The organism is Microbulbifer mixtoriginis (SeqCode), from assembly GCF_052467705.1.
In genome coordinates this window covers 975,001-1,032,671 of record NZ_CP174322.1, presented here as the reverse complement: position 1 = coordinate 1,032,671, position 57,671 = coordinate 975,001, and the positions used below count along the sequence as shown (strand labels likewise).

Sequence of the window (57,671 nt, the reverse complement as noted above, 5' to 3'; positions counted from 1 at the left end):
AGTCAACAACCAGTTTTGGCGAAGGCTGAGTTTAGAATCTTTAAAATCAACCAACCAGCGCTGCCGCCACCATGCCGATCTTGCCTACTGCCACTTACAAGAAATATCCGAACACTGTGATCTTCCCGAAGAATTGGTGCTAGCAGTACCAGGCAATTTTACCCGCGAGCAATTAGCGCTGTTACTCGGGATTATTAAAGAAAGCAATATGAATGTGGTTGGCCTGGTTGACTCTGCCAGTGCTGCTATTGGTGACTTGGCCCCCCCTGGATTGCAAATGCATGTAGAACTGCAACTACATCAAACTCTCGTTTCCCGTATTTCGGTGGATAACCAAGCCACCGTAAAATCATCGGAGAGTGTTGCAGATGCAGGCCTATGTCATTTTCAAGAGGCCTGGGCAAGAGTTTTCACGGATGCTTTCGTTATGCAGTGCCGTTTTGATCCACTGCACTCTGCAGAATCCGAACAGCAACTCTATGATTTGATGCCCCAGTGGGTCAGCCGCGCAATGAGTCAGGGGGAAGTTCTTGCAGAGTTAGATGATCGTACGGCAAAAATATCTTTGCGCCAACTTCAGGACGCTACAGCTCCTATTCTTTCCCGTGTTCGGGCAATGATTGAAAACCTTGCAGATAGTGGCAGTGTGAGCTTTATATCCCATCGCTGGGCAGAAATTCCCGGTGGTCTGCAGATAGCCCAACGTATGCATCTTCTATCCAGGGACAGCACTGCCCAATCTATTAAGAATCGCTGGAAAGAATTGCGCAGTCCTGACTCTGCTTTGCGATTAGTGAGCAGTGTCAGAGCCGCCCCAGAAAGTGAAATCAGCCTGCATTTAGAAGCACCTTCAGAAGCCGTAGCCACACATCTTTTATATGGCCATCGCGCCCTTGCCGCACAACAACCACTATTTGTTTTCTGGCACGAAGATAAATTTCAGGTTACTCCCACCCCTCCTGAGCACCCAGCAGCGACGGTTACCAACCATGCGGGGCGTCTTGCATTAAGAGTAGATGCGGGAATTCGTCTGATGCTTAACGGTGAGGAAATTGCAGCACCGGTTAACCTAAACGCCGGAGATAAGATCGGAATTGCGGATCGCCATGACGTCATAACTGCAATCAGTGTGGAACGCTATGAGACGTAAACAGCGTCGCTTTTCTACCTTCAGCTTATCTTTTCTAGACATCATGTCCTGTGGATTTGGTGCGGTTGCACTGATTTTTCTAATTATTAAGCATGGCTCCGATCACGAAATCGAAGTAGAAACTGAGGACTTGAGCGCTGAAGTCAACCTGCTACAAGAAGAAGTTGAAATTGGGGAGGAGCACCTTGTATTGGCGCGCAACACCTTGGATATCGTCAGCGATGAACTCGCAGAGGCACAAGGACTTGCACGTCGTATACTCGAACAAATAGAGGAGGTAAAAGGCAATATTGCCGAAGTGGACAGTATTGATGAAAAGGAAGACATAAAAAGATTACAAGACAAACTCAAAAAATTAGAACAGGCCAAAAAGGACTTAGAGGAGGAAAATAAGAAGCTCGGTAACAATGTGCGCAAATATAGTGGAGATGGTGACCGTCAATACCTTACAGGGCTTCGACTTGGTGGTAATCGCATCCTGATTTTACTTGATGCCTCTGCTTCAATGCTCGGTGATGAACTTATCAAAGTTATTCGCGCCCGCAATATGTCATCAAGGGTTAAACGTCAGACAGAAAAATGGCGTCGGGCCATCAATACCGTTTCCTGGCTCACCGCCCAGTTACCACCAGACAGTCAGTACCAGATCTATACTTTCAATACATCTTTTCGCGCCGCAATCACCGGGACGGAAGATCGCTGGCTCAATGTAGATGATCGTGACCAGTTGGATAAAGCAATCAAACAATTGGATGAAATCGTGCCAGAAAATGGCACTAGTTTAGAAAGGGTATTCAATGCCATTCACGCCATGACACCTTTACCCGATAACATTATTTTGATCACCGATGGCCTGCCTACACAAGGTATGAAGCCACCCAGAAGTGCCACTGTCTCAGGTAGGGAACGCCGTAATTTATTCAAACGTGCGGTTAAAGTGCTTCCCAAGAATGTTCCGATCAATATCATTCTCACTCCAATGGAAGGCGACCCTTTCGCGGCCAGTGAATACTGGAAACTGGCCATGCAAACTCAAGGATCTTTTCTCGCCCCATCAAGGGATTGGCCATGATTGGTTCTTCAAAGAAAAAACGCCAAGAAGAATTCAGCATCTCCTTTCTCGATGTCATTTGCTGTGGATTTGGCGCTATTGTATTGCTGTTAATGATTGCCAAAACAGCCGAGCCCATTGTATTAGAAGAAGCGGAGATAGATCTGGAGGCTCAGGTTATAGAACTTCAAGAACAAATCGCAGAAATTCGTGGTGAAACCACCGTCCTCAACCGGGACCTCAACGCCAAGCGCGAGCAGATTGACATTGAGCGCAAGCGCATTGCCAATCTACGTGGAGAACTTCAAGCTCTGCAGGCCGTCTACGCCAGTAAAACGGAAGGACAAAGCCAGGAAGGCAAGTTGAAGGGTGAATTGACTATCGCTCTTCAGACGATGACCGAAGAAATGCGTCGCCTACTCGGCGAAAACTACCAGCGTAAAAATAATGTCATAGGTGGTATACCAGTCGACAGTGAATACATTCTTTTCATTATCGACACCTCCGGCAGTATGTTTAACTATGGTTGGGACCGCATGATGGCGGAAATGGTCAATACTTTAGACCTGTATCCCAACGTCAAAGGTATTCAGGTAATGAATGACATGGGGGATTACATGTTTTTCAATTACCGCAACAAGTGGATCCCCGATACCCCTGGGCGTCGCCAGGCGATCCTCCAACGATTAAAAACATGGAACCCTTTCAGTAACTCTAGTCCTGTAGAGGGCATACAAAAAGCCGTGCGTAGCTTCTACGATCCCAGTAAAAAAATTAGCATCTATGTATTAGGTGATGAATTTACAGGGAAATCAATTCGCAATGTCATGTTGGCTGTGGATCGAGTCAATGCCCAACATGGAGAGGGTAAACGCAATATTCGCATCCACGCAGTAGGGTTCCCAATACAGTTTTCCAGGCCTCCGCATTTGCAAACTACCGGATTACGTTTTGCCGCGCTGATGAGAGAACTAACCTATCGTAATGGTGGTACTTTTGTTGGACTTAATGATTTTCGCTAGCTGATTGTTATCAGGAGTCATGCATGAAGCACAGGATAAAGGAGACACCCACATTTCACCTGGCGATTGTGGTTTTTCTCTCTCTAATTGTTACGGCCTGCTCCCATACGGTTCAGGTTGAAGGAAACTATCCCGCCCCTGTAGGTCATCAATTTCCACTCTCAGTGGGTATCTATCTGAGCGAGGATTTCAAAAATTATACCTATCAGGAGGATAGTGAGGACCGAGAGGAATGGAAAATAAATACTGGCAGAGCACAGGGAAATCTATTTGAAACAGTTCTCCGTTCTATGTTTGTCAATACTATCTCACTTTCTGAATACCCTAAGGATGTCCCCGCTAATGTTGAGCTTGTTATAGTTCCGGAAGTCCGTGAACTTCAGTTCACCATGCCCAGAGAAACAAGAGTCAATATTTTTGAGGTGTGGATCAAATATGATATGAACGCCTATGACTCCCAGGGAAACCAAGTTGCCAACTGGGTGATCACTGCTTACGGTAAAACACCAACCGCCTTTTTACAGTCCCAAGAGCAGGCCTTAACCCAGGCAATCAATATTGCTCTTCGCGATGCAGGTGCAACCTTATATACAGGTTTCGAAAAGGTTCCCGAGCTACAGGCATTTCTCTCTGGCAGGATTAGATCTGCGTCATTACAGGAATTTAAAGTAAAGTCCCCACAGGCTGAATAGAGGGTTTCATCGTGTTCAAGCCATTAATTGTTATATCCCTGCTCATCCTTAGCGGATGCACCACTGTAGTTATTGATGAATACAGACGTAGCGATGGTGAACTTGCGGCTGGGGATTCCGTGGTGATATTAGGGCGTCGCCATTCCAGTGATTACGAAACGGAACCCAATCTTATCGACTGTGTAGGCAGAGAATTACACAATCCTGAGATGGGGGTTAATATTATTCCCGAAAAAGAGTTTGTTGATCTTATGTATCCCTGGTTCGAGCCAAGAACCGCCCCCATGCATGTGCGTTCACTCGATCGCCTTATGGAAAACAAAGAGGTCCGTGAACGTATGGAGTCTTATGGGGTGAAATACATCGTCTGGATAGACGGCTCTACAGAAACCACTGCCAGTGCCGGCTCAATAAGCTGCACGATCAGTACCGGCGGAGCTGGTTGTTTCGGTTTCGGTACTTGGGATAAGGAATCTGATTATGAAGCATCAGTATGGGATTTTCGCGATCGAGAGCTGTCCGGAAAACTGAGCGCAGATGCCAAAGGCACATCTTATATGCCCGCCATCGTAATACCAATCCCCCTGATCGCACGGGTACAAAACAATGCTTGTAAAGGGATGGCCGTGCAACTACAGCAATTTTTGGTACCCGCAGCAGGCAGCAGTTCTTAAACAATAAATAAGCAGGGAGGCAGGGTTAATGCAAAATTTCTTTCGGTGGTACGTCTTTTTATTGGTCTTTGTATGTACTGCATGTGCTTTCAACCCGGCCACCAACCGGCCCGATCTGGTCTTGATGTCCGAGGATAAAGAGATTTCTATCGGCAAAGAAATGCATGAAAAGCTGATCGAAAGTACCCCTATCTACCAGGATCCAGTACTCACCGCCTATGTTGACCACGTAGGGCAAAAAGTAGCGGCAGCCAGCGATAGGCCCGACATCAAGTATCACTTCACGATTATCGATAGCCAGGATATCAACGCTTTTGCCCTACCTGGAGGCTATGTATATATCAATCGCGGCCTGCTGACTTACCTTCACTCCGAAGCAGAAATGGCAGCTGTGCTCGCCCATGAGATAGGCCATATCACTGCACGCCATGCCGTTCGTCAAAAAACTGCTGCCACTGGTGCCAGTGCCGCATCAGTATTATCTGTATTGGTAACAGGCAGCCGCGTTGTTGGTGATGCAGCAAATCTCTGGAGTACTGCTGCGGTGAAAGGTTATGGGAGGGAAATGGAGTTGGAGGCAGACCGCTTTGGTGCGCAGTATATGTTCAAAGCCGGTTATGATCCCACCGCAATGCTCAATGTAATTGGCATACTAAAAGATCAGGAAATCTTCGCCCGCAGACGGGCGCGTGTGGAGGGTAAAAAACCGCAGACATATCATGGCGTTTTTTCTACTCACCCACGCAACGATATTCGTCTACAGGAAGTAGTCAAGGCCGCAGGTACCCTACCTGAAGAGAGCAAGGATGTTAAAGTAGCCTATTACCGTGAAAAAACTGATGGTCTTGTTTACGGTGATAATGCCAGGCAATCCAATAAAAATCGTTTTAATCATAAACGTTTAGGCTTCTCACTGCTGTTTCCTGATGGTTGGACAGTAGCCAATCAACGCTCCTCCATCGTAGGCACTGCTCCTGATCAATCAGCAACAATTACGATTAAGGTCGCTAAGCGTGAGGGGAATCAACCCGCAGATATGGCCTTGCGTGAGCAGTACGATTTACGCAAGCTGGAACAAGATGAAAAACTAAATCAATACCGACTAGAGGGACACACAGGTAAAGTCCCACCACTTGAAAAGAATAATATTGATCTAGATCGAGTTGCAATTATCTACTATGGCAGCCGTCAATTTATGCTGGAAGGTAAAGTGGCCAATGCATCATCGCAGAAAAAGGATGATCTTGAACATTATGACACACTATTTTTAACCAGTATCCGCAGTTTCAGACCCTTGCGGGAAACCGATATTGTAGAGAAGGATATAAGACGACTGCGCTACGTAAAAGCCACAGAAAAAACTACCTTTTCCTCCCTGGCACGACACATGGAAATTGGTGAATATGCTGAGGAACAGCTGCGACTTCTCAATGGTTATTATCCTCGGGGCGAACCAGAGCCCGGTGAATGGATCAAAATAATCCAGTAAAAAAGCTACCACCTTTCAATTATTCTTGGCATTTGTAGCAATATTCTGTATACCTGAGAAATACCGTATGGAAAATTAAATAATAACTTACGGAATTCACTATACGTGCAGAATTTTTCATTCTCCATAGAGACCCATTGGTCTACCTTACTCACAATTGAAGAACACTCTATACCAGTAACATCAGTGGTGTATGGATACTTTAATTAAGTGCATAGAAACATATTCACAACTTATGCACAGTACAATGTATTCTCTTTATTCTTCATTCATAGCAAGGCATAAATATCGATCCGCACAACCCTATATAGATCAAGTGCTAAAAACCATAATAATAGGAGCTTTAAATGAACGGCATGATGATGCAGTCACAACTTACCCTAACCGGTATCATGCAGCACGCCTTGAGTAATTCACCCAATAGTGAAATTGTCTCCATTACTAAGGATAATCCTCAGTTTCGCTACACCTACAAAGAGGCCTTTAAACGCTCTGCCCAACTTGCCCAGGCCCTAGCCAGACTTGGAGCTAACAATGGAGATCGTATCGGCACTCTGGCCTGGAATGACCATCGTCATTTTGAACTCTACTATGCGACTTCCTGTAGCGGATTTGTTTGCCATACCATCAATCCACGCTTATTTCCTGAACAAATTCATTATATTGTCGAGCATGCCGAAGATCGCTGGCTGTTTATCGACCCAATGTTTGTTCCGCTTATTGAAAAAATGGTTGATAGACTCAACAGCGTAGAGGGTTTCATCGTTTTAACCGACAGGGCTCATATGCCCCAAAGCACTCTACATAATTACTATTGCTATGAAGAGCTTCTCGATAATCATTCTGGCGATTTCCACTGGCCGGAACTGAATGAGCAAAGTGCCGCCGCTCTCTGTTATACCTCCGGCACCACAGGGAACCCTAAGGGAGTCCTCTACTCTCACCGAGCAATGACACTGCACACCTACGGGGTACTAATGCCCGATGTCTTCGCCATACGCCGCGATGAAGCCATCCTTCCCGTAGTGCCCATGTTTCATGTTAATGCTTGGTCCATTCCCTACGCGGCACCTGCTGTTGGCGCTAAGTTAGTTTTACCAGGCCCTAAAATGGGTTGTGGTGAAACGCTTAGTAGACTTATACAACAAGAGTCAGTCACCATCGCCGCTGGCGTGCCCACCGTTTGGCTAGCACTTCTCAAATATTTGCGTGAAAGTGGAGAAAAGGTCTCTAGCTTGAACCGTGTGGTCGTCGGCGGCTCTGCCTGCCCTTGGAGTATCATGGAAGAGTTTGAAGAAAAGCATGGTGTCTATACCCATCATGCCTGGGGTATGACAGAGATGAGCCCACTTGGTACCTACAATGCCCGCATAGATGAATATTTACCTAAGAATGAAGCCAAGGCCCTGCGCCTGAAGCAGGGCCGTGCGGGGTTTGGAGTAGAAATGCGAATTGTAGACCCTCTCGGCAGCCCCCTTCCTCACGATGGTATTGCTTTTGGCACACTACAGGTAAGAGGCCCTTGGGTTTGCGAACGCTACTATAAAGCCGAAGAGTCTGCGCTCACGGTGGACGGATGGTTTGATACCGGCGATGTGGCCACTATAGACTCTTTAGGCTATCTGACCATCACCGACCGAACCAAGGATGTGATTAAATCTGGGGGAGAATGGATATCTTCCATTGAGCTTGAAAATTTCGCTATAACCCTTGATGGAGTTGCCGAGGCAGCAGTTATAGGTGTCGCTCATGAAAAATGGGCCGAACGGCCACTATTGATCGTGGTGCCAGAGACCGACGGAAAGCTCAAAGCCAAACAGATTCTCGCCGCTTTTCACGGGCGCTTCGCAAAATGGTGGATTCCTGATGACTGTATTATCACCTCAGAAATCCCCCATACCGCTACGGGAAAAATTAGCAAGAAAGACTTGCGGCAGCAATTTGCACAACACCTCTGGCCTCAAGAAGTATCAGTATAAATTGCCATCAGAAAGGCAAGCATCTTAGCAACCAGTTCAACCGGGCAATAAGCCCGGTTTGCCACTTGAAACCGTTGAGCAAATCTAAATGCCCTATGGTTCACACTATATTTAACCACTTTAGCATTGATATATCTCTGTCATATTCTTTTGCTAGAAAGCTTCCCACACTTATTTGGGATCTCTTGCAAATGTTCAAAAGAATTCTGTCTACCTTATTACTCATTGGCTCTGCCAGTGCAAATATCACCTGTGCTGAAAACAGTACCGCTGGAGCCGAATCCCCCTTGGTTATCGCTCATCGTGGTGCCTCTGCTTACTTACCAGAGCACACTCTCGAAGCAAAGGCCATGGCCTATGCTATGCGACCAGATTATATTGAGCAGGATTTGGTTCTTAGCAAAGATAATCACCTGATCGTGATGCATGATATCTACCTCGATAGCACCACCAATGTTGCAGAGATATTTCCTGGACGAGCTCGTGAAGATGGGCATTACTACACTATCGATTTCACGCTGGAAGAATTAAAAAAGCTCCGTGTTAGCGAAGCTTTCTCAATAGGCGAGGATGGGCCTCAGGCAAAATATCCGCATCGCTTCCCCCTATGGAAATCCAGTTTTCAACTATCCACTTTCGAAGAAGAAATAGAACTCATCCAGGGTTTAAATAAATCCCTTGGATATGAAATTGGTATTTATCCAGAAATAAAAAAACCATACTTCCACCACTGGGAAGGAAAAGATATCGCCACAATCGCTTTGCAAAAACTTAAGAAATACGGCTATAGCGACAAACAACAAAAAGTTTTTTTACAGTGCTTCGATGCAGAAGAGTTACAACGTATCAAGTTTGAACTAATGCCCGCCATGGGGATGGATCTTTCCCTCGTTCAGCTTATTGCTGCAACCAGCTGGGGGGAAAAACTGATTGAGATTGATGGCATAATTCAAAATTATGATTACGATTGGATGCTGGAGCCTGGCGGCATGCGCAAAATCACCAGCTATGCCGATGGCATCGGCCCTTGGTACCCCATGTTAATAGAAGTTGAGGATGGTAAGCCAAGGGCCAATAATATCGTCCGCCGTGCCCATCGCAGGGATCTCCAAGTTCACCCCTATACTTTTCGCGCCGACCCGGAGAAGCTTCCAGAGGAATTCGATAGTTTTAACCAATTCCTCCACTTTGCCGCCTACCAACTGCGCGTCGATGGAATTTTTACTGACCAGCCCGATCAAGCTGTCAATTACCTTTCCCGCCCTCACCATAGAAAACGCAGATATTAAGCAAACAAAAAAGTGGCCGCATCAGCGGCCACTTTTTTAATCAAACTTTGAGAAATCTGCAGGGCGCTTCTCCATAAAGGCAGTAGCCGCCTCTTTAAACTCCTCAGAAGTGAGGCGGTCCTGGAAATGGCGCCCCTCCTCCTGAATAATCTCCAAACCCTTTTCCTGGGTTGCGCGACGCAATAACTGCTTGGAAAGCCGCACGGCAGCCGGTGCCTTCGCCGCTAGCTCAGCGGCCACCTCTCGGGCCCGAACAATCGCCTGCTCCGGCTCCACCGCCGCATTACAGATACCGATCTCCACAGCTTCCTGAGCACTAAACTTTTTGCCCAATAGCAATAATTCCGATGCTTTTGCGTGGCCGGCAATACGAGGCAATAAGTAACTGGAACCATACTCAGGGCATAACCCCAGGTTGACAAACGGCATTTGGAACAGGGCATCGTGTCCGGCAAATGACAGATCACAGTGCAACAGCATAGTGGTACCGATACCCACTGCAGGGCCATTCACTGCTGCAACCACTGGCTTGGGAAAGTTGTAAAGTGCGCTCATAAACTGGAATACCGGAGACTCCTCACCCTCTGCAGAGCCACCGAGAAAATCTGTCAAATCGTTGCCACTGGTAAAAATGCCCTCGGCACCAGTGAGAATAACTACGCGGATTTCACTATTATTGACTGCACTATTGAGCAACTCTGCCATGGCCGTATACATAGCCATAGTCAGTGCATTTTTGCGCTCAGGGCGATTGATGGTTATTTCCAGGATACGCTCGTTTACCTGGGCCTGAATTTCCGCACATGCGCTTTGCATAATGTTCTCCGGGTTCGAATCATTTAAGACTGATAGACAGCCGCAGCGGCCAAAAAACAGAGCTGTGAGTAAACGCAGAGCTTCTGATAGTGCTTCCGGAATACTAATAGGATCTTGGCCTAAGTGTGCAACCGCAAATAAACAGATTTCCGTTGATTAGCGCGAAATTTCTATGCCTTTCCCAAGGGAAACCACTTTTATCTTATTAGCTAGCACAAAAGGCTTGATAACCGGGTGTATAGCCGCGAGCCGCCTTTGACAGGCGATTCATATTAACGACTATAAGCCCAGAGGCGAGTTCATAACCAACCACATTCGTTGACGGGAATAACCCGGTGGCTCATAGATCACCGAGCTATTCTTTCAGGGCACTTGTTAGGGCTTTAGCGCGGACTCTCTACGCAGAGGCTGGCACATACAGTGAACACCACCACCTCCGGGAGTAATCATGGAGATATCCGGATCAATTACCTCAAGACCATGAGCCCGACACTTCTCCGCGAGGCCAGTATTGGCTTTGGGTAGCATCACTCTGTCATTCCCCAGGGCCACCACATTAACTCCCAGTTCCAGTACTTGCGGGAAAGGAATATCGATAATCTCTATATTGCGACTCTTAAACCACTGCACCAGCTCCGGCTCGACGGCATCAACACAGATGGCCGCAAGCTTTTCCGCCAGCATTGCCACCATAACATCGATATGCAGGAAGAAGGGGTCAAACTGGTAGCCCTTTACCTCCCAACCCTCCTTCTCTACCCAGCTCTTCATCTGCGCAAAGCCCTGAGGACTGGTGCGCTCACCAGAATAACCGCACAGAATCACTCCCGGCTCAAGCACCATAAAGTCACCACCTTCCAGAGAGCCGGCGGTGATGACATCATAAATGGGGATATCCAGTTCCGCATACTTCTTAACGATAGGGGCCCACTCCCCCCGGCGCCAAGGGCTAAACATTTGCGTAACAATAGGTCCCCAGGGCGTCATTACCGAAGAATCACGTCCGTAGATCTGATAGGGCAAGCTGCTGTCTGCCGGAATCAAATGGGTAGTCACTCCCGCATGGCGATAGGCATCCAGCATTTCTTTATGCTGCATCTCAGCCACTTTGTGATCGAACTGCATGCCTAAGCGTTCAGCTCGGCGTGCACTGGCATTTCCCGTTCGCCAGCTGAAGTTATCCACCGGCCCGATGAGTACATCGCGCAATACGCCGTACTCCGAGTCCATTCCCCAGTTAGTCAGTGGAGCTGTACCACCGTTATCCTTGCGGTACTTCAAGGTAAATTCACTCATGATCAACCTAAATCTATTGATAGGAACCCAGCCAACCTTTTAGGCTTACCAGGCGTTCTTATTGCATATTGGCTAGTAAGGATAATCAGCCCGCTTCGGCGCTATTTAACATGGCGTGCAACAAAACATTACAGCCCGCTTCCAGGTGGCCTGGCTCAGCCGACTCCGCTTCATTGTGTGAAAGCCCCCCGGCACAGGGAACGAAAATCATAGACACGGGTGCAACCCGCGAGATATAGACCGAGTCGTGCCCAGCTCCAGAAACCATCTTACGATTGCTATAACCCAGGTTTTGTACCGCACTGTCAACCGCCTCAATACAGTCTTTATCAAAAGCCACCGGTGGTGAGAACCACTCTTCGCGTACATCGATAACAACACCGCTGGCCTCTTGCGCCTGCTCGGCTACCCGGTAGAGAGTGCGGTGTAAATGCTCCAACCCCTCCGGTGTTGGGTGGCGTAAATCCAATGCGAGCACTACTTTTTCCGGTACGGTATTGCGGCTACCCGGTTCTGCACGCAAGTCGCCACAGGTAATCCGGGCATCCTCGGAGTAAGCCTTCACTTCCCCATATAGTTTCTCGCACAGCCATGCCATGGCCTGGACAGGGTCGCGACGATCCTCCATTGGGGTGGGCCCTGCATGACAGGGGGTACCAAAGAAGGTCACATCGTACCAGCGGATTCCCTGCACCCCGGTAACGACTCCAATCACTTGATCCTGTTTTTCCAGAATAGGTCCCTGCTCAATATGCGCCTCAAAGGCCGCTTTGATAGGTGCCGGCTGGACCGGTTCAGGACCTAAATACCCAATACGCTCCAGCTCCTGGCCAATGGTTATGCCAGATTTATCCATGCGGCTGTGGCCATAATCGAGGCTAAACTCCCCCGCCCAAACACCGGATCCGACCATGGCTGGTGAAAAGCGAGCCCCTTCTTCGTTAGTCCACACCACCACTTCCAGGGGTGCCTTGGTTCGAACCCCACCCTCCTCAAGGGTGCGCAATACTTCGAGGCCGGCCAGCACACCGTAAACTCCATCAAACTTGCCGCCAGTGGGCTGGGTATCCAGATGCGATCCTGTAATCACTGCAGGGAGGTCATTGTCAGTACCGGAACGGCGAGCAAAGATATTCCCCATGCGATCCACGCGAATTTCACAACCGATTTCCCGGCACCAGCGTACAAACAGGTCGCGCCCTTTACGATCCTCATCAGTCAGAGCCTGCCGGTTACAACCCCCAGCAGGGGTTGCACCAATTTCAGCCATCTGCATAAGACTTTGCCAGAGACGTGTGCCATCAATACGCAATTGTTGTGCGGGGTTTTCCATTCAAAAAGCTCCGGGCCTGATATTGAGGATCATATTAATCACTTTGGCAAAAGTTATGTTTTGATCCTTACAGATTAAAGAGAGCATTATTTCGCCGTTGATCAAAACTCGACCAGAATTTACCAAATGACTCTCACTTATAGCTCATACTTGAAAATAGACGAGCTGCTAGGGTGCCAGAAGCCCCTATCAGATGGCTCTAAGCACGATGAACCTCTGTTTATTGTGAAACACCAGAGCTTCGAGCTCTGGTTTAAGCAGATGTTACATGAACAGAGCTTCCTGGTATGGCTCTTCAGTTGACCGCGCCTTACATCCCCTTAAGCGAGTGGATAAAATTTACCGTACGCTAATTCAATAAGTGGACATTCTTGAAACGCTGACACTACTGGAATTCTTATCCTTCAGGGACCGGCTCTCAACCGCCAGCGGCTTTCAATCATTTCAGTTCTGCGAGATAAAAGTTCTGATTGGTATCTATCACAATGATCCCCTGCTGAATGAGATCTGTGAGGGCTGCTCGATATCGACTGTTCTTTACAACAATAATGGTAGAGCGAAGGATGGAAGCAAAGCAGGCACTGGCGGATTGGCCATAAGCGGGCAAAAAGCAATTTTTACCGTTCGCCTTTCCTGCGCTATTGAAGGCTCCCGTTGCGGGGTCTCAGTAATTAGCAGCAGGCATAAAAAAAGCCAGCATATTGCTGGCTTTTTTTATGCAATGCGAAGGCTCGCTCGCTTCTCTCTGGTTTACTTCTCGAAAGGCACCAGGGAAACTTGAATAGCCGGATTCACTTCCTTAGCAGCATCCGCGATCTGTACATAAGTGTCCGCACTCGACTTGTTATGCGCACGTACAATCACGATAGCTTGAGGGTTCTCGGCATACAGCTGCGCGATACGGGCACGAACAGCGCGGCTATCAATACGGCTACCAGCAAGACTGATCTCATCGTTGGCGTTCACAACCAGCAGGATGTTTTGCTTATCTGGATCAGGCGGGTTGTCCTGGGTCTGGTTCGGATCAGGCACATTTACGTCCAACGCTTTCTCTTTTACGAAGGACGCCGTTACGATAAAGAAGATCAACATGATGAACACTACGTCCAGCATGGGCGTTAGGTCGATATCCGCCTTCTCTTCTTCTACGGCCTTTCCGCGTCGTCTACTCATAAAACACCGTGCTGTTATCAAATACCAAGGGTGCCGGTTTAACCGGTCTCATCTGGTGGGCAAGATTGCCGCGAATCGCCAGGCATTGCAAGTACAACCTATAACCAATAGAAATAACCCTTTAAAATCAATAAGTTAAGAAAGAAAACCGAATAATCAGATCATTTTTTGATCGAAAAATCCGACTATCGCTGCTGCAGATAACGCTGGTAATCCGGTACCTCCCGGTCAAACTCACGCTCCATTAGGGTCGACTGAACAATCATGTCTGCACTACTCGAATTGCAGGCCACGGGTATATTCCAAGCGGCAGCAATACGTAACAGTGCTTTGACATCTGGATCGTGAGGCATAGGCTCAAAGGGGTCCCAGAAAAAGACTAGCAAGTCTACCTTGCCTTCACTGATTCGGGCTCCAAGCTGCTGATCCCCCCCTAGGGGACCGCTCAATAGCTTCTCTACTTTGAGACCGGTAGCTTCCTCTATCTTACCGCCAGTTGTGCCCGTAGCCAGAAGACTGTGCTTCTCCAGAAGATAACGGTGACGAAGACACCACTGTATCAAGGTCCCCTTGCGGTTGTCGTGGGCGACCAGGGCGATCCGTTTACTCGCGGGTAACGCCTTAGAGATAAATTCCATAAGGACCTCAATAAAAAGTAACTCTTCTATATTATCCCAATCACACGGAAGTTGTTCCCTCTACTCCACCCCACGAAGTATTAAGGAATTGCTCCCCACAGAAGTAGGTTCACCTCGGTATAATGGTGAAAACCTCGTACCTAAGTAAGGAGAGAATATGAGTGTAGGGGCCTGGGAGCCACAGGTGAGTGGCCGGCAAGAAGAAAACCAGTGGGAATTCGACCGGGATCAATTGCAGAGGCTTATCAGTGTTGCCGCCTCTGATAACAGCCTAAGCGCAAATCTAAATAAAGATGACTTAAAGGCCTCAAAGCTGATTCGCCTGCCGGCTCAGCAATGGTTAGAAGAGAGCCAACACTGGGACAACGAGCAGTTATGGCAACTCATACGCTTCTTCACCCTTGCAGAAATGGAACTGACCGGCTGGGATGCCGGGGCAGAGTCTGCTGTCATTCCCCTGGCCAAAGAGCTGCGCCAACGCAAAGCACCATTACAAAAAGAACAACTTCTCTGGATTCGTCAACACTCCAATAACCGCTACCTTCCCTACGGGCCACTGTAACCTTTAGATACCAAGACACGGTGATAGAGCCGCAATCCCTTCCTCTATCACCAAAGTCTCTGCTTAAGTTATCAACTCTTTATAAAGAAGAATCCATCTCCAAGCGGTATTAAGATACCTTGAAAACTTTCAGCTAATTCACCGCAATCATCATCATTATCAGAAACCACTGCAAGGGAATATCTTGTTAACCTAGAATTCTCTGCCCAGCATTGAACTGAGCCCCCTAAGGCTATTCATAGCAATGCCTACTTAGGAAGCATACTTTTAGCTCCAGGAAGTGATGACTCTACAAAAGACTCAACCTGTCACTAGATAACAAAGAATTTACTTTAAAGCCTTCATTATCCCAGTTACCCAAGTGAATGTTCTTGAGCGTTTTAACACTCAGCAAATACCCACTAACTTTTTGATACTTAGTTAACAGACCAGTTGAGTTAGTCTGCAACAAAGCGATTAGTTCCTACGACTATTTCAAGATAGCCACAAACACTCAAAACTCAACCAGAATTCAGATCGGCTGTTGGCATCAATGGGAAAATTCTTGGCCAATATCCAGCTTAACCACCGAGCTTTTCTCTTAACTCACCTAAACAGAGTAATATCCCCATAAATAAAGAGGCTATCTTATTCATCAAAGCCTACATGTACACGTATAAGAAGTGCCTTACTGATCCGCGACGGCTCAGCTGAACTTTGAAGGCGTTGTACATCACTAACCTCTCGCAGGTGCAGGATAGTAATATCCACGGCTTTCGAAGTTCTTCTGTTAGACAGTGCATCCAGACTAGAAGTCCATGAAAAGAGTGGGCATTTCTCCAGAGCCTGCCATTACTTTTACTCCACTTAAGAAGTCAGAGCTTTTAAGGCATGGTTAGAGTCACTTTCACTATAGTGAAAACAGTATTCAGCCACATTAACTCAGCGCGGTAGGGTTACATCTGATAAAGACTGCAATGATTCATAGTCGCAGGCTCCGAGCTTAAGCATTTGTCGATAACAGTCCGTTAAGTTTTGTTAACTCTTTACTTACTCAACACACTAACCCCACTACCTGGGTTTGCGCTAAATCGGAACTGTAAGTGCTCTCCAGTTTAATCTCTTATACAAAAACGAGAGTCATCAATAAACCATAGGAAATTACTCAACTATTCACTTGCAATTACACCTTTCAGTTTATGCAACGAGAGTAAAACAAAAGCCTTCTTTACTGCGCAAATACCTACTACGACTCTCTTTTTAGGTCCTCAAATTGAAAATATATAAAAAAAAACGATTTTTTTTACATGAAATAGCAAAATTCCATATAAAACACTTGCATTTAGGTATACAAATAAGCTGCAATTAGCGCCGCTCACTTGGGGGGACTCACTATCAATTGTTTTCTGCCGAAAACAGACGTCTTCGACAGTGCATTTCACTGGGAAGATGGCTGAGAATAATTGATAGGAATGCCCCCATTTAACAAAACAATACATTTGCAGGGAAATTTAAATGGCTACAAAAAAAGTATCCGCAGTCGCCACTAGCGATGTTGCACAGCTGGAAGCGGAGCTGCGCTCCCTTACCGCAAAACTGGAAAGTGCCCGTCTCAAACAAGAGAAGGACCTGACCGCTAAAGTAGAAAAGTTGGCAAACAGTGCCAAGAAAACCGCAGAAAAAGCTAAAGCGACTCAAGAAAAAGTTGCCGCTGTCCGCGCTAAGAAGAAAACCCCGGCCCAGCAAAACCAGCTGAAAAAAGCGCGTGATGCTGCTGCTGCAGCCAAAACTGCCGCTGCAGAGGCCAAAACTGCCGCTGCAGAAGCAAAAGAAGAGCTGGCCGGCATTAAAGCTGCAAACAAGCTTGCAGCTAAAGTAGCCAAAGTCGTCGCTAAAGAAGAAGCCGCTATCGCCAAGAAGCTGGCAACCGAAGAGAAGAAGCAAGCTACAGCAGAAGCCAAAAAAGCTGCAGCTGCTGCCAAGAAAGCTGCCACTGCAGAGAAGAAAAAAGCTGCTGCGGTAAAGAAAAAGCCCGGTCGCCCAGCCAAAGCTGACTCAGCTAAGAAGAAGCCAGGCCGTCCTCCTAAGGCTGCAGCCACTACTGAAGAGCCCAAGAAAAAGCCGGGTCGCCCAAAGAAAACCGAAGAAGCTAAAAAGCCCGGTCGTCCAGCCAAAACCGAAGCTGCCAAGAAAAAGCCTGGCCGTCCAAAGAAAGCAGAAACAGAAGCCGCAGCAACTGAAGCTGCTCCTGTAAAACGCGGTCGCGGCCGCCCGCCAAAGGCAGAAACTGCGAAAAAGAAGCCCGGTCGCCCGGCCAAAAGCGAAGCAGCCAAGAAAAAGCCAGGGCGCCCCAAAAAAGTCGAAGCCGCAGCCCCAGCTGCAACTGAAGCTGCTCCTGTAAAGCGCGGCCGTGGTCGTCCGCCCAAGGCTAAGTAATAAGTAACTCACTTAGCTTGTTCAGCGGGAACAACAGCGTTCGCTGAACCGCCCCCGGCAAGCCCGGGGGCTATCCTTTGCACTGACCGATTTGAACACCAATACTGACCGCGCGTATGTGGTGATCCTCCCCCAAATACAAAATGCAATCGGCCCAGTTAGGCATATCAATTAACAGATTTCGTGTTATCCGTTCATAGTGCTCAATAAAGCGGTCCAGCTCAGACTCCTCCATCCCCGCCCCTGTGCGTTTACGTAACTTTTGTTCCTGTAGTTTGCGCCACTCAAAAATTGACTCCATTCCAGGAGCACACAGCATCACCATGATATCCACGCGCTGAAATAGTTCGCGATAGATCCCTTCCAATTGCTGATTAATAAAACGTCTCCAGCTGCCGGAAGTGTCCTCTAACCTCTCCAATGAATTAATAGGCTGAATTGGTGTTATCGATGCCTTAGCGCCGAGACACCATCCCTCAAGTAATACAATATCCACCTTGCCACTATACACAGGCCAAAGGTTACTGGGCACCCTGTCATCTTTGGATTTATCAAAACGCGGCAGAGAAACTTGTGATTGATCTCCAGCACTGCAAAGAGCATCCAGAGTATCTAACCCCAATTGAACATCGTGAGTGCCCGGTACTCCTCGGGTGCGCAAGAGCGGGTGAACCTCTTCGGAGAGCTGCAGCCGCTGGGAATGAGTCAGGTAAATGTCATCCAAAGAAAAAGTGCAGCAGTTGAACCCCTGTTTCGCCAGTATCAGGCAAATAAAGTCTGATAACGTTGACTTGCCAGTGCCCTGCCCACCACTAATCCCCACAACCAGGGTCTGCCCTTCCTTGTGTCTTTTCATGAGCCATAAAGCCAATGGCAAGTAATAGGCCTCTATCTCATGAGAAAAATCTGCTGGCAGTTGGTGCTTCTGGATAAAACTACCAATCACTTGCCGTAGACTTGTCCCTGCTAATTCACGGCTAAGTTTGATAATTTCCTCCGGCCAGCGACATATTCCAGTCTCTAACTTGTTTCCCAACCTTCCCTCCAGATTCTGCTCCAATTTTTAATCAAGCCTCTTATTCACCATAAAGAAACGGGGGCTATAGCCCCGCAAAAAGTGATCACAAGAATAATTTAATACTGAATTTGCTAGCTCAATCGAGGACCTGCTAACTTTCTCCAAGAGAGTTTGCTGCGCAAATGCCCAGGCAAAACCAAAAGAACCGGGGTCACCAGTAACGTCAGGAGTGTGGAGAAGGACAATCCATAGACGATAGCACTGGCCAGTTTGACCCAGAATGATGCGATTACACCGTCGACCACAACATTTCGTCCTACCATGTCGACACTCACACCTAGGGCTAGCGGCAACAAACCTAAAATCGTCGTCGCAGTAGTGAGAAATACCGGGCGTAACCTCTGCGTGGAAGCTTTGAGAGCCGCCTCTGCGGGGCTAAGATCAGGCTCACTTTTACGTACAAAGTTATAGGTATCGATCAAAACAATATTGTTGTTAACCACAATCCCCGCGAGGGCAACAATCCCCACTCCAGTCATGATGACACTGAAGGTGCTCTGGCTAAGCAATAAACCCAACATCACACCAATCGTCGACATAATCACCGAAGACAAGATCAGCAATGACTGATAAAAACTGTTGAATTGGGTTACCAACAGGATAAACATCAAAAACAGTGAAAGTAGAAAAGCCACCCCTAGAAACTGAAAGGACTCACTCTGCTCTTCATCCGCACCGCGAAATAATAACTCCACGCTTGGATCTACCGGATTCTGCTCAAGCCAAGCCCGGATTTCTTTGACCTTATCGTCTGGCAACACACCCTCCTGGGCGTCAGCTTTTACTTGCATGCGGGTAATGCCGTCGATCCTTTCAATTTTGTCTACTTTCGGCATGGCCACTGTATGTACAAAGCTGCTGATAGGCACTGTACCGCGCGGAGTATTGACCTTGAGTTGATCAAGAGCGGCTATACCGCGAGCACTTTGCGGGTAACGAATACGAATATCCACCTCTTCATCAGTATCATCGGGACGGTATTCAGCCACTCGCACACCATTGGTTACCAGCTGAACCGCTCGTCCTACTTCAGTCAGATCAGCTCCATACAAGGAGGCCTTGGCACGATCCACCCGCACCTCCCACTGAATCCCTGGGAGTGGTGCAGTATTGACAATATCTCGTAATCCACCGAAATCATCTTCCATTGCCCGGTGTAGTCGCCAAGTCTCGGCCAATAATTTTTCATAGTTCTGCCCGCGTAGCTCTAACACAATATCTTTGCCAACTGGCGGGCCGCCTTCCATTACGTTAGCCGTAACCTTGATCCCTGCAAAATTTGCTGTGCGTGCACGAATATCTTCGAAAACTTCCCGGCTGCGCCGCTCGCGCTCTTCAGCCGGCAGCAGCTCCACCAACATATTGGCAATCTGGTCCGGGGCACGATCGGAGTTACCGGAAATTCCACCGGAACCGATTGTCGTGTGCGCTATACGTACTTCTGGAATACTCAGGACCGCTTTTTCCACTTGGGCGACCAGCACTTTCTTCTCCGCCATGGAGAGATTGCCCTGCGCTCTAATCTCAACATTGCCGTACTGCTCTTCGGTCTCGGTGAAAAATTCAACCCCGGCACCAAAGCGGCCAAAAGCAATAAATATGCAGACCAAGAGAACAATTGTGGTGGTAAAGGCCATCCCTGGGCGACGCAAGACAAAAGCCAAGAGGCGGGCATAGTAACCAGTAATTCCCGGTAGGAGCGTGGGCTGCCCCTCCTCTAACTGCTTTAAGTAACTACGCGTTGAAGCTGTTAAATTACTTTTGCCAAATAAAGCGCCCAGCACCGGTGCAAAAAACAGTGCATAGAGCAGTGATCCCGCTAATACCGCAAAGACAGTCACCGGCAGGTAGCGCATAAACTCGCCGACCACTCCCGGCCACAGCATTATCGGAAGAAAAGCGGCGAGCGTAGTTGCCGTTGAGGCGACAACCGGCCAAAACATACGACTGACCGATGCGATATAAGCGTTACGAGCACTCAAACCCTCTGCCATTTTTCGATCGGCAAATTCGGTAATCACGATGGAACCATCAATCAGCATACCGAGGGCCAGTAACATGCCGAACATCACCATAAAATTAAAGGAGTACCCCAGATACCAGGTGACGATAGAACCGAACAGCAGCGAGAATGGCACCCCCAATCCAACCAGAATGCCTGAGCGGAAACCCAGGGCAGCCACCACAATAATCATTACCAGCAGCATTGCAGTAAGAATATTGCCCTGCATTTCACTGACCATATCCCGCGCAAAGTTGGACTGGTCAAAAACAAACTCCACTTTTACGCCTTGGGGTAAAGCTCCCAGCTCCTCTTGCACAACCGATCTGACCCGATCTGCCACATTTACGGAGCTGGCGTCATTGCGTTTCTCGACATTAATAGCGAGACCGGGGCGACCGTTGATGCTGGTAAAACTCACAGCATCCTTGAAGGTGCGGCGAATATCGGTCACATCACCCAGGGTAACAACGCCATCTGCCGAATTCTTTAACGGGATCTCATAAACATCCTGTGCACTCTCAATCAGGCCGGGAACTTTGACAGAAAAGCGCCCGCGATCTGTATCCAATTCTCCTGCGGGAATCAGCAAGTTATTACCCAGCACCGCGTTAATCAGCTCTGCACTGGTCACCTGATAGTGCTCCAGGCGCACCGGATCAATAGTTGCCTCGACTACCTCTTCGCGATTGCCGTGTAGATCTGCGCTCAATACATCGCTGATATTTTCTATTTTGCGCTTAAGTAACTGGGCACTACTGAGCAGTACCCGCTCACTAACTTTTTCCCCAGAGAGGGTAACCACAATGGTGGGAAAAGGTTGCGCCGATGCCTCCTCAACGGTGGGTTCTTCCGCATCCCTTGGCAGCTCTGCACGGGCCCTCTCCACCGCGTTGCGTATATCATCCACCGCATCATCCACATCAATTGCGGAGTCAAATTCCACCACGATATAGGCCAGGGACTCACGGGCGACCGCAATCACCTCGACAACTCCCTCGACCGCACGGATTTCCTGCTCCAAGGGGCGCACCAAAAGGCGCACGCCATCCTCAGGAGAAATCCCCTCATGGGTAACCTGCACCATGACAAATGGCGGATTCACTTCAGGGCTAGATTCAATTGTCATAGCACCGCGGGCCACAAGCCCCACTAAGACAATCAGCAACATCAGGCAAATGGCACTGCGATTGCGCGCAATCGCATTCTCCAATAATTTCATCGCTAGTTACCTTCCTGATCATCCTGTGCACTGGGCACTGAAACCGGCTCAGGGGTGATATCCACAGGCTGGGATTGCACACTGAGTGCAGGTTCTGGTGGTGACATTTCCACCTTGACAATATCGCCCTGGCTCACATATTCCTGACCGACGGTGATCAGAGTAACCGGGTCCGGCAGGCCACTGACCCAAACACCCCCGTCTCCATCACCCACCAAAGTGACATTGATAAAATCGACCCGATTGTTTTCATTGAGCACCCGCACACCCAGTGTGCCGCTGTCATCCAGAGTCAGTAGTGAGGAGTTAATATGGTGTGCCAGTATTTCACCGGTGGGCAGAGCCAAGCGACCACTTAAACCACCGCGCAGCAAGTTGCCGGGATTATTCACTGCCACCTCGACACGGTAAGCGCGGGTGATCTCTTGAGCCTGCTGGCTGATGTAACGCAATTTACCCTGAACCGGAATACCACGTTGTAATTCTGCACTGGCCGGGCCCTCGGGCACTAAATTGCCCACTTGATTCTCGGAGACCTCACCAACTACCAGAATTGGATCCAAATCCAGCAGGGTCGCACATTCTTCTCCCCGGCGAATAAAATCACCCAGCTCTACTGCGCGCTTATTGACCACGCCGGCAAAAGGCGCGCGGATTTTCAAGTTATCCACCATCACCTTGGCCGAGGTGAAATCCGCCTGCGCTTGCGCCAGAGCAACATTCTGCTGAGCCATGGCCGTATCAGACTGCAAGCCTTTCTTTTTTAGCCGCTCAGCGCCAGCATAATCCAGACGCGCTTTATTGAGCGCGGCTTCGGCCAGGGCCAGTTTTTCCAGACGGTCCTCCGCTTCGATTTCACAGATCACCTCACCCTGTTGTACTTGGCTTCCCTCTGGCACTGGCAGCCGGGCTATAACACCATCCAGTTCCGCTCTCAGGCGCACGCTGCGATTTGCTTCGGTATGCCCATTGACCAACACCCGTGTCGCGTAGGACTGAGCCTCAATCCGCCGGGCCTGAACCCGCATCGCCGCCTCGGGAACAATCCCCGCTTTTTCGGCGGAATTCGCACTCTCACTATCCTCTTCAGGTAGCAAAACTCCACTGAATAGCCAGGCAAGGGCCAGTAGGGTAACGAGTAATGCGATTCGATAATTTCGGTTAGACCAGATAGATACCAGTGCACTCATAAATAGAAACCTGTCAGGCACAAATAAAGCGGCCGGCAGCAACGCTGGCGCAGTGTTTTGAGTAGGCCAAATTTTACACAGCCCAGTCGTATTCCTAAATTGAATTTTCAGAGAAATAGACCAGCTGACAAGGCTGCGGGGCCGGTAACATCAGTCGATGTCTGAGTAAATTGAGTATAAGAAGGGACAGGTGCTTCGCGTGGAGCAAAGAGGGGAAATCGGTCAGACTGTCTTCACAGGGCACTCCAACCGCATCATTTAGTGAGAATTAAGACAGCATCGATTCCAAAAAACCCAGCATGTCTGACTCATCATCAATCAGTTCACCGGAACCAAATTCCGCATTCCAATCGAGAAGTATTCTGGCCAGAGCCCTTGCCTGTTCGGCCAGGGCAACTAACTCTTCGCGGCTATTCTTTGGCCCGGTGTAAAGCTTTAATTTGCGATGGCTGTCGGCCAGTTGATGGCTGGGGTACTTAGAGCGATACACTTCCAACTTCCAGCGCAGCGAATGCACCATATTGCGATAAAACGTCAATTTTGTTGGCAACTGCAGCAGAGTGAAATCTTCAAGATCCCCAAACAGGGAGCAATCGAGCCCGAGCACCTGGGTCTCGCGGCTATTGTGCGCAGCAAAAATATTCGCGCTACGAGGCTCTGCCAACAACATAGAGAGATCGCCAAATAATTCCCCTGGGCGAATAACCGCCAGGGGACGCTCGCCATTAAGCCCATTGCCCTCCACTTGAACCTGCAGTTCTCCCCGCAAAAGGAAAAAAACCCACTGATCCACGTCGCCGGCGCGCAGCAGCTGTTCACCAGGTTCCAAACTCAAAAGTCGGGAGCGCTTTAACAATACATCGTACTGCCACTCACTGGCCGCACGAATATCTCGAAACAGATGAATGACGTTAAGAAGCTTATCGACAGCTTCCCGCGGATAGTCAATAAGGGGCTTGGTTTCCATAGATACCGCAAAATTAGTGAAAACTTTTCCATTTTTTCTAAAAGTGTGGCCGATGCCACTTGGCGATGCTGGATTCTAAACGATATCGATCTGCCACACACATCGTTGGCTATGACAATCGTTTCCCACTCGGCACCCGCGATCCTGCGAAGGGGGGCATTCTAACCTCTCCAGGCTTGAACTCCATTCCAGTTGCAGTAGAGTTAGGCGAAGTGTTGAGTACAGTGTGCTCACTCACACTTTGAATGCGCACTATTTCATCTGATTTGTGTGCACCGGGGAGGGACACCTCAATCTTAATTACCGGGACCCGAGTGTCCGGATATGCAGACACCATAGAACAATGAAATCGATAAAAATTGTCTTCTCACTTTGGGTGTTAACATTTGCTGTAACTACCTCAGCTGCACCGCTCTTAAATGGCCTTGCGCTCGAACAACAATTTAACAAAGAACTCTATATAGCCGCTGTCTACTCGGAGAGTCTTTCTAGTGATTCAGCCGGCCTTTACAACCCAGAGACACCGCGGCGCCTGGAAGTACGGGTGCTCGCCAAAAGCCTGCCCGCGCGCCGTTTCCGCAACCAGTGGATGGAAAGTATCGCCATCAATAACCGCGGTGACACCCTGAGCAGTCAGGCGGAGGATATGGTGACCTTCGCCAACCTGTTTAAAGGCCGCCTACACCGCGGGGACCAGTTAGCCATCGATTTTGCTGCCGACAGCGGTATCACCTCGGTTTCCCTAAATGGCATTACCCTCGGTGAGATAGCCAATCCGGATTTCTTCAATACCCTGCTGCGCGCCTGGATCGGCCCTGTCCCCCCCTCGACAGATTTTCGTGACGGACTGCTCTCTGCCGGAAATATTCCCGACTCCCTGCGCTCCACTTTTGAGAGCCTAGAGCCCAGCAGCGAGCGGATCGCCGAGCTGCAGTTGAAGTTGATTAGCCAAGAGGAAGCCCTGGCGGCGGCGCAGGCACCACAGAAAGAGGAGGAGCTATCCAAGCCCACACTGGTTGAGGTGGATCTCGCCCCGCCCACCATGACTCTGACTCCGGCAAGCTCCGAAGTGTTGGAGGTGGCCGAGCAAATCACAGAGCAGGTAGCTCAGACTGAAGCCACCGATGGGCTCTCACAGACAGAGGAAGCCCCCCTGCAGCAGGAAAACGAAAGTAGCGGCGAGCCTATCCAACTAGCCGCAAACGGCCCCGAGGATATAGCGCTGGCAGAAATGGATGAGGAGTTTGAGGAGGAAGAAGAGGCCCCCCTAACCGCCGGTATGATCTTGGCTCGCCAAATTTACACTTCCAACCTACTGCGCCACACCTACCGTCATATTCGCTATCCGAAACGCGCCCAGGAGCGGGGCCAGGAAGGTAGTGTGCGCCTGAATGTGGTTATTAACACCCGCGGCGAAGTAGAGGAGATTCAGGCAGTGCAAGAATCCCGCTTTGGAACTCTCAACCGTGAAGCTCGCGCTGCGGTAGAGAGAGCGGCGCCATACCCCGCAGTACCCTCCCAGCTGGGCGAGGAGACTTTCAGCTTCTCACTGCCGATTACCTTCAATCTACCCGACTGACCCACTCTTTCGCAAAAGCCCCACTCTGTGGGGCTTTTTACTAAGAAATTTCGCTAAATTTGTAACTCCTAACCAAATTAGCCAAGCCACCATCTGCCGCAATCCATCCGCCGCTAAACGCAGCCCTCTTGCCCAACCTTACTGTCCCCTTTTACCATGTACGTTTGATACAACTGTGCAAAATTTAGCCAAAAGAGCCGAAATGAAAAAACTATTACTACCTGTCGCTATTGCAGGCATTCTCGCCGGCACCCAGCTGTCACTAACAGCCCACGCCCACGATCACAGTGGCTCCAGCCACCATAAGGCCACTGCTGAACAGCAGCAGCTCACTTCCGGTATCGACCTCACCGCGATGGATACTAGTGTTCGCCCACAGGATGACTTCTTCGCCTATGTAAACGGCACCTGGCTAAAGAACACCGAAATTCCAGCAGATAAATCCCTCTGGGGCGGCTTTACAACCCTGAGAGACAAAAGCACAGAACAAGTTAAAACACTGATCATGGAGGCCAGTAAAGGCGCCAGCAGCAAAGATGCCAAGCAGATCGGTGACCTCTACAACAGCTTTATGAATGAAAAGCTGATTGAAAAGAAAGGCATTACCGCTGTCTCCTCCGAACTCGCCAAAATCGACGCAATTAAGACCCGCAAGGATCTGACTAACTATTTCGCCTACGCTGATATCGCCGGCTACGACGTACCCTTCGGTGGCGGCATCTACCAAGACCTGAAAGAGGTCGAAAACTATATTTTCTACCTGTGGCAGGCCGGCCTGGGTATGCCGGACCGCGACTACTATTTCGAAGATACCGAGAAGAGCAAGGGGCTGCGCAAGGCCTATAAAGAGTATCTGGTAGAAATCCAAAAGTTAGGCCAGCTGGATAATGCCGAAGCGTTCTCCAAGAAAATCTTCAAGCTGGAAGAGAGCCTCGCCAAGCATCACCGTACACGCCTGGACAACCGCGACCCCGAAAAGTATTACAACAAGAAATCCACTGCGGAGCTGAAAAAGCTGATGCCCGCAGTTGACTGGAACAGCTACCTAAGCGCAGCCAAACTGGCCAAGGCTGACAGCTTTATTGTGGGCCAGCCCGAGTACCTGGAAGCCGCTAATCAGATCATTGTCGACACCGATATGGCCACCTGGAAGCGCTACCTGAAGGTCAAGGTACTTTCCGCCATGGCGCCTTACATGCACAGTGAGATTGCCCAGGCACATTTCGATTTTTACAACACCAAACTCCACGGCGTAGAGCAGATGGAACCCCGCTGGAAGCGCGGCACCCAGTTTGTGAATGGCGCAGTGGGTGAGCTGGTCGGCAAGCGCTACGTTGAAAAGTACTTCCCACCGGAAGCTAAAGCGCGCATGACTGTGCTGGTGGACAACCTGAAAGCCGCCTACCGTGAATCCATCGAGTCCTTGGAGTGGATGGGTGAGGACACCCGCAAACAGGCATTGTTTAAGCTGGAAAACTTCACCACCAAGATTGGCTACCCGGACAAGTGGCGTGACTACTCCGCACTCAAGGTAGATGCCGATAACCTGGTGGGCAATGTGCTGGCAGCCAATATGTTTGAGGCCAGTTATGATCGCAACAAGCTGGGCAAGCCCATCGACCGCGGTGAGTGGGGCATGAGCCCACAGACCGTGAATGCCTACTACAACCCGGCAATGAACGAGATCGTGTTCCCCGCAGCAATTTTGCAACCACCATTCTTTAATATGAATGCCGACGATGCAGTGAACTACGGCGGTATCGGTGGTGTGATCGGCCATGAAATCGGCCACGGCTTCGATGACAAGGGCAGTAAATTCGATGGCAAGGGCTATCTAAATAACTGGTGGACTGACTCTGACCGCAATAACTTTGAGAGCCTTACCAGTAAGCTGGTCTCCCAATACGACGCCTACGAACCCTTAGAAGATGAGCACATCAACGGCAAGCTGACTCTGGGTGAAAACATCGGCGACTTGTCCGGCCTCGGCATCGCCTATAAAGCCTACAAAATGTCCCTGAACGGCAAAGAAGCACCGGTCATCGACGGTTTCACCGGCGATCAGCGCGTATTTATGGGCTGGGCACAGGTTTGGCGTAGCAAGATCCGCGATGAAGCTCTGAGCGGCCGTATGAAGGTGGATACCCATTCTCCTGCGGAGTACCGAGTGAAAGGGGTCCTCCCCAATATCGAAGCTTTCTACGAAGCTTTTGATATTAAAGAAGGTGACGGTATGTACCTGCCGAAAGAGGAGCGCGTGAAGATCTGGTAATCGCTGGCAATAATCCTGCCATCTGTTACCGGCTTTCCGCTCTACCGGCCGCCCCGGCGGCCGGTTTCTCTCAATATTTTCCTCGAAGTTTCCCTCTCTCCTAATATTTCCTCATTCTTGTACCATCCATTTCATCAACACTACAGGATGGACAAATCTTTGCCGCAATAGCTTAAGATGGATGGCGTGCTTTCATAAGAGATACCACCAATGGCCCATCGCACCCAGTTCCAACTGCTTGCCAGCCGCCGCTTTCTGCCCTTCTTTATCACCCAGTTTTTAGGTGCCTTTAACGATAACGTATATAAAAATGCGTTGATCGTGATGATCGCCTTTCGCTTGGTGGAAAGCGAAGCCAATGCTCTAATTAATATCGCCGCCGGCCTGTTTATTCTGCCGTTTTTCCTATTTTCCGCCTCTGCAGGTCAGTTGGCGGACAAATTTGATAAGAGCCGCTTAATTAGACTGATCAAGCTGGGAGAGATCGTTATTGGCTCCCTCGGTATAGGTGCGCTTTATAGTGGCAGTAATCTGCTCTGCCTTGCCGTTTTGTTCCTGCTCGGAGTGCAGTCCGCCTTCTTTGGCCCGGTGAAGTACGCCATCCTGCCACAATCCTTGAAACGCTCTGAACTGGTCGGTGGTAACGCCCTGGTAGAGATGGGTACTTTTGTTGGTATCCTCGCCGGCACCATTGTGGGCGGCCTACTCGCCGGACTGACCGGGCAAGGGGAACACGGTCTCTTCTACCTCAGCCTGATTATTATGGGGGCCGCGATATTCGGTTACTTGGCAAGCCGCTGGATTCCTCAAAGTCCAGCGCCCTCGCCAAATTTGCATATCAACCCAAACCCCATCACCCAAACCAACAAAATCCTGCGCACTACTGCCAAAACCCCATCAATTTTCTATGCCATTATCGGCATCTCCTGGTTTTGGCTATTGGGCGCGGCTTATCTGACGCAGATACCCAGTTTTACGAATAATGTACTGGGGGGAGATGAATCCCTTGTCACCCTATTGTTGTGTGCCTTTACCATCGGTATTGCCCTGGGCTCCATGCTGTGCGAGCGTTTATCCAACGGCCATATCGAATTGGGCCTAGTACCACTGGGTGCCGCCGGTCTCACCATTGCCGGAATCGCCCTTTCCAGTGCCGGGGGGGGCTTTCAGGAACTGCAAGAGCCCACCTTAAGCGCTTTCTTCAACAGCGATGGCGCCCTCACTATTCTTATCTGCATCGTATTGTTAGGTATTTTTGGTGGCCTCTACATTGTGCCTCTCTACGCTATGATGCAAGACCGATCGCCTCGAGAAATTCGCGCACAGATTATCTCGGTCAACAATATTCTTAACGCGCTGTTTATGGTTGTTTCAGCGCTGCTGGGTATTTTGTTCCTGAATATCCTAGGAGCCACGATTCCACAGTTTTTCCTGGTCATCGCCCTGATGAACGCCGCCGTGGCTATCTTTGTATTCACCAAGGTTCCCGAATTCGCGATGCGTCTACTTATCTGGATGCTCTCCCACACAATGTATCGGGTTAAGCATCAAGGGTTAGAGCAGATTCCCGCAGAGGGACCAGCCCTGATCGTGTGTAACCATGTAAGTTATGTGGATGCCCTACTGTTAGCCGGCGCCGTACGCCGCCCAATACGCTTTATCATGTATAAGCCGATTTACGAAATCCCGGTGCTACACTTTATCTTCCGCACTGGGCGCGCCATTCCCATCTGCTCCAAGTCACGGGATCCTGCAGGCTATGATCAGGCATTCAAGGACATTGAGCAGGGTTTGCAAGATGGTGACCTGCTATGTATTTTCCCAGAGGGACAACTCACTAAAGACGGAGAGATGCAACCGTTTAAAGCCGGCATTGAAAAAATCCTTGCGCGCACCCCTGTGCCAGTAATCCCCATGGCCCTACGCGGACTTTGGGGCAGCTTCTTCAGTCATAAAGGTGGACACGCCTTCACCACCCTGCCAAAGCGCTTCTGGTCCAAAGTCAGTGTCGTGGCAGGCGCTCCGATTAAAGCGCCTGAAGCCAAGGTAGAGGCATTACACGATGAGGTACTGGAGTTGCGCGGGGAATTAAAATAGATCAACACATATTTTGGGGCTGGGATAACACCAGCCCTGTCATCAAAACCCTTACGCGCCAGGATATTTGACCAGACCAAGGCTACTGTAGTCTTACTGCTGTCCTATGCTTAACCAAACTTCCTTCAATGTAACCCCATCTTCAGAACCTTATAAAGCACGATGACCGAATACGGGTCTAACAAGGAATATTCGCAGCATCACTCAACAAATATGAATCCCCGACTGATAACCAATCAGATATAGGCTGTCTCATGTAAGGAAGTGGCAATGGCTCGACAGAATCAGTTTCAGCTATTGGGAAAACGCCGCTTCCTCCCCCTATTCCTTACTCTGATCACTGTCTATTTCAACAACAATATCTTCAGAAATGCTCTCTTAGTTATTCTCGCTTTCCAGCTGGCAAAAAACGAAGCCAATACTCTGATCAATCTGGCAACCGCACTTTATCTTTTACCTTTTTTCCTGTTTTCTATCACAGCGGGACAATTGGCAGATAGGTTCGATAAAAGCAAATTTATTAGGCTGATTAAGCTGCTAGAAATCCCCATTGTACTTCTGGGGGCTGTTGCGCTGTATGCCAACAGTAAGATGCTAAGCTTCTTAGTTTTATTCCTATTAGCAACCCACGAGACTTTCTACGGCCCTGCCCGCTATGCAGTTATGCCCCAACACCTGAAACGAAAAGAACTGATGGGTGCTAATGGGTTGGCACAAATGGCAATTTTTGCTGGCAGCCTTAGCGGTGCAATCGTAGGCGCTCTACTCGCAGATTTTATCAAGCCGGGACAACATGGGGTTTTATATCTTAGCCTTGTCATGTCTGGTATCGCAGTTTTCGGTTATTTAAGCAGCCGCGCAATACCTCCAGCACCACCATTGTCACCCCGCTTAAAAGTGAATTGGAACCCAGTAAAGCAAACTCTGAAAATTTTACAGCAAACAATGAAGAACCCTTCGGTTTTTTATTCCATCATCGCCTGTTCTTGGTTTTGGCTAATCAGCACAACTTTTATTGCGCAAATTCCCAGTTTCACCAAAAACACACTGGGCGCCAGCGAACCCGTGGTTACCCTGATGATTTGCTGCTTAACAATTGGTATTTCGCTTGGATCCCTTATGTGCAATACCTTATCTCGAGGCCGCATTACACTTGGCATAGTACCCATCGGTGGCCTTGGAATAACTCTGGGCGGGCTTGGTCTGGGTTTTAGCGCACTAGGTTTTCATACTATATCTGGAGCTTCCATATCTGAATTTATGATGAGCGACAATGCAGTTTCAATTTTGCTCTACACAGTATTGGTGGGTTTCTCCGGGGGGATCTTTATCGTGCCACTCTACACCATCATTCAAGACCGGGCAGAAAAGCAAATACGCGGACAAATTCTTGCACTGAATAACATGTCCTACGCCCTATTCGTTGTCATAATCTCAATAGTCAATATTATATTACTAGATGCGGCAAAGATATCTATCACCCAACTTATAATATTCCTTGCAATTTTAAATCTCCTTGCATTAATTTTTATCTGTTTCAAATTACCCGAGCTGTTAGTGCACCTAACCACCTGGGCCTATACAAATGTCGTGGCTCGAGTGCAAGGAGAAAACTTGAAACTGATACCGGAACAAGGAGCCACTCTCATCATCTGCACGTCCATGAATTACCGGGCACCTCTAATCCTATATGAGATAATACCGCGCCCCGTTCGTTTTATCTTACCGCAATCATTATTCAACCATAAATTAATACGCTTTGCCCTTAGCAAGGGGGGCACACAACCTATAATTTACAATTCAGAAAAAACAGAAAAGAATATCAACCTTCTCAACGAAATAGAAAATGCAATAAAAAAAGAGGAACTTTTGTGTCTATTTATAGACAAGCAAGATCATTCAAGTACAACCATTAAAAGAAGAAAACAGTTATGGGGCATATTTAGGAATCAGAACGCTCCCATTACTCAAGCCCTATTACAGATCAAGAAGACAAAAAGCCAGTTAAGTAGAAGAACATTATTAACCTTAAAAAACATTTACAAAGAAGACGATATTTAAAAAGAAAACCTACAAAGACAGCCTCACCATTTAAGGATAAAGACCTCAAAAACCACAACTACTCTTTTACAATAACAATCAACACTATAAAACCAGATTCCATCTACTAGTTGGCAGCAGTTCCTCCTACTCTCCAAGCATCCACTGATTCAGCTTTACCCTATGCTATTAGTTACTCACTTTTGCACTGATACAATGGTTTAGTCACTGGATTTGTTCAAGGGAAGCAACCCAACTAAAGAAAGGCGCCAATGGCCCAGCAAAACCAATTCACCCTTTTTACCAAGCGCCGCTTCCTGCCACTGTTTCTCTCATTGATCAGTGCCGCCTTCAACGACAATATTTTCAAAAATGCACTCCTGGTGATGCTGGCATTTCGTCTGGCGGAGTCCGAGGCCAATGCCTTAATCAATCTCGCAACGGGCTTTTATATACTGCCGTATTTTCTCTTTTCGGTAACGGCCGGCCAGCTAGCGGATAAATATGACAAGAGCCGAATTATCAGGATATTGAAGTTAGCGGAAATATTTTTTGTCTTGCTGGGAGCCTATAGCCTTATTTATAACAACCAAATCCTGAACTTTATTGTGTTGTTTTTAATGGCAACACACACCGCTATATTCAGCCCTGTGCAGTATGCCCTACTACCCCAACACCTCAAGCGCAGCGAGTTGATGGGAGGCAATGGATTGGCACAGATGGCTTCCTTTGCCGGGGTGTTAGTCGGGACTATTGCCGGTACCCTACTCGCCGGTTACACAAAACCGGGCCAACCGGGACTGGAGGAATTGGGAGCCATCATGGTTGTGATAGCCGTCTTAGGCTATCTTGCCAGCCGAATGATCCCACAAGCACCCCCCCCGACCCCAGACTTACGCATCGACTGGAACCCCATATCCCAAGCTTGGCGTATAATGCGGCTAACGGTTAAGAATCCATCAGTTTTTTACGCTATTCTCGCCTGCTCCTGGTTCTGGCTGGTCAGTTCAGCCTATCTAGCACAGGTGCCCAGCCTCACCAAGAATGTACTAGGCGCGAGCGAGCCAGTTATCACCATTATTCTGTGCTGCCTATCCATTGGTGTGGCGGCGGGCTCCCTGATGTGCGAAGCACTCTCCAGAGGGCGCATCACATTTGGCATAGTACCTATCGGCGCCTTGGGGATCACTCTAGGTGGGCTGGGCCTCGGTATAACCACTGCACAGTTTGACACCTTGTCCGGGGCATCTATCAGCGAATACCTGCAAAGTGATGGCGCTTATGCCGTACTCATATATACCGCTTTACTGGGCATATTTGGCGGTATCTTCATTGTACCGCTTTATACAATCATGCAGGACAGGACCGACTACGCTGTGCGTGCGCAAGTCCTATCCCTAAACAATGTTTTAAACGCCCTATTTATTGTACTGATCTCGCTGCTTAGTATTTTTTTTCTCGACGTACTGAAAATTACAATTCCGCAGCTATTTATCCTGATGGCTCTGGTGAACTGTACAGTAATGGCTTTATTGTTTTTCAAACAACCAGAATTTATTGTGCACTTACTTGTGTGGCTTTCCTCGCATCTATTCGCCCGTACCTCCTACGGAGAACTCAAGCACATTCCCGCCACAGGAGCTGCATTGCTAGTCTGCAGCCCAGCAGCCCGGCTGGCGCCCCAACTGCTTATGGATACTCTACTGAGGCCGATTCGCTTTATTCTGCCCCAGGGGTTTAACCAATTTCCTTTGCTGCGATTTATTTTTAACAATTACAGTCTTGCGCCCATTTTTTACGACGCAACAGGAGATAAAGAGAAGTTCTCAGCTGAAATACGTCGAGCTGTAGGGAATGGTGAATTAATCTGCTTCTTTCCCGTTAAAGATCACTGTGACAGTGAATTTACTGATATTGAAAGACAACTAAAGGAGGTCTTAACCCATACGGCCACCCCCATATTCCCCCTTACTTTGAAGGGATTGCACGATGAGATTTCAGGCAGCTCCAATCATAAAAAAATGAGTTTTTTTCCCAAAGTACATATCAGCGTAGGGCAGCCTATTGCAGCGAAGGATATAAACAGATCAGCCTTAGCTGAGCAACTCAACCAAAGTGATACTTAATTCATCGATTTAACCAGTAGTCACTAACCACCAGTAAACAATGTGCCTTATTCGAACCCCAAATTCAGAGTTTAATCTCGCTCAAGTCCAGCAACAGCTGCGAACTCCACACCCAAATAGGGTAATTGGCATATTCAGATTCTAAGTGGGGCTTCTTTAGCAAAAAAATACCCGCTTCTAGGAGCGGGTATTTTCAATACTTTCAGGCTGTGTTTTATTAAGCAACCTTAGCTGGAGCCTCAGTAGAAGCACTCCCCTTTCTCATCAGCCAAAGCGCTCCGATAAGCACCAAGGCTTGCAAGCCAATCCCCTGCCAAGTTGGGTAAATACCCAGCCAGTCGAAGCTAAACTGCACCGGCAGCGGTGAAATACCAATCCAGGCCGCCTCCTGCAACGCGGCAACCGCCTTGCCTGCAAGTACGAATGACAGTGCCAGCAATACATAAGTGGTCACGCTGAAGAATTTACCGATCGGCAGGCTTACCGAGTAACGCACTAGGGCAAAACCAATCACCGCCAGTAAAACTACACCAGCGCCAACCCCTGTCCACAAAGTGCCATAATGACCTGCAGAAGTCTGCGCCAGTAGAGATTGATAGAACAGGATGGTCTCGAAGATCTCACGGTAAACTGCGATAAATGCCAGCCCTGTAATACCCCAAAGGGCACCGGTACTCAGGCTGCGGTTGATGCTTTCACGGATATATTTCTGCCACTCGTCCGCTTGTGTTTTGCTATGCATCCAGAAGCCCACATAGAAGAGCACTACCGCGGCCAACAGGGCGGCCACGCCCTCCATCACCTCACGGCCGGCGCCACTAATGGTGATCAGTGTCTGCGCCGCAATCCAGGTGGCAAAGCCGGCGGCAAAGGCACCGACCCAGCCCACATGCACAAATTTGAGGGCATCGCGACGGCCAGTTTTTACCAGGATGGTAGTCAGAGCAATCACCACCAATAGCGCCTCCAACCCTTCACGCAGAAGAATCACCAGACTGGCAATAAATAGAGCAGCACCAGACAGGTTGCCCTCCTGCATTAGCGACTCCGCTTGAGCTAGTTGCTGCAGGATTGTCTCAATCTGCGCCCGAACCTGTTGGGGGTCGCTATCAGCGTGAAGTTGCGCGCGCAAACCCAGCAATTCACGTTCAGTGGCCAAGCGCAGGTCTGCATCCAGAGAGTTCAGGGAATTTTCCGCCATCTCAAAACCATCGAGATAGGCGCTGATTGCCAGTGTGCGAGCTTTGGCGAAGTCGCTCTGTTGATAGGCCCGTAGCGACGCCTGTAATTGTGTGCGCGCCACATCAATGGGAGTGCTGCCTACCGAAGCCTCTGCGGTAAACAGCACACTCGGATCAGCGCGTAGTGCCGCCACCGTCTGCGAGGAAATTTCCGGACGATCATTGCGCAGCACCTGTGGGCTATACATCACCATATCTTGCAAGCTAGGTTTCATTTCCGCAGCCGGGTCCCTTTCACCGGCAAATGCCAAGCCACCCACGTAAAAAGCGAGAGACCAGCGCTGCTGCTCGGTGAGATTAGCAAAAGCAGTCATGGCGGTGCCATCAATACCATTGCTGATCGCATCGTAAAGCCCCAACAGAGAACGATTAACAGCGCGCTCGTGCTCGTGGAAATTGGTCGGCGCAGGCTCCAGATTCGCCGCCAGGGGGCCGTCGCCGTGGCCCTCCACACCGTGACACGCAATACACTGGGCCTGATAGAGCGCGAGAGTCTCTTCAGTACTGACTAATCCACTTGGCAGTGATAATGCCGGAGCAATAGCTAGCAACCCCTGGCGCAAACTGGCTGTGTGCACCTGCACTTCATCAATATCCGCTTTGCGCTGGATTGCCGCCTGTAAGGCCTGGGCCTCTGCGCGAATAACACTGGCCTCGGTGGAATCTTTTAGCTGCTGCCCACGGTCGATCAGCAGCCCGGCGAACTCCTCCATTTCAGCAAATTCGTCAGCATTGATTATCTTGCCTCCGGCCACAGCCTCCGGGTAATCAACGCCAATATACTCCGCCATTTGCATCAACTGGCGCAGTTCCTGATCTGAGAGCCCCCCTTGATGGGCCTGGACGGGGGTAATCGAAATGGCCAGCAACGCTATAAACAAGCAAGCCAGATAGTGGGAAAGGCGCATGGAGTGTCCTTTTCAGTTGCTACAAACAATATTCGTTATGGAGTGCACAATATTATTGATAATCATTCTCATAATAAACCCCATGCTTAAACTCACCTATATTCATTGAGTTGAAAAAGCCTTGCTTTTCAAATTGTGCACAATAAAATTGTGTGCAATGTAAAAAGCGGAGCACACCATGACAGACCTGTACTCAATCCCCGTAAAGACCGCCAGCGGCGAAACCACTTCCCTTGAGGACTACAAGGGCAAACTGATCCTTGTGGTAAACACTGCCAGCAAGTGTGGATTCACCAAGCAGTACAAAGGACTCGAAGCCCTCTACGATCAATATAAAGACCGCGGCCTAACCGTGCTTGGCTTCCCCTGTAACCAGTTCGGCAAACAGGAACCCGGCAGTGACGATGAAATCCAAGAGTTCTGTGAACTGAATTTTGGCGTCAGCTTTCCCGTTTACGCCAAACTCGATGTCAATGGCCCCACGGCTCACCCACTGTTTGTGGAGCTGAAGAAAAGAGCACCGGGCCTCCTTGGCACCGAAGGCATCAAGTGGAACTTCACCAAATTTCTGATCAGTAAGGATGGCAAGGAAATTAAACGCTACGCCCCAAAAGACACCCCTGAGTCCCTGCAGGAAGAAATCGAACGGATGTTGTAACTGTGATTTGCGACGAAGATTCCGAGCTGGCTCTCAACCGCCAGCTCTGTTTTGCCCTCTACGCTGCCTCCAGGGCTATGACGAAAGCCTATCAGCCCATGCTGCAAGACCTGGGCATCACCTACCCCCAGTACCTTGTGTTGATGGTGCTCTGGGAGTGGGCACGTGAAGATGAAAACTACGAAGTCGAAAAAGACGGAAAGGATAATGAGAGAAGCCTCGGCGCTCTCGGGCAGCGCTTGATGCTCGATTCCGGCACCCTCACCCCCCTCTTGAAGCGCATGCAAGAACATGGACTGGTAGAGAGAAAACGCGCTCCATGGGATGAACGGGTCACCCTAGTGGCGGCCACCAGTGCTGGTCTGGCATTAAAGCCACGGGCCAAGCAGTGGGTGCAGCAAAACATCCAAAACTCAGCCATTACTCGTACTGAGGTGGAACAGCTTCACAGTGACCTCTGGCAATTTCTAAACAAGCTGGAAGGCAGCAATCCCATAGGGACTGCAAAGTAGAAACAATATTTTCCTCATCGCCCCCGGGATCCTTCATCCTTGGGGCAAACACCCCAAGAGAGAAAACAAGCCAACAAATAGCATAATTATTAGGACGTGATTACCCATAAAAAACGATTTTAATGAATATTTAGGATGAGCATTGACCTCAAGCTTAAAAAACCTCCATAATATGCGAAATCCAGTCCGCTGCCGGTATCGCCACACATGAAGACTGACAACTGTACTTTTCAGCCTCGCCATTTCGCCCTAGCTTCCTCGCTACGACTGCCCTTGCGCGGCATATAATTTTTCTCCCCCCCACCCTCAACAGAATTCCCAACTTTATTTGGACGTTGCGTAGACAGCGGCGAAGCCCCTTGTTTAGCCTCGAAACAAATAAGGAGAAAAAACAGAAATGAGCACCAAAAAAGATAAGTTAGTCATTTTTGATACCACTCTGCGCGATGGAGAGCAGAGTCCCGGCGCCTCTATGACCAAAGAGGAGAAGGTGCGCATAGCCCGTATGCTGGAACGCATGCGTGTAGATGTGATTGAAGCTGGCTTCGCCATTGCCAGCCCCGGAGATTTTGAAGCTGTTCAGGCGGTTGCCGAAGCCGTGACCGAGTCTCGTATCTGCAGCCTCGCTCGCGCCGTCAACGCCGATATAGTGCGCGCCGGAGAGGCCCTGAAAAAAGCCAACGCCTCGCGTATTCACACATTTATCGCCACCTCCCCAATTCATATGCAGTACAAGCTGCAGATGGATCCGGAGGATGTGCTGCAGCAAGCGGTGAAAGCCGTAAAGACCGCGCGCCAGTTTACCGACGATGTTGAATTCTCTCTGGAGGATGGCAGTCGCTCTGAACCGGAGTTTATGTATCGCATTATCGAGGCGGTGATCGCCGCCGGTGCCGGCACTATCAATATCCCCGATACTGTCGGTTATGGTGAACCGGGCGAGTACGGTGCCATGTTCCGCCGGGTTATCGAGAGTGTCCCCAACTCCGACAAAGCCATCTTTTCTACCCACTGTCACAACGACCTGGGTCTGGCAGTGGCCAACTCCCTGTCGGCCGTTATGAACGGCGTACGCCAGGTAGAGTGCACCATCAACGGCTTGGGTGAGCGCGCCGGCAACGCCTCTCTGGAAGAAATCGTGATGGCGGTACAGACCCGCCAGGATCTCTACCCGGTACACACCGGCATCGACACCAGCCATATTGTGCCCACCTCACGCATGGTCTCGTCGGTAACCGGCTTCCCAGTACAACCCAACAAGGCCATTGTCGGTGCCAACGCCTTCGCCCATGAGTCCGGCATCCATCAGGACGGGGTACTCAAACACCGCGAAACCTACGAAATCATGCGTGCCGAAGATGTGGGCTGGGGGCAAAACCGCCTGGTGCTCGGTAAACATTCCGGCAGAGCCGCGGTACGTGCCCGCTATGAGGAGCTGGGCATCGCCTTTAGCGATGGCGAAGAGTTCCAACTGGTATTCCAGCGCTTTAAGGAACTGGCCGATAAGAAGCACGAAATTTTCGACGAGGACCTGCACTCTCTGGTGGCCCTGCGCGAGGAACCCGCCGAGCGCTTCAAGCTGCTCGACCTGGACGTACGCACTAAAATCGGCAGTGCGCCACAAGCCTTTATCGAACTATCCATCGATGGTGTGCCCCACCAGACTGAGGCTCAAGGCGGCGGACCGGTAGATGCCACTTTCAAAGCTATCGAGCATATCGTAGATAGTGGTGCAGATTTAAAACTGTATTCCGTCAACGCCGTCACTCAGGGAACAGATTCCCAGGGCTCTGTCACCGTGCGATTGGAGAGAGATGGCCGTCTGGTCAATGGTGTTGGCGCCGATACCGATATTTTGATTGCCTCGGCACAAGCCTACATGGATGCGTTAAACTTGCTCGCCATCAGTGAGAGTAAGAAACAGGGCGTGTAAGTGAACGAGCTGCAGCGAGCGGAATATTTGTCGGTACTGGGTATAGCCAGCTATGTGCCGCGCTTTGTATTACCGCTCGCTCCCGAGCCCCGCCAGGCCAAGCTGCCACCGGCGGAGCCTGATACCGCTACTGACCAATCGCTGCCGTTAGCTAGCAACCCCCTGCCGCAGTCTGCGGCACAGATTGTCGACGCACCGGCAACCAAAGAGCGTGATACTGTCGCGGCGGAGATCAACGCACTAACTAGCGCGACAAAAGCACAGGCTCCGGCAAAACCTACTATTGCCATACCGGTGGCGGCGCCGAGCCAGCAAGTGAAACCCTTTGTACTCAACTGCTGGCGTCTCGGCGAAACCCTGCTGGCAGTAGACAGCCACGAGCCCGGTGCCGCACTGCCACTAGAGTCTCTGTTCGGCAATATTGTTCGAGCGCTTAACTGGCACAAGCTACCGCGCCAGCAAGAGCGTCTGCATTGGCCAATGGCAGAAAACCGCTTCGGCCCAGCAGCAGACGCGTCGGAGGCCCGCGATACCTTTTCCAGTTGGCTGGAGGCCTCCTGCTCGCGCTATCCAGTGCGGTCGATCTGGTTGATGGGGCAAGAGGCACAGGAATTCTGTACACCTCAGCCTCTGGAAAGCGATATCAACAACTGGGATGGTATACGCATCCTGCCCATGCCCAGTCTGTCGCAACTGCTACAACAGCCGCAACGCAAGCGCGAACTCTGGCAGCTGCTGCGCAAAGCCTATCCCGCAGAGACCCGCGCTCAATGATGTTGTCCAACACCAAATTGGATTTACGCCTCGCCGAGGAGACTGACTGTGCCGCTCTGGCCAATCTGGCGCTCAGTGCCCACAGCCACCCCTGGAGTGAGACACAATATCTGCAGAGCCTAAAAGCCGGGCACCAGTGCTGGCTACTCAACAGCGGCAGTGAGACTGTCGCCTGCTGTGTAATCAGCCAGCTGTTTGACGAAGCGGAAATTCTCGATGTGGCCGTGGTACCCCAGTGGCGCCGGCATGGCTTGGCGGAAACGCTGTTGCGCCGCCTTATCGACGAGCGACACAAAGATATCCGGCGGCTATTGCTGGAGGTGCGGGCCTCCAATCTCGCCGCGCAGTCACTCTATCGCAAACTGGGTTTTTCTGAGGATGGCTTGCGCAAGAATTACTATCCCGCGGAAAACGGCAAACGCGAGAATGCTGTACTCATGAGCCTCGCCCTGGCAGAGCCGCAACCGTAGCTTAAAACAGTCAGCGGGCGTTTTTGGCCCAAATTTCTCGCCGTGCCATCCCACGCAGTTTTCCGCAGGGGATGCTGCCGAACCATATCTTCATTGCCTGAGCAGTATCAGAAAATCTGCCCAAACAACCGATTTGTTGGAAAGAGTTATCGAATGTCGCTATCTAAAAGCAGTCCCTCACTCCTAGAAGGCTCGGTTTCCGGCCACCTGCAGAGACTGGCTCTGCCCATGGTGTGGGGTATCCTCGCGGTAATGTCCTTCAATATCGTGGATACCTATTTTGTCTCACAGCTGGGCAGTGCCCCTCTAGCGGCTATGAGCTTCACCTTCCCGGTTGTAATGGTCATCAACAGTTTCTCCATTGGTCTCGGCGCCGGCACCTCCTCCGCGGTAGCCCGTGCCTACGGTGCCGGAGATGTAGGGAATGTGCGCAGATTAGTAACAGACGCCTCAGTATTGGCGCTCCTCATTTCCCTGCTGATTACTGTCGCCGGCTTGTTGAGCATTCGCCCTCTGTTTTCCCTGCTCGGTGCCAGCGAAGAGCTGATGCCACTGATCGAGGACTACATGGTGCCCTGGTACATCGGCACCATCTTCGTGATAGTCCCCACCATTGCCCTTTCGGCTCTGCGCGCTATCGGCAACAGCGCGCTGACCGGTCGAATCATGGTGGGGGTGGCCCTGTTCAATGTGATCCTCGATCCTATTCTGATTTTCGGCCTGCTAGGGTTTCCCCGGCTGGAATTACAGGGCGCAGCGATCGCCACTGTCATCGTGCGCGCCATCAGTTTCTTCTTCGCCTTCTATTATTTGATCCGCCGGGAAAATCTTGTGGCCGCGCCCCAATGGCACTTCGGTACCCTAGTCGAATCCTGGCGCAAAGTCCTCGCCGTGGGGCTGCCGGCGGTACTCACCAATGTCATTATCCCCATGGCCGGCGGTGTTGTAGTAGCACTGGTGGCCGTACACGGCGACGAGGCCGTGGCCGGACTCGGCGTGGCACTGCGTATCGAGCCAGTCGCCCTGATTATTTTTTATGCACTTTCTGCAGTCGTCGGCCCCTTTATGGGACAAAACGCCGGGGCCGGCAACACCCACCGGCTGCGGGAAACCGTCAGTGTATTGGCACGTTTCTGCCTGATACTGGGGACGGGGTTGGCGGTGCTGCTTTATTTGATCGGCGAGCCAGTAGTGCGCCTGTTCAGCGACTCCCCAGAAGTTATCGCCGTGGCTGTCGCCTACCTGAGCCTGGTGCCGTTTAGCTATGCCGGTTACGGTTTTGTAATGTCGGCCAATGCCGCCTTCAACGGCCTGGGTCGGCCATTGCCTGCAACCATGATCTCTTTCCTGCGGGTACTCGGTATCTATCTCCCCCTAGCGTGGGTCGGCAACTATTTCTGGGGCATGACCGGATTGTTTGCCGCTACCGCCGCATCCAACCTGTTGCTCGGCGCCCTATCCTGGTGGTGGCTGCGCCACGATACCAGCAAGCGCAGTGCGGAAGTCGACACAACAGAACCCCTATCGGCCAGTTAATTTCAGTTCAGGAAAACACAAGCGTCAGCCTCATTGCGCAACTCTCCCGTCCATGAGGCTGCCTCTTGTTCAACTTTACAGCGCTGTATTTCACTCTGCCGCCTTCATAATGAATTATCCGCCACACTAGTGAGCTTGCATATTACTTCCCACTTTGCACGTTAGTTTCAGCCGTGGCCGAACCCAGAGTCCGGTCACGCCTACTTACTCCGCAGCAAGGACGGTGATTTATGCAAGAAAAGGAAAGTGCATCGCTTCGCTGGCAACTGTGGCGCAACACAGTCCTGTCAGCTCTACTCTCGACCCTGGTTTCAACAAGCCTAATGGGCTGCGATCAGGACGCCCCCGATACCCCTCCAAAAGATGATTCCGGAGATAATGGCGGCGGTAACAACGGGAACCACGAGCCCTGGATTCTGAACACCACTGGCGTCCGCGCACCCTATATCTACGAAAGCGATAGCAACGAACAGGTATTGGTGAACATCCAGAGTGTGGAGTCAGTCATGGTGGACGGCAAAGATTACACTCTGGTAACGGCGACAGGTATCCCCGATTACGAAACCGAAATCACCGACAAACTATACGATTGGCTGATCAATCGCCCCAAGGCCGCCACTGATTTCGTCAGCGGTAGCCCCATTGTACAGGTTGGCGATGTCGTCAGCTTTGGCCAGGATATCGGCTACCGCAGTAACACGCAGAGTTGCGCTACGAGTGCGGGATACGGCTACTGGCCTCCCGGTCCCGTATGCCCTGAGAACATCTCTCACCAAGGCTACTTCCCACTGGCACCAGAAATGTCCGATGAAAATTGTGAAAGCGGGCTTGGAGCACAGGGCTACTGGGTCAACGGCACTTCCATCTATCAGTGGAGCGATGGCCAGGTAGTGGATGGCACTTGGCACACCTTGGCACCGGTGGCAGAAAAGTACGATGTAGATATCTGCGGAGGCCATGCGGCTAGGGGGGATTACCATCACCATTTTTACAGCGGCTGCCTGGCGGATCTGGTTGGGGACTCAGGCGGTACTCACTCCCCGATTTACGGCTTTACCGCCGATGGCTATCCCATCTACGGCCCCTGGGAAGCCGATGGAGAACTGGCCATAAGCAGCTGGGCCATTCGCAATTACGACGACCCCAGCGCACCGAGTGGTTGCGGCATAGCCGGGGAGCGCAGCTGCTTGTTGATCGATGAGTACGATCTTACTAAAGGCACTGAAGTACTAAACAACAGTGGTCCCAGCACTAGTGATGTTTTCACTTCTCTATCGGGCAATACGTTTATTACCAGGTCTGGTTTTTTCTATGAGGATTATTATTGGGACAGCGTCCTTACTGCGCTCGGCGGAGCCCATCTGGATCAATACAACGGTCACAGCGATAGTGAACGCGGTTACCACTATCACCTCACCGTGACCCAGGCCGAAGACGGGCAGCTTATTCCAGCCTTTCCCTATACCTTCGGGCCGCGCTTCTACGGTAAGCTGGATAGCCAGACGATCGTCAGTGTCTGTTCCGATGAGGTCGGGGGCGGTACTCCGCCGAGACCCCCACCAAGGTAAGCCGAAACACCTTAAGGTTTTGCATTTATTTTTAAGCGCTGCTGCAATTAAACCGCGCTGCGGGATTCCCCCACAGCGTGGTTGGCAATCTCACCCCCACAACTGTCACTACGCTTGAAGACTATTCCCCAAGGCATACTTTGCAAAATTTAACAGTGTCGATCTCTGCCAGAGAGCAGCATCATATTTTTTTCATCGAGTTAAAAAATCGGCAGAGGGAAACTAAGTGGCTTCCCCATACCCATTTAGGAGAAAGGTTTTTGCAGACATAGCCGCTTTCACGCAATGGTCTGTTTTAGCGCAATAGTGAAAGGCATTTCTCATCGGGAAAACCAGCTGCGCAAGTCTGCATATTGTCCATATTTTGTCCTCTTTTCTGCAGTACTTTCAGGTGGCTTCTCCCTTGATGTCAGGGTTACCCATGAAAAGAATAGAAATGCTCCTCCCGGACCAGCGCTCGCTTTTATCCTGCGCCATCGCCCTTACACTGATCACCGGTGCCTTACAGGGATGCGGTGGCGGAGGGAGTTCTTCCTCTGATACAGAAATCAGCAGCGAGGGCAGTGATTCCTCAACCGGCAGCAACAGCGGTGATGACCGCAATGGGGACGAAGACACTGGAGGAGGCGACAGCAGTACGGAAGACACTGGGGTCTGGGTCGTCAATACCACCGGAGAGCGCGCGCCCTATATCTACGAGAACAACAGTAATGAGCAAGTTCTGGTCAATGTGCAGAGTGTTGAATCTGTTACTGTAAGCGGCAAGGAATACACCCGGGTATCCGCAAGCGGAATTCCCGACTACGAAATTCTGATCACCGAAAATATCCTCAGTGCCCTGCTCACCCGCCCCAAGGTTAACAGTGATTTCCTAAACGGCAGCCCCAATGTTCAACTGGGTGACTTCATCAGTTTTGGTCAGGATATCGGTTATCGCAGCAACGCCTCCTGTGGTGCCGAAGCAGGCTATGGCTTCTGGCCCCCCGGCCCTGTCTGCCCGGAGAATGTCTCGCATCAGGGCTACATCCCCAAATCCCCGGAAGCTGCAACAGAGGACTGTGAAACTAGCCTCGGCGTGCAGGGCTACTGGGTAAATGGCACCTCTATCTATCAGTGGAGCGACGGCCAGTCTGTCAACAACACCTGGCACACCCTAGCCCCTCTGGCCGAAGTCTATGATGTGGATGTCTGTGGTGGTCATGCCGCCAACGGTGATTACCATCATCATTTCTACAGCGACTGCCTGGCAAATCTGGTGGGGGATATAGGTGATGCCCACTCACCAATTTATGGTTATACCGCCGACGGCTACCCGATTTATGGGCCCTGGGAAGGCGACGGACAATTGGCAATAAGCAGCTGGGCAATACGCGACTACGACGATCCCAGCTCAGAAACCGGTTGTGGCGTCGCCGGCGAGCGCTCATGCCTATTGGTTGACGAATACGACACTAGCAAGGGCGTTGCAAATACCAACAATACCGGCCCATCCACCAACGGCAGTTATACCTCCCTATCCGGTAACGAATTCGATACTACGGCCGGCTTTTTTTACGAAGACTATTACTGGGATCCTGAACTGTCAGCCCAGGGTGATGCATACCTGGACCAGTACAACGGCCATACAGATGAAGAACGCGGCTACCATTATCACTTGACTGTCACACTTAGCGATGACGCCCAATTGGTGCCCGCATTCCCCTTCACTTTTGGACCACGCTTTTACGGAAAACTGGATGAGCAAACCATTGTAAACCGGTGTTCTTCAACCATTGGGCGCTGACATCGAGCATCATTAAAGGCGAACTTTCTATGAAAATAATCGGGTATTTTCTTATTGGCTCCCTCTTCGGTCTGATGGTATCGGGCAGCCCCGCACTGACCGCCCAAGCCAACCCCCACGCCGGCCACAACGGCGATCAACATCCGGTCATAGAGATACCCGTGCATATAGCCGTACCGAGAATTGAACTGGACATCAGAAGAGATAGCCTGTCCGGTTTCAATTTACATATCGGCTACGACCGCTTCGAACTGGAATCCCCCCGCTACGCCAACAATAAGCCACAGCGTTTCCTCGAGGGGCACGCACACCTCTACATCAATGGGGAAAAAATACAGCGTCTCTACGCCGCCGACGTGCATCTACCCGAAAAACTGCTGAAGCCTGGCTTCAACCAAATCACAGTGACTCTCAATGCGCACGACCACAGTACCTGGAGTCTCGGGGGCAAGCGGGTTTTGGCAACACTATTTATTCAGCGCGACAGCGACAACTTTGTCCTGCACCATTTTTCCACATCGCCTTTATCTCAGGGTGAAAGGAGGGAAGAGAGTAAGAAGTCACAAGATTTAGCGCACATTAGCCAGTAAGCCGCTGGAGGTTTTCCCGCTGTATTTATTCAGCACGATTTTTCGCAAAGTACCTGAACTGCTTTGTATTCTTGGTCATAAACAGCAAGTAATTGGTCACTGAGATTGCCTCCCCTTTTGCTGTAAGTGTACGCTTGGAGAATCATCCGAACGGGCAAAGCCCAAAATGGTGGAACGGGAGAGTCCGCTATACCCACTGTCCGTAGGAAGGACTGCAAAAAAGATGTCGTTAAATATTCGCAACAAACTCAGCCTGGCTTTTTTACTCACCACGGCGATTACTGTCGGTGGTATGTTTGTTTTTTTCCAGTGGAGTTTCAGCCACGGTTTTCAGGCTTATATGCGTGCACAAGAGTTGCGCGATGTGGAAGGACTGGTCCAGGCACTGGAAAGCTTTTACCGTCGTAAGGGCAGCTGGAAATCTCTAGAAGCGAATGGCTCCAAGTGGATTGACCTGCACAGACAAACAATCTTTCGTCGCTTCGATCGCTTACCGCCACCCCCACCACCTGATGGCAGGCCACCGCGAGGCATGTTCGGGCCAGGCCATCGCCCGCCTATGGGTAACCGCTTGGGGCCACGCCTAAGCCTTTTTGACAGTGAAAAGCGACTCGTAATTGGTCGACCAGCACCGGAAAAAGAATTGCTCTATCAGCCAATTAAAGTAGCAGATAAAACTGTTGGCTACCTCACTATCAATCCACCGCCCGAGCTCTCCAATAATTATGAACAGGGTTTTATCCGGGAGTTATCCCGCACTTTTGCGCTGATCTCCATCGCCACTTTTCTCGTTGCCCTAGCCATTGCCCTGCCCCTGGCCTGGCAGCTGGTACGCCCTATCCAACGCCTGGCCGAAGCCACCCACCGCCTCACTTCGGGAGATTATAAAACCCGAATTGATATCGAGCGGCGCGACGAACTTGGCCAGCTGAGTGCAGACTTCAACCGCTTGGCGGCAACCCTAGAGGCCAACGAGCACGCACGCAATCGCTGGATGGCCGATATCTCCCATGAGCTGCGCACTCCACTGGCAGTACTCAAAGGGCAAATTGAAGCCCTGCAGGATGGTGTACGCACCGCCACACCGGAAAATCTCAATATTTTGCACGATAAAATTCGCCAGCTCAGCCGCTTGATAAACGACCTCTATGAGCTTTCGCTATCCGATGCCGGGGCCTTGAACTATTGCAAATCCGACCTCTCATTGGGTCCATTGCTGATCAAGGTAGTTGAGGATTTTCACAGTGCCTTTGCCGAGAAAAAAATCGATTTGCAATTGCAGTGTGAGTTGGCCGAAAACAAACTAATTTACGCTGATGAGGCACGTCTACAACAATTGTTTGGCAACCTCCTCACCAATAGCTTGCGTTATACCGATAGCGGTGGCCAACTTAAAATACATGCCCGCGCGGAAGCGCAAACGGCTATTATCACCTTTGCTGATTCCTCTCCGGGAGTCACCAGTGCAGATATGCCTCACCTTTTCGATCGTCTCTATCGCACCGAAGTCTCGCGCAGCCGAGAAACCGGGGGGGCGGGCCTGGGGCTGTCGATTTGCCAGAATATTGTCCAAGCCCACGAGGGCAGTATTTCCGCTGGCCCGTCTCGTTTGGGCGGCCTGGAAATTAGTATTTATCTCCCTCTCAGCGAGAAGATCAAATGGTAGGAATAATGGGCGCAAGGATTTTAATTGTCGAAGATGAAATAGAACTGGCCAACTTGCTGCTGGATTACCTTGAAGCAGCTGGCTATCAGGCCGATATACTCACCAATGGCAATGAGGTCATCCCCCATGTCGAGGCCCAACCCCCAGACCTGATTTTGCTCGATCTGATGTTACCGGGGAAAGGCGGATTGGAGATCTGCACGGCAATCCGCCGCTACAGCAACGTACCGATTATTATGCTGACCGCCAGAATTGAAGAGGCTGACCGCTTGCGCGGCTTGGAAATTGGAGCGGACGACTATGTGTGTAAACCCTATAGCCCCAGGGAAATCGTGGCGCGGGTCAAAGCCGTTCTGCGTCGTACGCACAGCTCCGAGCAACAAAAACTCGGGGAGATCCAGCTGCAGCGTAACACTGGTCAACTGTTGATCGGGGGCCAAGACGTGGGCTTAACGGCCCTGGAGTTCCATCTCTTCGAGCTTCTCTACAGTGAGCCGGGCCGTATTTTTTCCCGAGAACAAATCATGGATCGTATTTATTCCGACTACCGGGTAATCAGCGATCGAACTATCGATAGCCACATAAAAAAAGTGCGCAAGAAAATTGCGGCCTTGCTGCCGGATAAAGAATTAATCCATTCAGTTTACGGTGCGGGATACAAATTTGAGGTGCAGTAATTATTACGGTGTAAACGCATAGTACTCTGTATTTTGATAGAGCCGCAAAAGAGATGCTGGGAGCTGAGCTCCCAGCGATCAAATTACAAAGCCTCGGTGGCTTTCTGTAACCAGGAAGCCGTTTTTTCATTCACCAGAGGCGTAATGATCTTCCGCACACGCTGGTGGTAACAGTTCAACCATTGCAGCTCTTGCGCGGTGAGAAGTGTAGTATCAATCAGACTCCGATCGATCGGCGCCAGCGTTAATTCCTCAAACTGCAAAAAACCTTGGTAATCCACACTCTCTTTTACAAACACCAGATTTTCAATACGAATACCGTATTGACCGGTGAGATAAAAACCCGGTTCATTGGAGAGAATCATACCGGGCTGTAACGGGGTATTGGTAACCGCTTTGCCGATACGCTGTGGCCCTTCGTGCACACTTAGGAAACTACCAACACCATGACCTGTTCCGTGGGCGTAATCCAAGCCGGCATCCCATAGAGATCTACGTGCAATCGCATCGATCTGCTCTCCACAGGTGCCCTGCGGAAAGCGTAGGGTAGCGATGGCAATATGTCCTTTGAGCACACGGGTAAAGTGCTCTCGTGCAAGTGCAGGAATTTCTCCCAGGGCCACTGTACGAGTCACATCCGTGGTGCCATCCGGATATTGAGCGCCCGAGTCGCACAGGAAAATTCCCTCAGGAGCCATCGGCAAGCTCGACTCCTCGCTCACCCGGTAGTGCACTATGGCACCATTGGAACCATAGCCCGAAATAGTTTCAAAGCTATTGCCGCGAAAGCCTTCGCGCTGCTGACGCTTGCTGTAAAGCAGCTTCACCGCAGCCAGTTCATCCAAACCTTCTGCCACTGCAGTGGGCAGTTCGGCTAGGAATTCACACAGCGCTGCACCATCGCGCTCATGCGCTGCCCTGGAGCCCGCCAGCTCTACGGAATTTTTACACGCCTTGGCCTGGGTCACAGGGTCACGCTCCAATAGCAATTGCAAATCCAGAGCGCGTAGCTGCTGCAGAGTCCAACAGTTACTAATTGTGGGGTCTACCCAAATCCTGTTCACGTGGCGGCGGCGCAGACCTTCAAACAACTGGCCCTTCTCGGTTACCACCATCACTTCCCGATTAAGGTGCTCCAAAAGCCCCTCACCAACTGCCGGTTCGGCCAGATACAAAATTGCGCTGCCATCTCTGAAGAGCACTCCACTGGATAGTGCTACAGGTAAATGGGGAATGTCGTCTCCACGAATATTGAACAGCCAGGCACAGCTCTCGGGATTTGCCAGCCACAGAGCATCTACACGCTTTTCGGCGAGAAGAGTGGCGATGCGCTGGCGCTTTTCACTGGAGTGCTCACCAGTAAACACATAGGGGTGGGGGCAGGCTTGGCCACAGGGAGATGCTGGCCGGTCGAGCCAAATCGTATCAATGGGATTCTGTTCCAAGGGCTTTAGGGCAATATCTCGTTCACCCAAATACTCTTTCAACAGCGCTAACCCCGGGTCCGTATGCAGGCGAGGATCAAAGCCCAGAGACTGACCCGAGCGCAGCTGATCACCCACCCAACGGGCAATAACCTCGCTATTTAGATCCTCCAGGGCTATGGGCAGGTCTCCCAATTGCTGCTGGCCTTGCAGGGTATAGCGACCATCTACAAAAAGAGCAGCTTTATCCAGGCCAATCACCGCCATGCCCGCAGATCCAGTAAAGCCAGTAATCCAGGCCAAACGCTCATCTGCTGCGGGCACATATTCATTCTGATACTCATCGGCGCGGGGAACCAGGAAAGCCTCCACGCCCTGTCGCCGCAACTCCTCCCGCACTCGCTGTAATCTTTCCTGACTCATACTTCCCCCATGGTTTTCCAGCACCCGAGCCACTTCTGCAGCCCCATGCTTAGTCACTGTTCTTTGTGATGACCTTGACTCGACTGAAAAGTCGAATTTATTCAAAAAGATGTTCTGGAGTGCCAGCAGTGCTGGCAGCTCCGCCTATTGACACTGCCGAAATGGTTTTTATGCCCCAATTTCAGAGACCAATTTCGCAGTATACCCCACCCTTGTATCAGCGCCGGCGTGTATAATGCAGACCTGTTTTTATTCCGAATATCGAGTGATCGAATCTTAAAATATGGGCCAGAGTTCTTCCCTGGCGGGCTACGCCGGCCGCCGCACCTTCGCTATCATTTCCCACCCGGACGCCGGTAAAACAACCGTGACCGAAAAGCTACTTTTATTCGGAAATGCCATTCAGCTGGCAGGTTCGGTTAAAGGGAAAAAAGGTCCCCACGCGCGCTCCGACTGGATGACCATGGAGCAGGAAAGGGGTATCTCCGTCACCTCCTCGGTGATGCAGTTCCCCTACAAGGAGCGCACGGTTAACCTGCTCGACACCCCCGGGCACGAAGACTTCTCCGAAGACACCTACCGAGTACTCACTGCGGTCGACTCTGCGCTGATGGTGATTGACGGCGCCAAGGGTGTCGAAGACCGCACCATCAAATTGATGAATGTGTGCCGACTGCGTACCACGCCGATTCTCTCCTTTATCAACAAACTGGATCGGGATATTCGCGACCCCATCGAAGTGATGGATGAAATTGAAGAAGTCTTGAATATCCAAGCCGCCCCCATCAATTGGCCACTGAGCTCCGGTAAAAATTTTAAAGGGGTATACAACCTCTACACCGATACAATTCACGTATTTACTCAAGGCCAGGGTCACACAATTCCCGACGATATCCAGATCAAAGGGCTCGACTCCGTTGAGGCCGATGAGCTACTCGGCGAATATGCCGAGGACATCCGCGAGGAAATCGAACTGGTACGCGGCGCTACCCACGAATTCAATCTGGAAGCTTATTTAGCTGGCGAACTGACTCCGGTATTTTTCGGCACAGCGCTTGGTAATTTTGGCGTACGTGAAATGCTCGATGGATTTGTCGAATGGGCCCCGGGCCCTCAGCCTCGCGCCACCCAGGAGCGCCAGGTAGAGCCAAACGAAGAAAAGTTCTCCGGTTTTGTGTTTAAGATTCAGGCCAATATGGACCCCAAACACCGCGACCGTATTGCCTTTATGCGCGTCTGTTCCGGTACTTATAGCCGTGGCATGAAAATGAAACATGTACGCATCGGCAAAGATATAAAAATTGCCGACGCCGTAACATTTATGGCTGGCGACCGAACCCACGTGGAAGAGGCTATTGCCGGCGATATTATCGGCCTGCACAACCATGGCACTATCCAGATCGGAGATGCCTTTACTGAAGGTGAGTCTCTAAAGTTTACCGGCATTCCCAATTTCGCCCCGGAGTTATTCCGTCGTATTCGCCTGAAAGATCCTTTAAAACTAAAGCAACTGCAAAAGGGCTTGCAGCAGCTCTCCGAAGAGGGCTCTACCCAGGTATTTTTCCCACTGGATAACAACGACATTATTGTCGGCGCCGTCGGTGTCCTGCAGTTTGAAGTGGTCGCCTATCGCCTCAAGGACGAATATAAGGTGGAAGCCATTTATGAAAATGTAAATGTAAATACTGCTCGCTGGGTGGAAAGCGAGAGCGTGAAAGAGTTGGAAAACTTTAAACGCAAAGCAAGTACCAACCTTGCCATAGATGGCAGTGGACACCTGACCTACCTAGCGCCTACCCGTGTGAATTTGCAGTTGGCGGAGGAGCGTTATCCAGATATTCGCTTCTACGCCACCCGCGAGCATTAACTTGGGTGGACGTTTCCTGAAATCGCTTGTCAGTTCCAGGATGTTTGAGCAGTAGACAGAGAGATCAATAATGAGTCAGCAGAAAGAATTACCGGAAGAAATGCCCCGCCTAGGCAACGGCCTGACCGCTGCTATTGGTAGGCTGCTGATCCGGCTGATGGGATGGCGCCTGGAAGGTACCTTCCCTCCGGAAAAAAAAGTGATGGTGGCCCTGGCCCCGCACACCTCCAACTGGGACTTTGTCGTGGCCATGCCTTTTATCATGGCTTATAGGGTGAAAATTTCCTGGCTCATGAAGAAGGAAGCTTTTTTCTTCCCCTTTAAAAATCTCTTTATGTGGCTCGGTGGTGTGCCCACCAATCGTGGTTCTGCAGGGGGCATCGCCAAACAGGTAGCTAGGCAATACCGCAATAACGAAAAAATGTGGGTCGGTATAACTCCCGAGGGAACTCGCAAGAAAGTCACTAAGTGGAAAAGTGGCTTCCTGCGAATTGCTTATGCTGCCGAGGTACCAATTTTACTGGTTGCCTGGGACTTTTCTCGCAAGCGTTTCTGCCTGGACTCCCTCTACCATCCCACTGGAAACCTGGAAGAGGATATGACGGAAATCCAACGTCGCTTCAGTAAATACCAAGGGTTCCACCACAATATGCAAACCGATCTCTTGGAGGGCAGTGATTCCTCCCGTGATAGAATTCAGTAGCGATTTAACCCTTAGCACATATTTGATACTCGCCGCGGTGGCTTTCACCGCTGGCTTTATCAACGCCATCTCCGGCGGCGGAGGCCTGCTAACCCTGCCCGCACTCTTATGGGCTGGCCTCCCCCCCCTAGATGCCCTCGGCACTAATAAATTCCAGGCCGTTTTCGGTACTCTCTCATCCAGCTTCAACTATTTTCGAAAAGGGCACTTACAACTGAAACCCCAGTGGCCGGGCTTGATAGCGGCCGTTTTTGGCTCCGCTCTGGGTACCTGGGCAGTCACCAAAGTCGGGGGAGACATACTCGATACACTACTGCCGATATTAATTATCGGCATCGCCCTCTACTTCGCATTTTCGCCGCGAATTTCTGATATTGACTCTAAATCCAGAATAAGTCCTGGGCTATTTAACATTCTGATTGGTGGTGGGATTGGTTTTTATGGAGGTTTTTTTGGTCCTGGAATAGGGGCCTTCTATGCCCTGGCATTCGCCGCTCTACTGGGTTACAACATGCGTAAAGCCACGGCATCAAGCAAACCGTTGGTATTGGCCACCAATATCACCTCACTGGTTATATTTATACTGGGCGGATACTTTTCACTGATAGTCGGTATCACTATGGCGGGCACCCAGATTATCGGTGCAAGATTAGGATCTAACCTGGTTATTTCCCATGGAGCCAAACTGATTAAGCCTGTAGTTATTCTCGTTACTATGTCCATCGCGATAAAATTACTGCTGGAGCCCTAGAAAGTGACCCTGTTCCTCACTCTGCTGCTGTCCTTCTGTGCTTTTGTCATTGTGATCTGGACATTAATGCATCTGCGCACTCCGCGATTTCGTATGGACAGAGCCAGCTTTATTAAAGGCCTGGAGGATGCCATCACCGGCCAGGCTAGCGAGAGTGAATGGCGTGCCCTAGTGGCGATACCAATGCGCCATGATCCTGAGTTGGAAGCAATGCGACTCAAGTGTCTCGAAATAGAAGAGCACGAGTCCAGTGATCACTCGCCCTATTTATTTACCGAGAAGGGGCTGGAACAACTGCGGCATATTCGCAGTAGGCTACTTATCAACACACCTAACAAACAACCTAGATCTTGAGTCAACGAGCTTTAATCAAGGATAAACATATGTTTAAACCACTACTGACCCTCACTGGGGCCTTTATTGCAACTACAGCGATCAGCATCGCCCAGGCGAAGCCACTACCCCAGGAAGATCTGTCCGTGGCAGAAGTATTGCGTGATCGCGCCCTGGCTTCTTCCGATGCCTATAGCATCGTTGAATCCTTGACGGTAGAAGTAGGCCCCCGTCGCGCAGGTACGGAAGGTGATCGGCGTGCAGTGGCTTGGGCCCAGGAAAAAATGAAATCCCTGGGGTTCGATCGGGTTTATACAGAGCAAATTGAAGTACCCCGCTGGACACGTGGACATGCCCACGCCCAGGTGGTTTCGCCCTACCCCCAACCACTGGTGGTGTCTTCCCTGGGCTATAGCGTAGCAACCCCCAAAGGTGGCCTTACTGCGGAAATCGTCGAGTTTCCCGATGTTGAAGCCCTACTGCAAGCCTCCCCTAAACAGGTAAAAGGGAAAATAGCCTTCATCAACAAGCGTATGGAAAAAGCTCGTACGGGTGAAGGCTACGGCCCTGCAGTGCAAGGGCGCAGTAAAGGTATGCGTGCAGCCGCTAAGAAAGGTGCTGCCGCACTGCTCCTAAGGTCCGTGGGCACAGACTCTGACCGCTTTGCCCATACCGGCATGATGTCTATTAATGATGTCGAAAACCCAGTTCCCGCACTGGCACTGTCAGCCCCGGATGCCAACCTTTTAGAAGCCATGTTGAAACGTGGCAAGCCGGTAGAAGTTAAGCTCGATATAGATAATCAGCGTCACAGTGATGGCCCGTCATTTAACGTTATTGGAGAAATTACTGGCCGCGAGAAACCCGAAGAAGTCATGATTATTGGCGCCCATCTGGATTCTTGGGATGAAGGTACCGGAGCGCTGGATGATGGCGCCGGAGTCGCCATAGTAATGGAGACCGCTCGCCTGATTGCCGAGCTCCCCAAGCGTCCTCGCCGTACCCTGCGCGTAGTTCTCTTCGGCGCCGAAGAAATTGGCCTGGTCGGTGCCAAGCAGTATTTAGATGCACATCGTCACGAGCTGGATAATATTATTGCCATCTCTGAGTCTGACTTTGGCGCAGGTAAGATCTGGAGATTTGATACTCGTTTGCCTGAGAGTAAATTCGATATTGCCGACCAAATGATGCAATTACTAGCACCTCTCGGCATCGAGCGCGGACATAACAAATCCTATGGCGGACCAGACAGTAGTGTGTTTGTCGCCGAAGGAGTCCCTGCCTTCGGTCTCTACCAGGATGGTACCGACTACTTCGACTACCACCATACCCCTAACGATACCCTCGATAAGGTGAAGCCAGAGAACCTGCGCCAGAACGTCGCAGCCTGGGTAGTGATGTCCTTCCTTGCCACCGAGATGGAAGATAACCTCGGCCGAATTCCCTCAAAAATAAAAGAGTAAACTAAGCACCTCACAACCACGACAAGAGCCTCCTCAGTGGAGGCTCTTTATACCTCACCTGCCAACTACCCTATTCGTACCATTCTCCAAGTTACCCACAGCACCAAGGCATATTTCTGTTTCCTGCTGATGACCATTCCATTAACAGGCTGTTACTAACAGAATCCATGGATAGAGCTGTGTATAACTCAGGGATATCCACCCTCAGGCCCCTGTTTCCGTGGGGGCCTTTTCAGCGGGTAAAAAAACACCAGCCATTTATCCACTTTCCAGCGCTTGGCGTTATTAACAGAAAGTCTGGATAGACTTGTGCATAACTGCGGTATATCCGCGCCAGGCCCCGTGGTTGCACAGGTTCATTAAAACGTGCAAAAAATCACCGGTATTTTTATTGGTATTTCTGCGCCGTTTTTTTCAACGCAATGATTTTTCTAGGTTAAAGAGCACTTTTTAATTTCAGGTGTTTTTTTGGTGGTGCTTGAGGTGCAGATTAAATAAAGCGCGTTATTTTTTTGTATTTCCATTTTTTCCTTACAGAAAAAATTTAAGAAAGTGCTTTATTTATAGGAGGGAAGGCTCCTCGGAGCTTTTTAGAGCCTGCGCTTTTTTCATTGGCTTTTAGCGAGTTGGATTTTTCGGCGGGAGTGTTGCGAGTAAAAATTCGATTGGGCTTTTTATTTTTCTGTATTTTGAATTTATTTTTTATTCTCTGTGTTTATTTTTTTATGCATTCAATTTTTTTGTACATAAAAAAAGGGCCACCCTATTGGGTGGCCCTTTTCGGATTAGAAGCCTGACGATGACCTACTCTCACATGGGGAAGCCCCACACTACCATCGGCGATGTTGCGTTTCACTTCTGAGTTCGGCAAGGGATCAGGTGGTTCCACAACTCTATTGTCGTCAGGCAAACTGGCTTGGGTTGGCATTGGTCTTATAAGCAATCTGCTTGGCCTGCCGTGTTATCGCTGTTTGCCTCGGTCTGTTGACCGGCGATAACCCCAAATAAGTCGGTAAAACAATCTGTAGTAATACACCGCAAGCGATCATTGTGTGTCTTTCATTCCACAATCCGCTAGCTTAGCTAGTCGTTAGTAACCATCTCTGTTGTATGGTCAAGCCGCACGGGCAATTAGTACTGGTTAGCTCAACGCCTCACAACGCTTCCACACCCAGCCTATCAACGTGGTAGTCTTCCACGGCCCTTTAGGACTCTCAAGGAGTCAGGGAAATCTAATCTTGAAGGAGGCTTCCCGCTTAGATGCTTTCAGCGGTTATCCCGTCCGAACATAGCTACCGGGCAATGCCACTGGCGTGACAACCCGAACACCAGAGGTTCGTTCACTCCGGTCCTCTCGTACTAGGAGCAACTCTTCTCAAATTTCCAACGCCCACGGCAGATAGGGACCGAACTGTCTCACGACGTTCTAAACCCAGCTCGCGTACCACTTTAAATGGCGAACAGCCATACCCTTGGGACCGGCTTCAGCCCCAGGATGTGATGAGCCGACATCGAGGTGCCAAACACCGCCGTCGATGTGAACTCTTGGGCGGTATCAGCCTGTTATCCCCGGAGTACCTTTTATCCGTTGAGCGATGGCCCTTCCATACAGAACCACCGGATCACTATGACCTACTTTCGTACCTGCTCGACATGTCTGTCTCGCAGTCAAGCGCACTTATACCATTATGCTCATTGCATGATTTCCGACCATGCTGAGTGCACCTTCGTACTCCTCCGTTACTCTTTGGGAGGAGACCGCCCCAGTCAAACTACCCACCATACACTGTCCTCGATCCGGATAACGGACCAGAGTTAGAACCTCAAACATACCAGGGTGGTATTTCAAGGACGGCTCCACAACAACTAGCGTCGCTGCTTCAAAGCCTCCCACCTATCCTACACAAATAGGCTCAAAGTTCAGTGCAAAGCTGTAGTAAAGGTTCACGGGGTCTTTCCGTCTAGCCGCGGGTACACTGCATCTTAACAGCGATTTCAATTTCACTGAGTCTCTGGTGGAGACAGCGTGGCCATCGTTACGCCATTCGTGCAGGTCGGAACTTACCCGACAAGGAATTTCGCTACCTTAGGACCGTTATAGTTACGGCCGCCGTTTACCGGGGCTTCGATCAAGAGCTTCGCCGAAGCTAACCCCATCAATTAACCTTCCGGCACCGGGCAGGCGTCACACCCTATACGTCCTCTTACGAGTTTGCAGAGTGCTATGTTTTTAATAAAC

General features: G+C 50.3%; 44 protein-coding genes and 2 rRNA genes (2 of these 46 only partly in view). 33 read left to right on the top strand and 13 right to left on the bottom strand.

All coding sequences use genetic code 11. From position 1 onward, the window contains the following. The 8 genes from ACJJIB_RS04640 to glpQ all read left to right on the top strand — a co-directional run. Positions 1-1,150, top strand: partial view of a hypothetical protein gene (locus tag ACJJIB_RS04640; protein WP_444888020.1) — the 3' portion only. 155 nt of this gene lie to the left of the window's left edge; only the last 1,150 of its 1,305 coding nucleotides appear in the window; its start codon lies beyond the left edge, outside the window; it ends in the stop codon at positions 1,148-1,150. After that, on the top strand, positions 1,140-2,222 hold the full coding sequence (locus ACJJIB_RS04635; RefSeq protein ID WP_444888019.1) for a VWA domain-containing protein: 1,083 nt from the start codon (positions 1,140-1,142) through the stop codon (positions 2,220-2,222). The genes ACJJIB_RS04640 and ACJJIB_RS04635 overlap by 11 nt, the downstream gene beginning before the upstream one ends. Continuing rightward, the gene (locus tag ACJJIB_RS04630) at positions 2,219-3,223 is read left to right on the top strand and encodes a VWA domain-containing protein (protein ID WP_252084568.1); all 1,005 of its coding nucleotides are present in this window, start codon (positions 2,219-2,221) and stop codon (positions 3,221-3,223) included. The genes ACJJIB_RS04635 and ACJJIB_RS04630 overlap by 4 nt, the downstream gene beginning before the upstream one ends. 23 nt (positions 3,224-3,246) lie before the next feature. Then, a complete protein-coding gene (locus ACJJIB_RS04625) occupies positions 3,247-3,915 on the top strand; it encodes a hypothetical protein (RefSeq protein ID WP_444883764.1) in 669 nt (222 codons plus the stop codon). Positions 3,916-3,926: 11 nt separating this feature from the next. Continuing rightward, positions 3,927-4,589 carry a hypothetical protein gene (locus ACJJIB_RS04620; protein ID WP_252084566.1) on the top strand — a complete coding sequence of 221 codons (663 nt, stop codon included), beginning with the start codon at positions 3,927-3,929 and terminating at the stop codon, positions 4,587-4,589. A 28-nt stretch (positions 4,590-4,617) separates the two neighbouring features. Continuing rightward, the gene (locus ACJJIB_RS04615; protein WP_444883763.1) at positions 4,618-6,078 is read left to right on the top strand and encodes a M48 family metalloprotease; all 1,461 of its coding nucleotides are present in this window, start codon (positions 4,618-4,620) and stop codon (positions 6,076-6,078) included. Between the two features lie 347 nt (positions 6,079-6,425). Continuing rightward, on the top strand, positions 6,426-8,057 hold the full coding sequence (locus ACJJIB_RS04610) for a long-chain-fatty-acid--CoA ligase (protein ID WP_444888018.1): 1,632 nt from the start codon (positions 6,426-6,428) through the stop codon (positions 8,055-8,057). A gap of 191 nt (positions 8,058-8,248) precedes the next feature. After that, on the top strand, positions 8,249-9,346 hold the full coding sequence (gene glpQ / locus ACJJIB_RS04605; protein WP_444888017.1) for a glycerophosphodiester phosphodiesterase: 1,098 nt from the start codon (positions 8,249-8,251) through the stop codon (positions 9,344-9,346). Positions 9,347-9,382: 36 nt separating this feature from the next. Here glpQ and ACJJIB_RS04600 read toward each other — a convergent pair whose 3' ends face one another. The 3 genes from ACJJIB_RS04600 to ACJJIB_RS04590 form a co-directional block, all read right to left on the bottom strand. Continuing rightward, positions 9,383-10,162 (bottom strand): enoyl-CoA hydratase, encoded by a 780-nt coding sequence (locus tag ACJJIB_RS04600; protein WP_252084561.1) that lies wholly within the window; start codon positions 10,160-10,162, stop codon positions 9,383-9,385. 375 nt (positions 10,163-10,537) lie between these two features. Further along, complete coding sequence (locus ACJJIB_RS04595) at positions 10,538-11,458, bottom strand: dimethylarginine dimethylaminohydrolase family protein (protein ID WP_252084560.1); 921 nt, start codon at positions 11,456-11,458, stop codon at positions 10,538-10,540. Positions 11,459-11,543: 85 nt separating this feature from the next. Then, a complete protein-coding gene (locus ACJJIB_RS04590) occupies positions 11,544-12,791 on the bottom strand; it encodes a Zn-dependent hydrolase (protein ID WP_252084559.1) in 1,248 nt (415 codons plus the stop codon). A 126-nt stretch (positions 12,792-12,917) separates the two neighbouring features. On the opposite strand from ACJJIB_RS04590, the gene ACJJIB_RS04585 reads away from it, so the two are divergent. Together ACJJIB_RS04585 and ACJJIB_RS04580 are read left to right on the top strand one after the other, a co-directional pair. Next, positions 12,918-13,094 carry a tryptophan 2,3-dioxygenase family protein gene (locus tag ACJJIB_RS04585; RefSeq protein WP_444888016.1) on the top strand — a complete coding sequence of 59 codons (177 nt, stop codon included), beginning with the start codon at positions 12,918-12,920 and terminating at the stop codon, positions 13,092-13,094. A 58-nt stretch (positions 13,095-13,152) separates the two neighbouring features. Then, complete coding sequence (locus ACJJIB_RS04580; RefSeq protein WP_444888015.1) at positions 13,153-13,572, top strand: tryptophan 2,3-dioxygenase family protein; 420 nt, start codon at positions 13,153-13,155, stop codon at positions 13,570-13,572. Here the strand turns inward: ACJJIB_RS04580 and ACJJIB_RS04575 are convergent. After that, entirely contained in the window at positions 13,542-13,964 is a 423-nt protein-coding gene (locus ACJJIB_RS04575) for an ExbD/TolR family protein (protein WP_444888014.1), read from the bottom strand. The two genes, ACJJIB_RS04580 and ACJJIB_RS04575, sit on opposite strands and share 31 nt — an antisense overlap. A gap of 185 nt (positions 13,965-14,149) precedes the next feature. After that, the gene (locus tag ACJJIB_RS04570) at positions 14,150-14,602 is read right to left on the bottom strand and encodes a methylglyoxal synthase (RefSeq protein ID WP_444883759.1); all 453 of its coding nucleotides are present in this window, start codon (positions 14,600-14,602) and stop codon (positions 14,150-14,152) included. Positions 14,603-14,759: 157 nt separating this feature from the next. Between ACJJIB_RS04570 and ACJJIB_RS04565 the strand changes: the two genes are divergently transcribed. Both ACJJIB_RS04565 and ACJJIB_RS04560 read left to right on the top strand, forming a co-directional pair. Then, positions 14,760-15,164, top strand: a complete 405-nt coding sequence (locus ACJJIB_RS04565; protein WP_252084555.1) for a hypothetical protein — start codon at positions 14,760-14,762, stop codon at positions 15,162-15,164. Between the two features lie 1,494 nt (positions 15,165-16,658). Next, positions 16,659-17,579, top strand: a complete 921-nt coding sequence (locus ACJJIB_RS04560; RefSeq protein ID WP_444888013.1) for a hypothetical protein — start codon at positions 16,659-16,661, stop codon at positions 17,577-17,579. Positions 17,580-17,649: 70 nt separating this feature from the next. Here ACJJIB_RS04560 and ACJJIB_RS04555 read toward each other — a convergent pair whose 3' ends face one another. From ACJJIB_RS04555 to ACJJIB_RS04540, 4 genes are all read right to left on the bottom strand, one after another. Next, the gene (locus ACJJIB_RS04555; protein WP_444888012.1) at positions 17,650-18,615 is read right to left on the bottom strand and encodes a phosphoribulokinase; all 966 of its coding nucleotides are present in this window, start codon (positions 18,613-18,615) and stop codon (positions 17,650-17,652) included. A 113-nt stretch (positions 18,616-18,728) separates the two neighbouring features. Continuing rightward, the gene (locus tag ACJJIB_RS04550) at positions 18,729-21,881 is read right to left on the bottom strand and encodes an efflux RND transporter permease subunit (RefSeq protein WP_444883756.1); all 3,153 of its coding nucleotides are present in this window, start codon (positions 21,879-21,881) and stop codon (positions 18,729-18,731) included. A gap of 2 nt (positions 21,882-21,883) precedes the next feature. Beyond that, positions 21,884-23,071 carry an efflux RND transporter periplasmic adaptor subunit gene (locus tag ACJJIB_RS04545; RefSeq protein ID WP_444888011.1) on the bottom strand — a complete coding sequence of 396 codons (1,188 nt, stop codon included), beginning with the start codon at positions 23,069-23,071 and terminating at the stop codon, positions 21,884-21,886. 268 nt (positions 23,072-23,339) lie between these two features. Further along, on the bottom strand, positions 23,340-24,038 hold the full coding sequence (locus ACJJIB_RS04540) for a cyclic nucleotide-binding domain-containing protein (protein ID WP_252084550.1): 699 nt from the start codon (positions 24,036-24,038) through the stop codon (positions 23,340-23,342). 343 nt (positions 24,039-24,381) lie between these two features. On the opposite strand from ACJJIB_RS04540, the gene ACJJIB_RS04535 reads away from it, so the two are divergent. The 5 genes from ACJJIB_RS04535 to ACJJIB_RS04515 all read left to right on the top strand — a co-directional run bounded on the left by ACJJIB_RS04535 (position 24,382) and on the right by ACJJIB_RS04515 (position 34,152). Beyond that, on the top strand, positions 24,382-25,617 hold the full coding sequence (locus tag ACJJIB_RS04535) for a TonB family protein (protein WP_444883754.1): 1,236 nt from the start codon (positions 24,382-24,384) through the stop codon (positions 25,615-25,617). Positions 25,618-25,819: 202 nt separating this feature from the next. Continuing rightward, positions 25,820-27,889: a M13 family metallopeptidase gene (locus tag ACJJIB_RS04530; protein ID WP_444883753.1), complete on the top strand. Its 2,070-nt coding sequence runs from the start codon at positions 25,820-25,822 to the stop codon at positions 27,887-27,889. A gap of 210 nt (positions 27,890-28,099) precedes the next feature. After that, positions 28,100-29,986: an MFS transporter gene (locus ACJJIB_RS04525; RefSeq protein ID WP_444888010.1), complete on the top strand. Its 1,887-nt coding sequence runs from the start codon at positions 28,100-28,102 to the stop codon at positions 29,984-29,986. Between the two features lie 270 nt (positions 29,987-30,256). Next, a complete protein-coding gene (locus ACJJIB_RS04520; protein ID WP_444888009.1) occupies positions 30,257-32,047 on the top strand; it encodes an MFS transporter in 1,791 nt (596 codons plus the stop codon). A 251-nt stretch (positions 32,048-32,298) separates the two neighbouring features. Next, positions 32,299-34,152: an MFS transporter gene (locus tag ACJJIB_RS04515; protein WP_444888008.1), complete on the top strand. Its 1,854-nt coding sequence runs from the start codon at positions 32,299-32,301 to the stop codon at positions 34,150-34,152. Between the two features lie 217 nt (positions 34,153-34,369). Here ACJJIB_RS04515 and ACJJIB_RS04510 read toward each other — a convergent pair whose 3' ends face one another. Next, positions 34,370-36,301 carry a cytochrome c/FTR1 family iron permease gene (locus ACJJIB_RS04510; RefSeq protein WP_444888007.1) on the bottom strand — a complete coding sequence of 644 codons (1,932 nt, stop codon included), beginning with the start codon at positions 36,299-36,301 and terminating at the stop codon, positions 34,370-34,372. A 178-nt stretch (positions 36,302-36,479) separates the two neighbouring features. Here ACJJIB_RS04510 and ACJJIB_RS04505 point away from each other — a divergent pair, with 178 nt between their 5' ends. From ACJJIB_RS04505 to ACJJIB_RS04455, 11 genes are all read left to right on the top strand, one after another. Next, on the top strand, positions 36,480-36,959 hold the full coding sequence (locus tag ACJJIB_RS04505) for a glutathione peroxidase (protein WP_444883748.1): 480 nt from the start codon (positions 36,480-36,482) through the stop codon (positions 36,957-36,959). Positions 36,960-36,961: 2 nt separating this feature from the next. Beyond that, the gene (locus tag ACJJIB_RS04500; RefSeq protein WP_444888006.1) at positions 36,962-37,471 is read left to right on the top strand and encodes a MarR family winged helix-turn-helix transcriptional regulator; all 510 of its coding nucleotides are present in this window, start codon (positions 36,962-36,964) and stop codon (positions 37,469-37,471) included. Between the two features lie 397 nt (positions 37,472-37,868). Next, a complete protein-coding gene (locus ACJJIB_RS04495; protein ID WP_252084541.1) occupies positions 37,869-39,404 on the top strand; it encodes a 2-isopropylmalate synthase in 1,536 nt (511 codons plus the stop codon). Beyond that, positions 39,405-40,178 (top strand): uracil-DNA glycosylase family protein, encoded by a 774-nt coding sequence (locus ACJJIB_RS04490; protein WP_444888005.1) that lies wholly within the window; start codon positions 39,405-39,407, stop codon positions 40,176-40,178. It begins immediately after the preceding gene. Continuing rightward, on the top strand, positions 40,175-40,648 hold the full coding sequence (gene rimI, locus ACJJIB_RS04485) for a ribosomal protein S18-alanine N-acetyltransferase (RefSeq protein WP_444888004.1): 474 nt from the start codon (positions 40,175-40,177) through the stop codon (positions 40,646-40,648). The genes ACJJIB_RS04490 and rimI overlap by 4 nt, the downstream gene beginning before the upstream one ends. A gap of 153 nt (positions 40,649-40,801) precedes the next feature. Further along, positions 40,802-42,184, top strand: coding sequence for an MATE family efflux transporter (locus ACJJIB_RS04480; protein WP_444888003.1), 1,383 nt, complete (start codon positions 40,802-40,804; stop codon positions 42,182-42,184). A 230-nt stretch (positions 42,185-42,414) separates the two neighbouring features. Next, positions 42,415-43,752 (top strand): YHYH protein, encoded by a 1,338-nt coding sequence (locus ACJJIB_RS04475; protein WP_444888002.1) that lies wholly within the window; start codon positions 42,415-42,417, stop codon positions 43,750-43,752. Between the two features lie 421 nt (positions 43,753-44,173). Continuing rightward, positions 44,174-45,535, top strand: a complete 1,362-nt coding sequence (locus ACJJIB_RS04470; RefSeq protein ID WP_444888001.1) for a YHYH protein — start codon at positions 44,174-44,176, stop codon at positions 45,533-45,535. A gap of 29 nt (positions 45,536-45,564) precedes the next feature. Further along, the gene (locus tag ACJJIB_RS04465; protein ID WP_444888000.1) at positions 45,565-46,125 is read left to right on the top strand and encodes a hypothetical protein; all 561 of its coding nucleotides are present in this window, start codon (positions 45,565-45,567) and stop codon (positions 46,123-46,125) included. Positions 46,126-46,348: 223 nt separating this feature from the next. Continuing rightward, positions 46,349-47,791 (top strand): ATP-binding protein, encoded by a 1,443-nt coding sequence (locus ACJJIB_RS04460; protein ID WP_444887999.1) that lies wholly within the window; start codon positions 46,349-46,351, stop codon positions 47,789-47,791. Positions 47,792-47,796: 5 nt separating this feature from the next. Beyond that, the gene (locus ACJJIB_RS04455) at positions 47,797-48,468 is read left to right on the top strand and encodes a response regulator (RefSeq protein WP_444887998.1); all 672 of its coding nucleotides are present in this window, start codon (positions 47,797-47,799) and stop codon (positions 48,466-48,468) included. 83 nt (positions 48,469-48,551) lie between these two features. Here ACJJIB_RS04455 and ACJJIB_RS04450 read toward each other — a convergent pair whose 3' ends face one another. After that, complete coding sequence (locus ACJJIB_RS04450; RefSeq protein WP_444887997.1) at positions 48,552-50,315, bottom strand: aminopeptidase P family protein; 1,764 nt, start codon at positions 50,313-50,315, stop codon at positions 48,552-48,554. Positions 50,316-50,598: 283 nt separating this feature from the next. Between ACJJIB_RS04450 and ACJJIB_RS04445 the strand changes: the two genes are divergently transcribed. The 5 genes from ACJJIB_RS04445 (at position 50,599) to ACJJIB_RS04425 (ending at position 55,432) form a co-directional block, all read left to right on the top strand. Then, positions 50,599-52,182: a peptide chain release factor 3 gene (locus tag ACJJIB_RS04445; protein WP_444887996.1), complete on the top strand. Its 1,584-nt coding sequence runs from the start codon at positions 50,599-50,601 to the stop codon at positions 52,180-52,182. 70 nt (positions 52,183-52,252) lie between these two features. After that, on the top strand, positions 52,253-52,885 hold the full coding sequence (locus ACJJIB_RS04440) for a lysophospholipid acyltransferase family protein (RefSeq protein ID WP_252084477.1): 633 nt from the start codon (positions 52,253-52,255) through the stop codon (positions 52,883-52,885). Continuing rightward, complete coding sequence (locus tag ACJJIB_RS04435; RefSeq protein ID WP_444887995.1) at positions 52,857-53,636, top strand: TSUP family transporter; 780 nt, start codon at positions 52,857-52,859, stop codon at positions 53,634-53,636. Before ACJJIB_RS04440 ends, ACJJIB_RS04435 begins: the two co-directional genes overlap by 29 nt. A 3-nt stretch (positions 53,637-53,639) precedes the next feature. Continuing rightward, positions 53,640-53,990 (top strand): hypothetical protein, encoded by a 351-nt coding sequence (locus ACJJIB_RS04430; RefSeq protein WP_444887994.1) that lies wholly within the window; start codon positions 53,640-53,642, stop codon positions 53,988-53,990. 29 nt (positions 53,991-54,019) lie between these two features. Then, positions 54,020-55,432: a M20/M25/M40 family metallo-hydrolase gene (locus ACJJIB_RS04425; RefSeq protein WP_444887993.1), complete on the top strand. Its 1,413-nt coding sequence runs from the start codon at positions 54,020-54,022 to the stop codon at positions 55,430-55,432. Between the two features lie 791 nt (positions 55,433-56,223). On the opposite strand, the gene rrf is transcribed toward ACJJIB_RS04425, so the two are convergent. Next, positions 56,224-56,339 (bottom strand): 5S ribosomal RNA (rrf, locus tag ACJJIB_RS04420). Positions 56,340-56,542: 203 nt separating this feature from the next. Further along, positions 56,543-57,671 (bottom strand): 23S ribosomal RNA (locus ACJJIB_RS04415) (it continues 1,751 nt past the right edge of the window).

Coding starts and splice junctions, on each gene's coding strand:
- ACJJIB_RS04635 (WP_444888019.1), top strand. CDS start 1,140: ATGAGACGTAAACAGCGTCGCTTTTCTACCTTCAGCTTATCTTTTCTA.
- ACJJIB_RS04630 (WP_252084568.1), top strand. CDS start 2,219: ATGATTGGTTCTTCAAAGAAAAAACGCCAAGAAGAATTCAGCATCTCC.
- ACJJIB_RS04625 (WP_444883764.1), top strand. CDS start 3,247: ATGAAGCACAGGATAAAGGAGACACCCACATTTCACCTGGCGATTGTG.
- ACJJIB_RS04615 (WP_444883763.1), top strand. CDS start 4,618: ATGCAAAATTTCTTTCGGTGGTACGTCTTTTTATTGGTCTTTGTATGT.
- ACJJIB_RS04610 (WP_444888018.1), top strand. CDS start 6,426: ATGAACGGCATGATGATGCAGTCACAACTTACCCTAACCGGTATCATG.
- glpQ (WP_444888017.1), top strand. CDS start 8,249: ATGTTCAAAAGAATTCTGTCTACCTTATTACTCATTGGCTCTGCCAGT.
- ACJJIB_RS04600 (WP_252084561.1), bottom strand. CDS start 10,162: ATGCAAAGCGCATGTGCGGAAATTCAGGCCCAGGTAAACGAGCGTATC.
- ACJJIB_RS04595 (WP_252084560.1), bottom strand. CDS start 11,458: ATGAGTGAATTTACCTTGAAGTACCGCAAGGATAACGGTGGTACAGCT.
- ACJJIB_RS04590 (WP_252084559.1), bottom strand. CDS start 12,791: ATGGAAAACCCCGCACAACAATTGCGTATTGATGGCACACGTCTCTGG.
- ACJJIB_RS04585 (WP_444888016.1), top strand. CDS start 12,918: ATGACTCTCACTTATAGCTCATACTTGAAAATAGACGAGCTGCTAGGG.
- ACJJIB_RS04575 (WP_444888014.1), bottom strand. CDS start 13,964: ATGAGTAGACGACGCGGAAAGGCCGTAGAAGAAGAGAAGGCGGATATC.
- ACJJIB_RS04570 (WP_444883759.1), bottom strand. CDS start 14,602: ATGGAATTTATCTCTAAGGCGTTACCCGCGAGTAAACGGATCGCCCTG.
- ACJJIB_RS04565 (WP_252084555.1), top strand. CDS start 14,760: ATGAGTGTAGGGGCCTGGGAGCCACAGGTGAGTGGCCGGCAAGAAGAA.
- ACJJIB_RS04560 (WP_444888013.1), top strand. CDS start 16,659: ATGGCTACAAAAAAAGTATCCGCAGTCGCCACTAGCGATGTTGCACAG.
- ACJJIB_RS04550 (WP_444883756.1), bottom strand. CDS start 21,881: ATGAAATTATTGGAGAATGCGATTGCGCGCAATCGCAGTGCCATTTGC.
- ACJJIB_RS04545 (WP_444888011.1), bottom strand. CDS start 23,071: ATGAGTGCACTGGTATCTATCTGGTCTAACCGAAATTATCGAATCGCA.
- ACJJIB_RS04540 (WP_252084550.1), bottom strand. CDS start 24,038: ATGGAAACCAAGCCCCTTATTGACTATCCGCGGGAAGCTGTCGATAAG.
- ACJJIB_RS04535 (WP_444883754.1), top strand. CDS start 24,382: ATGAAATCGATAAAAATTGTCTTCTCACTTTGGGTGTTAACATTTGCT.
- ACJJIB_RS04530 (WP_444883753.1), top strand. CDS start 25,820: ATGAAAAAACTATTACTACCTGTCGCTATTGCAGGCATTCTCGCCGGC.
- ACJJIB_RS04525 (WP_444888010.1), top strand. CDS start 28,100: ATGGCCCATCGCACCCAGTTCCAACTGCTTGCCAGCCGCCGCTTTCTG.
- ACJJIB_RS04520 (WP_444888009.1), top strand. CDS start 30,257: ATGGCTCGACAGAATCAGTTTCAGCTATTGGGAAAACGCCGCTTCCTC.
- ACJJIB_RS04515 (WP_444888008.1), top strand. CDS start 32,299: ATGGCCCAGCAAAACCAATTCACCCTTTTTACCAAGCGCCGCTTCCTG.
- ACJJIB_RS04510 (WP_444888007.1), bottom strand. CDS start 36,301: ATGCGCCTTTCCCACTATCTGGCTTGCTTGTTTATAGCGTTGCTGGCC.
- ACJJIB_RS04505 (WP_444883748.1), top strand. CDS start 36,480: ATGACAGACCTGTACTCAATCCCCGTAAAGACCGCCAGCGGCGAAACC.
- ACJJIB_RS04495 (WP_252084541.1), top strand. CDS start 37,869: ATGAGCACCAAAAAAGATAAGTTAGTCATTTTTGATACCACTCTGCGC.
- rimI (WP_444888004.1), top strand. CDS start 40,175: ATGATGTTGTCCAACACCAAATTGGATTTACGCCTCGCCGAGGAGACT.
- ACJJIB_RS04480 (WP_444888003.1), top strand. CDS start 40,802: ATGTCGCTATCTAAAAGCAGTCCCTCACTCCTAGAAGGCTCGGTTTCC.
- ACJJIB_RS04475 (WP_444888002.1), top strand. CDS start 42,415: ATGCAAGAAAAGGAAAGTGCATCGCTTCGCTGGCAACTGTGGCGCAAC.
- ACJJIB_RS04470 (WP_444888001.1), top strand. CDS start 44,174: ATGAAAAGAATAGAAATGCTCCTCCCGGACCAGCGCTCGCTTTTATCC.
- ACJJIB_RS04465 (WP_444888000.1), top strand. CDS start 45,565: ATGAAAATAATCGGGTATTTTCTTATTGGCTCCCTCTTCGGTCTGATG.
- ACJJIB_RS04460 (WP_444887999.1), top strand. CDS start 46,349: ATGTCGTTAAATATTCGCAACAAACTCAGCCTGGCTTTTTTACTCACC.
- ACJJIB_RS04455 (WP_444887998.1), top strand. CDS start 47,797: ATGGGCGCAAGGATTTTAATTGTCGAAGATGAAATAGAACTGGCCAAC.
- ACJJIB_RS04450 (WP_444887997.1), bottom strand. CDS start 50,315: ATGAGTCAGGAAAGATTACAGCGAGTGCGGGAGGAGTTGCGGCGACAG.
- ACJJIB_RS04445 (WP_444887996.1), top strand. CDS start 50,599: ATGGGCCAGAGTTCTTCCCTGGCGGGCTACGCCGGCCGCCGCACCTTC.
- ACJJIB_RS04440 (WP_252084477.1), top strand. CDS start 52,253: ATGAGTCAGCAGAAAGAATTACCGGAAGAAATGCCCCGCCTAGGCAAC.
- ACJJIB_RS04425 (WP_444887993.1), top strand. CDS start 54,020: ATGTTTAAACCACTACTGACCCTCACTGGGGCCTTTATTGCAACTACA.